The following is a 52,460-nucleotide window of genomic DNA, read 5'->3' as shown; positions in this document are numbered from 1 at the left end:
TCCTCGGCCGACAGCTCGGTCTCGCCCTTCGGCGTGACCTTGCCGACGAGGATGTCGCCGGGGCGCACCTCTGCGCCGATCCGGATGATGCCGCGCTCGTCGAGGTCGGCCAGGAGGTCCGGGCTGACGTTCGGGAGGTCGCGGGTGATCTCCTCCTTGCCGAGCTTGGTGTCGCGGGCGTCGACCTCGTACTCCTCGATGTGGATCGAGGAGAGGGTGTCGTCCTTCACCAGGTTCTGGCTGAGGATGATCGCGTCCTCGAAGTTGTGACCCTCCCACGGCATGAACGCGACGAGCAGGTTCTTGCCGAGCGCGAGCTCGCCGTTCTCGGTCGCGGGACCGTCGGCGACGACCTCGCCCTGCTCGATCCGGTCGCCCTCGTCCACGATCACGCGGTGGTTGTACGAGGTGCCCTGGTTCGAGCGGTCGAACTTGCGCAGGTAGTAGGTCTGGTACGTGCCGTCGTCCGCCTGGACCGTGACAGCGTCGGCCGAGACCTCGGTGACCACACCGGACTTGTCCGCGGTGATCACGTCACCGGCGTCGATTGCCGCGTAGCCCTCCATACCCGTTCCGACGACCGGGCTCTCCGAGCGGAGCAGCGGCACCGCCTGGCGCTGCATGTTCGCACCCATGAGGGCTCGGTTGGCGTCGTCGTGCTCGAGGAAGGGGATCAGCGACGTACCGACCGACACCATCTGGCGCGGGGAGACGTCCATGTAGCCGATCTCGTCGGCGGGGATCAGGTCGACCTCGCCGCCCTTCTGACGGGCGAGGACGCGCTCCTCGACGAAGTGACCACTGGTGTTCAGCGGTGCGTTCGCCTGCGCGATGACGAAGTCGTCCTCCTCGGAGGCCGTGAGGTAGTCGATCTGGTCGGTGACCCGGCCCTCGACGACCTTGCGGTACGGCGTCTCGATGAATCCGAACGAGTTGATCCGCGCGAACGACGCGAGCGAGCCGATCAGACCGATGTTCGGGCCTTCCGGCGTCTCGATCGGGCACATGCGGCCGTAGTGCGACGGGTGGACGTCACGGACCTCGACGCCGGCGCGCTCACGGCTCAGACCACCGGGGCCGAGCGCGGAGAGGCGGCGCTTGTGGGTCAGACCCGCGAGCGGGTTGTTCTGGTCCATGAACTGCGACAGCTGCGACGTGCCGAAGAACTCCTTGATCGCGGCGACGACCGGTCGCACGTTGATCAGGGTCTGCGGGGTGATCGCCTCGATGTCCTGCGTGGTCATGCGCTCGCGGACCACGCGCTCCATCCGGGACAGACCCGTGCGGACCTGGTTCTGGATGAGCTCGCCGACCGCGCGGATGCGGCGGTTGCCGAAGTGGTCGATGTCGTCCACGTCGAGACGGATGTCCGTCTGCTGGCCGTTCCGGATCCCCTTGATCGTGGTCTGGCCGTCGTGAAGGGCGACCAGGTACTTGATCGTGGCGATGATGTCCTGGACGGTCAGCACCGACTCGGACAGCGGGGCGTCGAGGCCGAGCTTCCGGTTGATCTTGTAGCGGCCGACCTTCGCGAGGTCGTAGCGCTTGGAGTTGAAGTAGAAGTTGTCGAGCAGCGCACGCGCGGCCTCGGCGGCGACCTGCTCGCCCGGACGGAGCTTGCGGTAGATGTCCTTGAGCGCCTCCTCCTTGGTGAGGATGGCGTCCTTCTCGAGGGTCAGCTCGATCGACTGGTAGCCGGCGAACTCGGAGAGGATCTCCTCGCTCGTGAGCCCGAGCGCCTTGAGGAACACGGTGACCGACTGCTTGCGCTTGCGGTCGATGCGGACACCGACCTGGTCGCGCTTGTCGATCTCGAACTCCAGCCAGGCACCACGGCTCGGGATGACACGGGCCGAGTAGATGTCCTTGTCGGAGGTCTTGTCGGCGGTGGCCTCGAAGTAGACGCCCGGCGAGCGGACGAGCTGCGACACGACGACACGCTCGGTGCCGTTGATGATGAAGGTGCCCTTCTCGGTCATGAGCGGGAAGTCGCCCATGAAGACCGTCTGGGTCTTGATCTCACCGGTGAGGTGATTCATGAACTCGGCCTCGACGTAGAGCGGGGCGGAGTAGGTCTTGCCCTTCTCCTTGCACTCGTCGATCGAGTACTTCTTCTCCTCGAGGAACGGGTTCGTGAACGAGAGCTGCATGGTCTCGCCGAGGTCCTCGATGGGAGAGATCTCCTCGAAGATCTCCTCGAGGCCCGTGTTGGCGGGCAGATCCTGGCGACCCTGGGCTTCGGCCTCGACGACGCGCGCCTTCCACGCGTCGTTTCCGACCAGCCAGTCGAAGCTCTCCGTCTGCAGTGCGAGCAGATCGGGAACAGTGAGGGTGTCCGTGATCTTGGCGAAGGAGAGTCGTGATGCGGCTCGTCCGTTCTTGGGTGTCTTGTCGGTGTTGGTTGCGTTGCGCGCAGCAGCCAAGGAAATAACCTCCGTGGGCCCCGTAGGCCGAGTTACTGACGGTCGTGTAATTGTCTGGACGAGAACTCCCAGCCGGGGCGCGCTGCCGTATCTGACCCGAAAGGACGGGTCCAGGCGCGCGCGATGACGTCAGGGCCGACCGCAATATGAAGGCAGAAGTTTGACTGGGAGCGCAAAGAACCACTATATGTCAAATAGACGCGCCATGTCCAGTCCTTTCTTGACCGGAGCGGCGTACTGGGTATAACGCCCCGTCGTTCCCAATATTCCTTCCGGTCAGCGGCGGCGCGGATGGTAGGTCGGGAGGGTGTCGACGGTGGCGAGGACGGCCTCCTCACGCGAACGCGGAGCCCAGCCGAGCACCGTCCTGGCCTTCTCGCCGGAGGCCCGGCGGACGGTACCGATGTCGGGAAGCGCGTCGCGGACGCGGCGGCTGAAGGGGGCCGCGGCCTTCAGCATCCATTCGGGCATGAGCTTCGTGCTGACACGCCGGCCGGCGCGCTCTCCCAGGTGCCCGCGGATGAGCAGGGCGATCTCCTGCGCGCTCATCACCTCGCCCGCGATGGCGAGGAACCGCTGCCCGGCCGCCTCCGGGCGGGTCATCGCAAGCAGGTGGAGAGCGGCGACGTCGCGCACGTCCACGACGCCGAAGTGGACGTCCGGGAGGCGCGGGAGGCGTCCCTCCTTCACCAGGCGGATGAGCTCCACGGAGGTCGAGATGTCGGGGCCGAGCACGGGCCCGAGGATGCCGACCGGATTCACCGTCGCGAGCTGGAGAGCTCCCGGCTCGGTGTCGACGAAGGCCCAGGCGGAGCGTTCGGCGATGGTCTTCGACCGCACGTACGCGCTGAGCGGGCGTCCGCTGTCGAGCTCCGTCCAGTCCTCTTCGGTGAAGGCCCGATCGGTCGGAGCGTGGCCGTAGCCGATGGCGGCGAACGAGGAGGTGAGCACCACGCGCTCGACACCGGCGGCACGCGCAGCCCGCAGCACGCGGAGGGCGCCGTCGCGGGCGGGCACGATCAGGTCGTCCGCGTTCTTCGGCTGCTGGGAGGGGAACGGCGACGCGACATGCAGAACGTAGCGGCATCCGGCGACGGCGTCGGCCCAGCCGTCGTCCGAGGTGAGGTCGGCGATGGCGAACTCCAGCCGGTCGCCCGGGTCCTCGACGCCTCCCGCCGCGAGCTGGGACCGGACATCGGCCGACCGCGCGGGCGAGCGGACGGTGGTCCGGACGCGGTATCCGGCGTCGAGCAGCGCGAGCACGCAGTGTGCGCCGAGGAAACCCGAGCCGCCGGTGACGAGGACCCGGTCGGCGGAGGGCGGGGCTGGGTCGCTCGGGTCGTTCGGGTCGCTCACAGCATCCATCCTTCCCCCGGAGCGCCGCGTGCGCTACCGGCGGACGAGGGCGATCGCCTGCGCGCGGTCGCGGACGGCGAGCTTGGCGAAGATGGCGTTGATGTGCGTCTTGACGGTCGCGACGCTGACGAAGAGGATGCGGGCGATCTCGCCGTTGCTGAGGCCGTCGCCGACGAGGGCGAGCACCTCGGCCTCTCGGCGGGTCAGGGCCGGGAAGCGGGTCGTCAGCGCGCCCGCTGCATCGGCCGGCGGAGGCGCTGCGGCGCTGAGGGAGCTGACGATGCGGGCTCCGACCTCGGGGGCGAACGTGGACTGGCCGCTCGCCACCGCGCGGACGGCGGCGGCCAGCTCGGCGCGTCCCGCATCCTTCGTCAGGTAGCCGCGGGCGCCGGCGCGCAGCGCGCCGAGGATCGACTCGTCGTCGGCGTAGGTCGTGAGCACGAGGACGGCGGTGGCGGGAGCCTCGGCCGTCACCCGCGCGGTCGCGGCGGCGCCGTCGAGGACCGGCATCCGCAGGTCCATCAGGAGCACGTCGGGATGCTCGGTCACGGCGAGCGCGACCGCCTGTTCGCCGTCCGCCGCCTCGCCGACGACCTCCATGTCCGGCAGGAGGCCGAGCACGGTGACGAGGCCGTCGCGGATGATCGCCTGGTCGTCCGCCACGGCGACCCGGATGCGGCGCTCGGCGGTCACGGGAGCATCGTCTCGGCGGTCACGGTGAAGCGGCCTTCGTCGCTCGCGGCGGTGGCGGCGCCGCCGAGCGGGAGGGCGGCGAAGCGCTCGCGCATCCCCTCGAGTCCGTGGCCGCCGCCGGAGCGGGCGAGGACGGGATGCACGGTGTGCCGGTCGGAGGCGCCGTGCCGGTCGGAGGCGCCGTGCCGGTCGGAGGCGCCCCGCGGGTCGGGAACGACGAGCGGGTTGGAGACGGTGAGGCGCACCCGGTCAGTCTGCCAGTCGAGCCGCGCCGCCACGGGTGCGCCCGGCGCATGCTTGCGGGCGTTGCTCAGCGCTTCCTGCAGGGCCCGCTGCACGGCGGCGGCCTGGTCCGCGGCGAGCTCCCGGCCCTCGCCGGACACAGCGAGGTCCGCGTCGCCGCCGAGGGAGCGGTGCGCCGCGACGAGATCGTGGAGGGACGCCTCGAGGTCGGGAGCGCTCCGCGCACCCTGCTCGCGGGAGGCCGGGTCACGCAGTGCGGCGACGGCACGCCGCGCCTCCGAGAGTCCCTCGGCGGCGAGGTCGCGCGCATCCACCACCCGTGCCCGGGCGGCGGACGCGTCGCCGGCCTCGAGGAGCGCGTCCACCGCATCCAGCTGGATGACGAGACCGCCGAGGCTGTGGGCGAGGACGTCGTGCAGGTCGCGGGCGATGGCGATCCGCGAGGCCTCCTCGCGCATGGTCAGGTCGCGCTCGCGCAGCTCGGCGGCCTGCGCCTCGGACAGCCGGAACTGGCGGCGGCTGAGACCCGCGAACACGGCCAGGAGGATGCCGCCCATCATGGCGAGCACCGGGATGACGCCGGTCCCGAACGGCAGGGCGCCGAGCGGGATGATGACCAGCACGGCCGCGGCGAGCGCGAGTCCCTGCCAGAGCGGGCGGAGCTCGTCGCTGACGAGCGACATGATGCCGGCGGCGGCCGGGACGATCATCAGGCTGTCCGTCGGAGCCGCCGTCACCGCGCCGGCCAGCGCCGCGAGGACGGCCAGCGCCAGCGCGAGTCGCTGCAGGCGGATCGCCGCGAACGCGGCCCGGCCCGCCCATGCTCCGACCGCCACGACGCCGACGACGGTCACCCACACCGGGCGCTGCCCGGAGTGGGTGACCGCGAGAGACCACGCGACGACGACCGCGCCGATCAGGTTCAGCGCGACGGCGAGCGGGCTCGGCGTACGGGAGAAGTTCACGGGACCATCATGCGCCGGTCGGCGTGGTCGTGGTGGCGGCGGCGTGCCGGTCGAGCCGAGCGGCGAACACCGCGGTGCGCGCAGCGCGGTTCGCGGCGAAGACGAGCAGGATGACACCGGTCGAGGTGACCAGGTGGGCGCCGGCCTGGGTGGCCACCACATCCACTCCGATCCGCACGGCGACGATGACCACCCAGAGCATCAGTCCCCAGACGCCGGTCTGCGACTCGTAGGTCGCGTACTCGCCGGGCCTCCGGCCGGCCGCGACCGGCTCGGGGAGGCGGCGGAAATGCGCGATCGCGCCCATCCACGCTCCCAGGGCCAGTGACAGCCCGACCTCGCCGGCCACGACAGCGAGGTCGAGCGGGGTGACCGCCACAGGCTTCGTCTGCTGGGCCAGGATCGCGACCCCGGCGATCGCAAGGATGATGGGGAGGCGCCACATCGCCGACACGACGACCGGCCGCCAGGTCAGCTGCCGGTAACCGACCCACCCGATCAGCAGGATGATCAGGACCACGTTGGCGATCGTCTGGATGCTCATCGCTCTCAACCTTTCCGGCCGGGTTCCCGGCCACGACATCCAGAGTCGCGGCTGCGCGGCGGCGAGGGCACCATCCACAGGTGGAGGCCGGGTGGAGATCGGGTGGAGCGCGCGCGGCTAGGCTGCCGATGTGCCCCAGAATCCGGCCCAGCAGAACCCGTCGGTCACTCTCGCCGAGAGCGGGTATCTGGCGACGGTGGAGCCGGACCGCTTCGTTCCCGGCGCCTATCAGCTGGTGGTGGATGGAACCCCGCAGTCCCACGTGAACCTGGACGACCCGTCCCAGCTGTTCTTCGAGTACGTCCAGCGCATGGGCAATGTGATCGACCTCATCGGCGAACCGGGCCAGCCGATCACCGCCGTGCACCTCGGTGCCGGCGCGCTGACCCTCCCCCGCTACATCGCGTACACCCGGCCGGGCTCGCGGCAGCAGGTGGTGGAGCTGGAGAGCCGGCTGGTGGATCTGGTGCGCGAGCAGCTGCCGCTCCCCCGCTACGCGCAGATCCGCATCCGCCACGGCGACGCCCGCGAGGTCGTCGGCAAGCTGCCCGCCGGGCTGCGGGGATCGGTCGACCTGCTCGTGGTGGACATCTTCAGCGGGTCGCGTACGCCGGCGCACGTGACGAGCATGGAGTTCTACCGGTCGGCCGTGTCGCTGCTGAAGCCGGACGGGATCGTCCTCGTCAACGTCGCGGACGGGCCGCCGCTCAGCTTCGCACGCAGCCAGGTCTCCACGCTCGGCGCGGTCGTCGGGCACGTCGCCGCGCTCGCCGAGACGCAGGTGCTGAAGGGCCGCCGGTTCGGGAATGTCGTGCTGGTCGGCTCGGACGCGCCGCTGCCGCTGGAGTGGCTGCCGCGCCTGCTGGCGAGCGGTCCGCATCCCGCGAAGGCCGTCGCCGGCGGGGAGTTGCGGACGTTCGCCGCCGGCGCGCCGATCGTGACCGACGCGACCAGCGTGCCGTCGCCGGCGCCCGCGCGCAGCATCTTCCAGACGGGCACGCGGCGGGAGTGAGGGGCCGCTCGGGCTAGGACTAGAACGCCCGGATACGGAACCGCTCGCACGCGCGCGCCAAGGACTCGTCCGAGACGAGAATCCGATCGGGTGAGAGAGCCGTGAGGTCAGCGCTCCAGCCGTCGCCCGGTCCGGGAAGCCAGACTGCGCGACACCACGCTCCGCCGTGCTTGCTGCGGAACTGCAGCCCGCGGGCCTGGGTTCCGTCGTCGAGTTCGACGCGGCGAAGCAGCTCCCCGACGGTGGTCGTTATCCGTCGGTTCTCGCCTTCGAGGACCGCCGTTGTAAGGGTGGTGACACCCTCCTCCACCAGGAGTGATTCCATCGCCACCTCCAGGCGGGAGATCGTGTCGGGGTGGTCGACGTCGATCCACCGGCCTCCAGGATCGGCGTGGATCACGCACATCCCTCGATCGTGTCGCCACGAAGCAGGCACTGCCCCAACACCCATGAAAGAACTCGCCGCCCATTCGTCTGCGATCACCTCGAGGAAGTCGTCGCGCGGCATCCCGATGGCTTTAGCGTCCGCTGCCAAAGGGTCGTCGGCGCCGAGCGGGCGCTTGAACGGGGACAGAACTTCGGCGTACGCGGTCTCCGGCGTCTGGGCTGCGTAGAGGGTGAGGCCCGGGGAGTCGAAGCGGCCCCACTGATGGCGGGGCGCTGTGCCCGTGCGCGCGGGAGCAGAGAGCGCGTTGTAGCGAGTGGGCGCGACGCGGAACATCCGGTCACCTTCCACGGGGAGGAGGCGCAGTCCGGTCTCCGCGCAGGTGCGAGCGCCAGCGTCGAGGATCACGCGTCCTGGGAGCCTGCGAGAAACGCCTCGACCGCCGCCATCACCTCGGCGCCCCGCCCCTCGCGGATCGCGGTGATCGGGGTGGCTTCCTGAAGGAGCGGGTTGCCCCCGATGAACCAGGACCGGGCCACGTGCGCATTCTCCGCCAGCACCAGGCTGGCCCACGCCCGGTGTCCGAGCTGAAGTCGGTTCAGGAACTCATTCCGCGGAGTGGGACCATCCGGCTTCGCCCACTTCGCTGGCAGCTTGCGGTCCTTGGATCCGGTCATCGCAGCGACCAGCGTCGGGCCGAGTCCGGCGACGAGGACCCGCGCGATGTCGTGCGAGTCCATCCGCGCCGTAGAAGCGTGCTGGGACGTTGTCGTAATGCTGGCCATGAAGCAATGGTACCGCGCTGTTACCCCAGGCAGGAACCACAAATTCCCCTCAAATTACCCTTCTCGGGCCCTCAGGCGTGACGGAACGTCACCGGCTGGCCGGGACGGAGCTGCGCGAAGAGGTCGAGGGTGGCGTCGGAGACGACGGCGATCACCGGGTAGCCGCCGGTGACGGGATGGTCGGCCAGCAGCACCGTGGGCCGGCCGTCCGGCGAGACCTGCACGGCGCCCGCCACCATGGGCTCGCTCGGCAGCTCCCGGTTCACGGCGCGCTCGATCAACGCTGACGCGACCGCGGGCGAGCGGACGGCGTGGGAAGCATGTGAGAGAGGCTGCGGGGGATCCAGCCGGATGCCGATGCGGTCGCTCTCCGCGCCGGCGCGCCACTCGTCGGTGAAGAACGCCTCCAGCGCCGCCTCGGTGAACCAATCCGCACGCGGGCCGCGGTGCGCGCGGACTTCCACCGCATCCATCGCCGGCTCGGCCACCGGAACGAAGTCGAGCAGCGGCAGATCGGTTCCTGGATGCTCGCCGAGCGGGATCAGGTCGCCCGCTCGCAGGGGCGCGGGGCCGAGGCCCGCGAGGGTGTCGCGCGAGCGGGAGCCGAGCACCGGCGCGACGGCGACGCCACCGCGAACGGTCAGGTACCAGCGCACCCCGGAGGTGGCCGACCCGATGCGGAGCACCTGACCGGCGCCGGCATGGACGGCGGTGTGCGCATCCATCGATCGGCCGTCGAGCAGCAGCCGGCCGGTCGCTCCGGTGACGGCGAACCAGGTGTCCTGTTCGAAGCGCGCCTTGAAGCCGCCCAGCAGCACCTCGATGCCGGCATCGCTCTCGGGGTTGCCGAGGAGGCGGTTGCCCAGCCGGAGAGCGCCGCGGTCGAGGGCGCCCGAGCGTCCGACACCCACGGCGGCGAAGCCCGGCCGGCCCAGGTCCTGCACCAGCGCCAGGGGGCCGGGACGGAGCACGCGGAGGCCGCTCACAGCGCCTCCCGGAAGCGGACGACGGTTCCCTGACGCAGCAGGGCGGGTGGATCCGCCGTCTCGTCCCAGAGCACCGCATCCGTCCGCCCGATCAGCTGCCAGCCGCCGGGGCTCGAGCGTGGATACACACCGCTGAAGGCGCCGGCCAGCCCGACCGAACCCGGAGGCACGGCGGTCCGCGGGGTGTCCCGGCGGGGGACGTCGAGGGGTCGGTCGGTCGCCAGGTAGGCGAATCCCGGCGAGAAGCCGCCGAAGGCGACGCGCCAGGTGGAACCGGTGTGGAAGGCGACCAGCTCGGCCGGGGTGCGGCCGGTGAGCCGCGCGGCCTCGGCCAGGTCCCCACCGTCGTACGCGACCTCGAGCTCGACCAGGTGCTCGTGCGTCGCATCCACGTCGAGCGGGACGGTGCGCTCGACCCAGGAGCGGGCGGAGCTGAGCGGGAGGATGCGCGGCTCCACGAGGACCGCGATCGTCCGGGCGGCGGGCACCAGGTCCACCACTCCCTCCGCCCGCGTGGCGTCGAGGCCGCGGAACAGGGCGAGCACGGCATCCAGGTCGTCCAGCTCCACGAGCAGCGCGTGGTCGCCGAGCGGCAGGATACGGCGCGTCATACGAACGGCTCCACGTGGATGGCGGCTGCGGCCAGCGCGCTGCGAACCGCGCGTGCCATCGCCACCGCTCCCGGGGTGTCGCCGTGGACGCACAGCGAGTCGACCTCGAGGCGGACGGCGGCGCCGTCGACGGCGTCGACGGTCCCTTCGGTCACCATGCGGACGGCACGCTCGGCGATCTCGGTCGCATCCGTGAGCAGGGCGGCGGCATCGGTGCGCGGGACGAGCGTCCCGTCGGCGCGATAGCCGCGGTCGACGAACGCTTCGCGGACGAAGCGCAGACCGGCATCGGCGGCGGCGCGCTCCACCGCGGACCCGGCCAGGCCGAGCAGCGGGAGCGCCGGGTCGAACGCGACCACCGCGTCCACCACCGCTCGCGCCTGCGCCGCGTCCCGCACGATGCGGTTGTACAGGGCGCCGTGCGGCTTGACGTAGCGGACGGCCGTTCCGGCGACGCGGGCAAGGCCCGACAGCGAGGCGAGCTGGTAGAGGACCTCGTCACGCAGCTCTCTGGCGGGCACATCCATGCTGCGGCGGCCGAAGCCCGGCAGGTCGCGGTACGAGACGTGGGCGCCGACGGTGACGCCGTTCGCCTCAGCCTCCCGGCAGGTGGCGAGCATGGTGGATGGATCCCCCGAGTGGAAGCCGCACGCCACGTTGGCGCTGGACACGATCCGCAGCAGGCCGGCGTCGTCGCCCATCGTCCAGGCGCCGAAGGACTCGCCCAGATCGCTGTTGAGGTCGACGGTACGCGGCATCCCTCTATTGTGGCGCGCTGCGGCGTGGTGCGGTGCGCGGGGTGCGTGCCGTGCGGGCCGTGCGGGCGTCAGTGCACGGCTCGGGCCGTCCGGGCCCGGTGGGCTCGCACCTTGGCGCGGTTGCCGCAGCGCTGCATCGAGCACCAGCGCCGCGTGCCGCCGCGTGAGGTGTCCAGGTACACCAGGCGGCAGTCGTCGGCGGAGCACTCCCGGATACGGCCGTCGACGTCCGGGCCGAAGGCGTGGACGGCGTCGCGGGCGATGGAGCCGAGCGCCTGGTGAGGACGCGCCTTCGTGCGTCCGGCCTGGCGGCCGCCGCCGGCGAGGACCGGAGGGATGTCGGGCGTCGCCGCGAACAGGTTCACCACATCCACATCGTCGGGCGACAGGAGCTCACCCTGGCTCGCCTGACGCGCCAGGCGGCCGAGCGCGGAGCGAAGGGCGCGGGCGTCGCGGAACTCGCGCTCGCCGGCGGTCGGTGCGACCTCGGGGAAGCGCTCGACCAGCCAGTCGTTGAGACCGGACGCGTCACGGACGGTCCGCCACTCGTCGAGCTCGTCGTCCAGCCCGCCCGTGTAGGCGAAGTCGAGGGCCAGTGAGCCCGAGTCGAACCACCAGCGCTGTCCGTCGTGGGGCTCCATCCATTGGCCGGTGCCTCGGGTGAGGATCGCTGAAGTCGCCATGTAACCCATAGTGGCAGTTGCACCGGAGGGGGATGGACGGGGTGGCCCTGGCATACTGAGCTGATGACTGCGTACCGCCCGGATCCGCGCGCCCAGTTGGAGAGCGCCACGGTGCGCCTACGGGCGCTGACCCTCGACGACCTTCCCGATCTGTTCGACGCGATCGGGCGCCCCGAGGTGTTCGCCGGTGGCTGGGGCGGCGGGCCGGCCGGGTTCCGCGACACGTACGAGGAGTGGCGGACGTTCGTCATCGGGTACCTCGACTGGGAGCGGAGCAACGTGACCGCGGTCGTGCTCCGTGACGGGGATCGCCTGGTCGGCACCACCACGCTCGGCGACTTCGACCTGGTGAACGAGTCGGCCCACATCGGGTGGACGGCCTACGCCCCCGAGGTGTGGGGCACCCGGGTGAATGCCGAGACCAAGCGGCTGCTGCTGGGCACGGCGTTCGACCACGGGTTCGAGCGGGTCAAGCTGCAGGCCGATGTACTGAACGACCGCTCCCGGGCCGCGATCCTCCGGATCGGCGCGAGCTTCGAAGGCATCCTCCGGCACACCCAGCGCCGCGCGGATGGCAGCTGGCGGGACACCGCCGTGTACTCGATCCTCCGTGAGGAATGGCCGGCGGTGCGGGATGGGCTCGACGCCCGGCTGAGCGTCGAGCACGCCTGAGAGGTCCTGCCCCGGCTACTCGTTCGCGGCAGCGGCGGCGACCCGGCGCTGCGCCGGCGAGACCTCGCGGTGCTGCCACGAGATCAGGTTCGCCGCGTCGAACCGGCGGCTGCACGCGCCGCACGCCAGCGCACGGGCGGGCTTGCGATAGCGGTAGTGCGTGTGGCCGTTCGGACAGGTGCCCACCCAGGGCGCCAGGTCGTCGGCGATCGCGCCGCCGTGCAGCCGCTTGCCCTCGTAGCCGAGGTCGAGGGCGATCGCCCGCCAGCGCGGACCGTGCCCGGCACGGGACCCGGCGAGCGCATGAGCGACCTCGTGCAGCAGGATCTGGTGGATCTCGTCGTCCTCGTAACGCCCGGCCAGATAGCGCGAGACGGTGATCCGCTTGGAGGTGTAGTTGCACAGGCCGGCACGCGTCTTGGCGTTGTCGAAGCCGAAGGTCCACACGGCCGGATCGAGATGGAGGGCGATGAGTGCCTCCGCCCATCGGCGCACGCGGTCCAGCTCGGCCATCAGCGGCGGATCCCTTCCGGGGTGCTCCGATCCTCCATGCCGTGCATCCTACGCGTGATCGCCGTCGCCCTCATCGTTCGGCTCGGAGCCGGATTCGGTGGCGGAGCCGGGGCCGGGGCCGGAGGCCGAGCCGCGCTGCGCCTCGAGCGCCGACTGCACCACGGCGACGGCCGTGAGGGCCGCCTGGATCTCGGCCGGCGACGCGCCCAGCTTTTCCCGCAGGAACACGGCCGCCGTCATGTCCGCGAGCGCGTTCTCGTAGTCGCCGACGTCGAAGTGCACCTTGCCGCGGTTCTGCACGGCGAACGCCTCCAGCGCGGTCCACTCGCGACCGCGCGCCTCATCCACGCAGCCTGTGAGCTCCACCACGGCCTCATCGGTCTTGCCCTGGTACTGCAGCACCTGCGCCCGGCGGATGCGCGCACCGAGCAGCTGCTCCCGGTCGCCCGTGAAGCGCGCCTGCCGGACGGCCTCGTTCGCGACCTCGTACGCCTCGTCCAGCCGGCCCAGCAGCCGCAGCAGCACGGCCTTCTCGTTGAGCGCGCTCAGGCTGCGCAGACTGCCCAGCTCCTCCAGACGCTCGCCGGCAGCGCGCAGATCGACGCGCTCGCGCAGGGTGGTCGGATCGTATCCGAGGATGATGCTCAGGGTTCTGCTCCCGATCGGTGGTTCCCGAACAGACTACCCGTAGCGGCGCGCCGATCCCGGTGGCTCACCCCGCACGTTTTCGTGGCGCGAGCAGGGCGGTCAGGTCGTCAGTCGACGACTTGGACGTCCTTCCAGAACGCCACGTAGTTGCTGTAGTCCTTGCCTACTCGGTCGAACGAGCTCGGGTACGGGGTCGGGTAGCTCCATGCGCGGTCCTGCAGCAGGGCGTCGCCAGACTTCACCGAGAAATATTGGCATTCGCCCTTCCACGGACACGTGTACGGCGTGTCGCTCTCGACGAGGTACTCGGACTTCACGCTCGCCGGCGGAAAGTACCAGTTGCCCTCGATGTGGATGAGGTCCTCCTGCGGGGCCTCGGCGATCACGGTGTCGTTCAGCACGGCTTTCATTTGATAAACCTCCTGTGCAGTCGAACCTACGTGAGCGCCCGATCATTCCGGTGCGGTCGGACCGTTCTGACGGGGAGCTCGGAGGACGGTCACAGTGTCGGAGGCACGGAGTCGTCCCGCAGCGGCGACGTCGGCCGACGCGGAAGGAACGGCACCGATCGGCTGGGTCACCGGGCCATCGTAATGCGGGCCTCTGCGCGGCCCTGCCGCGTTTCGCCGGGTGACGGCCGCATCTGCCGGCGGATCAACTCGAAGTCGTGGCGCGACAACTCGATGACCCCGCGGCGCAGCTGGTAGCCCCAGTCGGGCCGGTCACGGGTGAAGTCGAGCGAGCCCAACAGCGGACGGATCGGGATGGCCACCGCGTCGTGGTCCCACTCGATGCGGCGCCGCCACGGCTTGAAGTCGGACGCCGGGCCGCTCATCGACGGACCCTGCGTCACCTGGAACGCCTCGCCGTCCGCCACGCGCCCGACGGCGGTGAACTGCTTCAGCGGCTCGCCATCAGGGAACGAGTCCCGCGGCGAGTAGTACACGAAACCGTCGGCTGCGCCCATCCACTCCAGCGGACCGCGAGCGCCGTGGTTGACCTGGGCGAAGCCGCCTGCGACGCCGCGCAGCACGTGGTCGAGCTGCACCACGCCCATCCAATAGCGGATCGCCATGCTTCCGTTGTAGCGCACGCCGCCGACATCCACGTCGAAACGGCGTCCTCCTGATCGACGTGTCGGTGACGGAGTTCCGTTTCGAGGAGAGGATGGGACCATGCGTTACGTGCTGATGGCACTCGCCGAGGGCGGGGACGCCGCGCCGCTGTGCGACGATCCGGCGGCGCTCGAGCGCTACGAGCAGGAGCTCGTGCGCGCCGGCGTGCTGCTCGCCGCGGAGGCGCTGGAGCCCGCGGAGTCCGGCACGCGCATCCACTTCGACGGCGAGGAGCGCGTCCTGAGCCGCATCCCGCCGGCCCCGTCCGGAACCGGCGCGGCACGCGGCCGGGTCGAAGGGCTCTGGATGCTGCAGACGGCCGGCGAGGACGAGGCACTGGAGTGGGCGCGCCGCTTGCCGCTGACGCGGGGAACGGTCGATGTGCGCCGAGTCGCCGGCGACGGGCGCCGATGACGGACGGCGAGCGCACCCCGCTGGATGAGATCCGCCGCGCGATCGACTCCGTGTGGCGGATCGAGTCGGGGCGGCTGATCGCCGGGCTCGCCCGCACGACCGGCGATGTCGGCCTCGCCGAAGAGCTGGCCCAGGATGCGCTGGTCGCGGCGCTGGAGCAGTGGCCGGCCTCCGGCATCCCCCGCAATCCCGGAGCCTGGCTGACCACCGTCGCCAAGCGCCGAGCCGTCGACGGCTGGAGGCGGCGCGAACGACTCGACGACCGCTACGCCGCGATCGCCCACGACCTGGAGCAGGAGCTCGGCGACGACGATCCGGCCCGCGTCGCGCAGGAGCCGATCGGCGACGACCTGCTGCGGCTGGTGTTCGTCGCGTGCCACCCCGTGCTCCCGCAGGCATCGCGCGTCGCCCTGACGCTGAAGCTGCTCGGCGGCCTCACCACCGACGAGATCGCGCGGGCGTTCCTCGTGCCGCCCGCCACCATCGCGCAGCGCATCGTGCGCGCCAAGCGGACGCTGACCGCGGCCGGCGTGCCGTTCGAGGTCCCGGAGCGGGCCGAGTTCCCGGAACGCCTCGCCTCGGTGCTCGAGGTCGTCTACCTGATCTTCAACGAGGGCTACTCGGCGACGGCGGGCGACGATTGGATGCGGCCCGACCTGTGCCGCGAGGCGCTGCGGCTCGGCCGCGTGCTCGCCGAGCTCACTCCGCGCGAGCCGGAGGTGCACGGCCTGGTCGCGCTGATGGAGTTCCAGGCGTCGCGGCTCACCGCACGGACGGCGGCGGACGGATCGCCCATCCTGCTGCAGGACCAGGACCGGGCGCGCTGGGACCGCCTCCTGATCGGCCGGGGCGTCGCGGCGCTGGAGCGTTCCGACGCGCTCCGGCTGAGCCGTCGGCCGCCGGTGAGCCGTGGTCCGTACACGCTGCAGGCGGCGATCGCGGCCTGTCACGCGACCGCGCCCACGGCCGAAGCGACGGATTGGGAGGAGATCGTCGCTCTGTACGGCGCGCTCGCCGAACTGCGCCCCTCCGCGGTGGTGGAGTTGAACCGTGCGGTCGCGCTGTCGATGGCCTACGGCCCCTCGGCCGGCCTCGAGGTCGTCGACCGGCTCGCGATCGACGGTGCGCTCGCGTCGTACCACCTGCTCCCCTCGGTCCGCGCCGACCTGCTCCTCCGGCTGGGACGGCGGGAGGAGGCGCGCCAGGAGTTCCAGCGCGCTGCGGCGATGACCGGGAACGCACGGGAACGCGAGCTGCTGCTGGCGCGAGCCGAGGAATGTCTCTGAGTCGAGCATCCCGAGGCGCGTGACGGCCTGGAGGGGCGAGACTGGGAGCATGCGCGTGCTCCTCAAGCTGACGCTCGACTGCGACCCGGACGCGGCCTGGCGCGCGCTGCAGAGCCCTACGGCGTTCCGCGAGGTGGCGATGCCGTGGGTGGACTTCCGTTCGGACGAGCCCGCCGGCTTCCCGACGCGCTGGGGCGCGGAGCACCGGATGCGGGTGAAGGCGCTCGGCGCGTTCACCGTCGGGACGCAGGCGGTCCGCCTCGACACGCTGCGGTCGACCGATCCGCGCGAGCGCGCGACGCGCATCCTGCGCGACAGCGGTGGGGGGACCGGAGGGATGCTGTCGGCGATCCCCCGGCTGGACCACCGGATGGCGATCGCGCCCGACCCTGCCGGGCCGGACGAGAACGGGCGAGTGCGGACGCTGTACCGGGACCAGCTGATCGTGCGCGCCGGCGTGCTGACGCCACTCGCCTGGTCCGTGCTGTGGGCGTTCTGGCAGTGGCGCGGGGTGCGCCTGCGCCGGCTCGCGCCCACCTGGGCCTACGATCCGGAGACAGATCCGGAACGAGTGGATGCGGCAGAGCGCGCCGTGAACCCGGCGACGACGAAGGCGGAGGAGACATGACGGACGCGGAACAGGCGACCACCGAGACGGGCCGGCTTGCGGCGCGAGCCGTGACCGCCGTCCAGACGGCGGACTGGCGGCGACGTGTCTTCGCGCTGTACGCCTCCGTCCGGCGCATCGCCGCCCACGACCCGGCGGAGGCGCACGCCTACTGGGTCTCGGGCCGCAACGATCTCTTCTCGTCGCACCCCGCATCCCCTCTGCTCGACGCGGACCGCGGACGCTTCACCGGGCTGCCGGTCACTCCCTACGATCCCGAGTGGCGGTTCGAGCTGCCCGTGCGGCCGGCAACGGAGGCGGTGCGGATGGATGTGGACACCGGCACCGACGGCGTCGTGCCGTTCGAACTGCTCGGGACCGTGCGCATCCCATTCGCCGGCACGCTGGACGTGTGGCGGCTCGCTTCGTATGGCGGCGGACTGTTCGTGCCCGTGAAGGATGCGCTCGCCGGCCGGGCGGGCGGGACGTACGGCGGCGGACGCTACCTGCTCGACACGATCAAGGGCGCCGACCTCGGGCTGGATGCGGACGGCGACGAGGCCTCGCTGGTGCTCGACTTCAACTTCGCGTACAACCCGTCGTGCGCGTACGACCCGGCATGGGCGTGCCCGCTCGCGCAGGCCGGGAACACCTTGCCTGTCGAGATCCCCGTGGGCGAGCGCTACCCCGGCGCGTGAGCCGCGTTCTCCTCCTTTTTCCGCCGGTTTCGCCCGGCGCGTTGTCGCGCGCTCAGCGGGTGACGAGGGTGAGGCGCTGGGTGGGGCGGGTCATCGCGACGTAGAGGGACGCGGCCCCGCGCGGCGACTCGGCGGCGAGCGCATCCGGGTCGGCGAGGACGACGGCGTCGAACTCCAGGCCCTTGGCCTCGTATCCGGTGAGCACGGCGATCGGACGGGAGAGGCCGGCGGCGCCGCGGCCGGCGGCGTCCCCGAAGCGCCCGAGCACCGCCGCGGCGACCGCCGGAAGCTCGGCTCCGGCAGCGATGACGGCGAGGGTGCCTCCCGCATCGATGCCGCGGTCGTGAGCGACGGCGTCCGCGACCGCCGCGGCGAGCGTGCCCGCGTCCGCGGTTTCGTGCGCGGACGCGTCCACGGCCCGGACCCGGCGGATGGGCCACTCGCCCTCGCGCACCGCTCGCGTCGGCGTGATCGGCAGGCCGGCGGCCGTGGCGAGCCGCTCCGCCTCGCGCGTGATCTGCGCGGGAGTGCGGTAGTTGACCGTGAGCTCCTCCAGGCGCCACGCATCCTTGAACACCGGATTCAGCGCATCCGCCCAGCTCGTCGCCCCGGCAGCGGAGGCGACCTGGGCGATGTCGCCGACGATCGTGAACGACTTCATCGGGCAGCGGCGCACCAGCACCCTCCACTGCATGGGTGAGAGCTCCTGCGCCTCGTCCACGACGACATGGCCGTAGGTCCAGCTGCGGTCGGCGGCCGCCCGCTCGGCCGTGGTTCCGCGGTCCTCCTGCTCGGCGAACCCGTCGGCGAGCTGTTCGGCGCTCACCAGACCCTGCACGCCCATGTTGCGGATGGCGGCGCGTGCGTTCTCGAGGTCGCGCTTGCGCTGGCGGTCGCGCTCGCGGTCCGCGGGGTCGGGCCGGCCGGGGAAGTCGCCGAGGAGCTCGGCAGCCTCATCCAGCAGGGCCGCATCCGACACGGTGAACGGCTCGGTCCGCTCGCGGCGGAGCGCATCCCGCTCGTGCTGCGACCAGCGCGGGGCCAGCTCCGCCAGCCACGACGCCCGGGCGTAGAGGTCCTGCAGCAGCTTCTGGGGAGTGAGCGGGAGCCAGGCGGTGTTGAGCAGGACACGGACGTCGTAGGAGGTGCGGAGGTCCTCGCGAAGCACCTTCAGGTCCGCGTCGTCAATCGTGGATCCCGACGCCCGCAGCTGCGCCGCCAGTTGCTCTGTCAGCTCGGCGAGCGCGCTCTTCACGAACGTCACGCGGGCGACGTTGTGCGGCTTCCCGGTGCGCTGGGCCTTCGCGATGGCGCGATGGATGAGCTCGGGCGCGACGACGAGCCGCTCGTTGTCGACCACGATCGTCTGCGGCTCGGCCGGCGCCTTCTGCCGCGACTTCACCGCCCGTGAGAGCAGCCGCGCCATCTGCAGCGAGCCCTTCAGGAGGGCGGCCTCCGGTGCGTCGTCGGCCGTCGCCTCCACGCCCGGGAACAGCTCGCCCAGGGTGGACATGACCACTCCCGTCTCGCCGAGGGACGGGAGCACGGCCTCGATGTACCGCAGGAAGGCGGCGGAGGGGCCGACCACGAGCACGCCGGATGCGTTCAGCCGCTGGCGGTTCGCGTACAGCAGGTAGGCGGCGCGGTGCAGCGCCACAGCGGTCTTGCCGGTGCCCGGTCCCCCCTGCACGACCAGCGCGCCGCGCAGATCCGATCGGATGATGCGGTCCTGCTCAGCCTGGATGGTCGCGACGATGTCGTGCATCCGGCCGGTGCGCTGCGCGGTCAGCGCGGCGAGGAGGGCACCCTCCCCCTGAATCTGCTCGCCCGTCCGCCCGCCATCCAGCAGGGACTCGTCGAAGACCTCGTCATCGATCCGGGTCACCTGCCGGCCCGTCATGGTCAGGTGACGACGGGCGCGCACGCCCATCGGCTCGCTGGCCGTGGCCTGATAGAAGGCACCCGCCTGCTGCGCGCGCCAGTCGACCAGCAGGGAGCGCTGGTCGTCGTCGCGCAGACCCACCCGGCCGATGTACCGGTGGTCGGTGCCGTCGACGGGCTCGTCGAGCAGCAGCCGGCCGAACACGAGGCGGGCGTCGACGTCGCGCAGCTGCGTCAGCTGGTCCTCGTAGAGCCGGGCGAACGCATCCCGCTCGCTGCGTGCCTGATGGTTGCTGCCGACACTGTCGCGGCGCACCTGGGCGAGACGTTCCTCCGTCTCCGCACGCAGCTGATCGAGCCGCTGATACAGCTCAGCGACCACTGTGCGTTCACGTTCGAGCTCTGATTCCAGCACGCCCATGGCCACCTCTCGTTTCCGGGCCGACAGTCTACGACCTCCGGTTGTGCCTGCGCTCTCAGCACTCGCGCGGCGTTATGCCCTAGAGTGGATGCGCGGGCAACTCTGCCCGCGGCGTCGTAGAACGCTTCGCGTTGCGCCGGGCCATGCCCCGCACGCTTCTCTTCATACGGCGAACGATCGCTCCGCTCGGTGCGCTCGCCACCCACCCCGGTCCGCCCTGCCGACCGGGTCTCATGCCTGAAAGGCACCTCTGTGACTCTCTCCTTCGCCGAACTCGGCGTTCCCGCTCCGCTCGTCGCCGCCCTCGCGGCCGACGGCAAGACCACCCCGTTCCCCATCCAGGCCGACACGCTCCCCGACGCCCTCGCGGGCAAGGACGTGCTGGGCCGCGGCAAGACCGGCTCGGGCAAGACCATCGCCTTCGGCCTGCCGCTCGTCGCCCGCCTCGGCACCGTGCTCGCCGGCGGCCCACGCCGCGCAGGACGGCCGCTGGCCCTCGTGCTCGCGCCGACCCGTGAGCTGGCCACCCAGATCGCGACGGCCATCCGGCCGCTCGCCGACCGCTACGACCTGCGCGTGTCCACCGTCTTCGGCGGCGTCTCGCAGAACAAGCAGGTGTCCGAGCTCAAGGCCGGCGTCGACATCCTCGTCGCCTGCCCCGGCCGCCTCGAAGACCTCATGAAGCAGCGCTTCGTCTCGCTCGACGCGATCGAGATCACCGTGCTGGACGAGGCCGACCACATGGCCGACCTCGGCTTCCTGCCCGTCGTCACCCGCCTGCTGGCGGCCACGCCGGCCGACGGCCAGCGCCTGCTGTTCTCCGCAACGCTCGACAACGGCGTGGACAAGCTGGTGAAGCGCTTCCTGCACTCCCCTGTGCTGCACTCCGTCGACGACGAGAACAGCCCGGTCGAGGCGATGACCCACCACGTGCTCCAGGTGGACGGACCGGATGAGAAGAAGGCCCTCGTGGAGGCGCTCGCCTCCGGCACCGGCCGCCGCATCCTGTTCACCCGCACCAAGCACCAGGCGAAGAAGCTCGCCAAGCAGCTCACCGCCTCCGGCATCCCGTCCGTCGACCTGCACGGCAACCTCGCGCAGGGCGCCCGCGACCGCAACCTCGCCGCCTTCGGCGAGGGCAGCGTGAAGGTGCTCGTCGCGACGGACGTCGCCGCTCGTGGCGTCCACGTGGACAACGTCGAGCTCGTCGTTCACGTCGATCCCCCGGCCGAGCACAAGGCGTACCTGCACCGCTCCGGCCGCACCGCGCGTGCCGGCAGCGCCGGTGACGTCGTCACCGTCATGCTGTCCTCGCAGGCCGAGGACGTGCGGACCCTGCTGCGCAAGGCCGCGATCGCGGCGACGCCGCAGCGGGTCACCGCGACATCCCCGGCGGTCGTCTCGCTGGTCGGTCAGGTCGCGCCGCACGTCGCGCCGTCGCTGCAGGAGCAGCGGCCCGCAGGCGGCGGCGGTACGTCGCAGGGCGCGAACGCGCAGCGGAAGCGTGCGCGTCGCGGCGGCGGCGCCGGCGGCGCCGGTGGCGCCGGTGGCGGCCAGGGTGCCGGTTCGCGTGACGGCGGCGGCTCAGGCCGCGTCGGCGGGCGTGACGGCGGCGGCTCCGGCCGCGTCGGCGGGCGTGAGGGCGGGCGTGACGGCAGCGGCTCCGGCCGCGTCGGCGGCGCCGGCCGCGGTGCCGGCGTCTCCGAGACCGCCGGCGCAGGCGGCGGCTCGCGCCGTCGCGGAGGCCAGCGTGCCGCCGTCGCCCAGCAGGCAGCGCCCTCGCGCGCCGGTGCAGGCCAGCACCGCGGCGGACAGCCGTCGGCCGGCCAGCGCGACCACGGCGGCTCCCGCCCGGCCGCGTCGCGCTCCGACGCCTCCGTGCGCCGCGGCCAGGGCTCGCGCCGCGCGCAGGGCTGACCTCACACCCTCCACGATCCCCCGCCCGTCCGGCCTCCACCCCGGACAGGCGGGGGTTCGTCGTCTCTCCGGGCTGCTTCCACCCTCCCCGCCGGCGCCTCCCCCACCATCGAGTCCGCAGAGATTGCACAGTGGGAGCGCTCTCGCCGTCAAGTCTCTGCGGACTCGATGGCGGGACATGAGGCGCGGGAGAGCGGAAGGGGCAGGGGTGAGGGGGCGAGGTGGGTCAGGGCGCGAGGCGGGTGAGGGCGGCGATGGTTCCCTCGACGAGGACGTCGTAGCTGCGATCGAGGTCGTCCGGGAGGCCGAAGCCGCCGCCGAGCTCCAGGGTGACGAATCCGTGGATGGCGCTGCGCAGCATCCTGATCGCGTCGATGAGGGCGTCGTCGGGGAGGCCGAAGCCGCGCAGGACGCCCGCGAGCACCCCGACCGTCTCCTCCGCCCGGGCCACGAGCTCGGCGTTGGCCGGGTCCGACGGGTCCGACGCGACCTGCGCGGACGCATACCGCCCGGGATGCTGCCGGCCGAAGTCGCGGAGTGCCGCTGCCGCCGCGCGGACGGCGTCCGGGCCGGCACGTCCCACTGTCGCCCGGCTCAGCACCGCCGTCAGGTCGATGAGGGACTGCGTCGCCACGAGCCGCCGCAGGTCGTCGAGCGAGGCCACGTGCTTGTACAGGCTGGGGACCGCCACGCCGGCGCGGCTCGCGACGGCCGCGAGGGTCAGCCGGTCGAATCCCGCCGGACCGCCCTCGTCGACGACGTCGAGCGCGACCGCGGTTACCGCTGCCCGGGTGAGGCCGACCCTAGGCACGCGCAGCCCACGACGAGCCGTCCGTCGTCCGCCGCTCCGCGAGGAACGCGAGAGTTCCCGGCAGGGCGATGTCCGGCCGCTGCGACTGCGGGTAGTGCCCGGCCTCGGGCACCCGCACGACCTGCGCACCGATCGACTCCATCCACGCCCCCTCGGCCGCCGGGTCGCGGTAGTCCGGGTCCAGGTCGCCGACGTAGGCCAGCATGGGAGCCTGCACTTCGGGGAGCCGCGGCTCGACGACCGCGTGGTTCAGCTGCAGTGTCAGTCGGCGGAAGCTGCTCAGGCGGCCCGGCTCGGAGAGGGACGCGCGGATTGCCGCGACCTGCTCGTCGAGCCACGGCGCCTTCCGGCCCGGGTTGAGGTTCTTCCGGTAGTAGCCGGCCCAGACGCCGGCGCCCCACGGCGTGACGAAGAGGACGCGGTAGAGCACGTGCTGGAAGAAGGTGGCGGCGCGGCTCGCCGCCGGCTCCCGCAGCAGCGGGCCGTAGAAGACCAGGCCGCTGACCAGGTCCGGACGTTCCGCGGCCACCCAGGCGGCCGCGGCGGCGCCCATCGAGTTGCCGAGCACGACGGCGGGGCCCCGGAGCTCCTCGATCAGAGCGATCAGGTCGCGCGCGGTCGGGACGTCGCCGAACTCCCGGAACGTCGTGTCCGAGTCGCCTTGCGCACGGAGGTCGGTGACGGCGACCCGGTAGCCGGCGTCGACCAGCGGCTGGACGAGCTCCCGGAAGGTGGACCGCAGGTCGCCCATGCCGGGCACGGCGACGACGAGAGGGCCTTCGCCCTCGACGGTGTAGCTCACACGGCCCTCGGGACGCTGGAGGTACGAGACGCTGGATTCGACGGAAGTGTTCATAGCCGTAAAGCTAATACCATTAGCCGACTAGTGCAATGCCGATTTTTCGGCGGCCGCTTCGGTGCTCAGCTCATGCGCCCGAGGGACGCCATGGCGGCCTTGACGAGCGCACCGCGGCCGCCCTCCATCTCCTCCCCCACGGCGGCGGACGTGGCCTCGTCCGGCGTCATCCAGGTCAGCTCCAGCGCATCCTGTCGCGGCTCGCAGGTTCCGGTCACGGGAACCACGTAGGCGAGCGACACGGCGTGCTGGCGCTCGTCGGTGTACGGCGTGACGCCGGGCATCGGGAAGTACTCGGCCACCTGGAACGGGATCGGGCTCGCCGGCAACTGCGGGAAGGCCATCGGCCCCAGATCCTTCTCGAGATGACGGAAGAGCGCCTCGCGGAGGGTCTCGCCGTACATCACCCGGCCCGAGACGAGCGTCCGCGTCATCTGCCCGACCGCGTTCGCGCGCAGAAGGATGCCCACCTCGGTCACCTGGCCCAGCCCATCCACTCGGACGGGGACCGCCTCGACGTACAGCAGAGGAAGCCGACGGCGGATCTGCTCCAATTCGATGTCGGACAGCCAGGCCGGGCCTGCCTGGGGGCCGTCGCCGGGCAGCGGGTCGGGCGTGGGGTCCGGGTCCGGGGTGCGTACGCTCATGGATGAATCCTACGGACGCCTGCGGTCGCCGCCGACGAGGGCCAGGCGGATCTGTGGATGGGCGGCACTCCGACGGGGGCTGTGGACGGATCACGACCCCAGGACACAATGGAGGATGCCCTTCCCCGCTCCCGACCTGCGCATCGACCGCGACGCCGTGCTCTGGTCCGCCTCCGAGCAAGACCGGGCGGGCCGGCCGCTGCTGGTCCTGCTCCACGGCTACGCGTCCGACGAAGCCGACCTGTTCGGCATCGCTGCGTACCTGCCGTTGGAGCCGGTGATCGCCTCGCTGCGCGCGCCCATCCCTGAGGGAGCGGGCTTCGCGTGGTTCTCGCGCTTCACCAACGTTCCCGGCGATCCGCTCGCGGGCAACGCGGACGCCGCCGCCCGTGCCGTCCTGGAGTGGCTGGACGAGCAGCCCCGGACGCCGACCGGGCTGCTCGGCTTCTCACAAGGTGGCGCACTGACGCTCCAGCTCCTGCGTCTGGCACCCGAGCGCTTCGACTATGCGGTGCAGCTGTCGGGGTTCGTGGTGAAGGGTGCTCAGCCGCGGGATGCCGAACTCGCGGAGGCGCGCGTCCCGGTGTTCTGGGGGCGGGGCACGCTCGACGATGCCATCCCGGTCGCGTCGCTCGACCGGACCACGGAGTGGCTGCCGGAACACTCCTCCCTGGATGCACGCATCTACGAGGGGATGGGACACGCCATCTCGCCGCTGGAGCTCGGCGACATCTCCACATTCATCCGCGGGAATCTGCCCCGCTGAAGGTTATCCACAGGTACGTCCGAAGCCACCCCTCCTGTCGGTGGCCGGGTGCAGGATGGGGAGATGGCCGACGTTCTCGATCGTTTCTCCCCCGCGACCCGGGAGTGGTTCCGCGGGGCCTTCGCGGCGCCGACGGCCGCGCAGGTGGGCGCCTGGGAGGCGATCTCGCACGGAAAGCATGCGCTGGTCATCGCGCCGACGGGCTCGGGCAAGACCCTCGCATCCTTCCTCTGGGCGATCGACCGGCTGGCCAGTGAGCCGCGGCCGGCCGATGCCAAGCGGGGTACGCGCGTCCTCTACATCTCGCCGCTCAAGGCGCTCGGGGTCGACGTCGAGCGCAACCTGCGCGCTCCTCTGGTCGGCGTCACCCAGACGGCGAAGCGGCTGGGAGCCGAGCCGCCCCACGTGAGCGTCGGCGTCCGCTCGGGCGACACCCCCGCAGCAGATCGCCGGGCCTTGCTGACGTCACCGCCGGACATCCTCATCACCACCCCCGAGTCGTTGTTCCTGATGCTGACCTCGCAGGCGCGCGAGACGTTGACCTCGGTCGAGACGGTCATCGTCGATGAGGTGCACGCCGTCGCCTCGACCAAGCGGGGTGCCCACCTCGCGCTCTCGCTCGAGCGCCTCGACGAGCTGCTCGAACGTCCTGCGCAGCGGATCGGCCTGTCGGCGACCGTCCGCCCGCCGGAAGAAGTGGCCCGGTTCCTCGCCGGCCAGGCCATGGTGGAGGTGGTCGCGCCGCCAGCCGGCAAGCGCTTCGACCTGCGCGTCGTGGTGCCCGTCGAAGACATGAGCGAGCTCGGCACCTCGACGTTCGCGAGCGAGAACCCCGGCGACGGTTCACCGCCGCAGGCGGGATCGATCTGGCCGCACGTCGAGGAGGCGATCGTCGAGCGGGTTCTCGAGAACCGCTCGACCATCGTGTTCGCGAACTCGCGACGGCTGGCCGAGCGGCTGACGGCACGGCTCAACGAGATCTACGAGGAGCGCGTGCTGGGCGGCACGGTCGAGCCTGCCTCGCCGGCACGCGCCCCCGCGGAACTGATGGGAGGGTCGGGCCAGACGCGCGGGTCGCAGGCGGTCGCTGACGCGGAGACGCTGGTGCTCGCCAGAGCGCATCACGGCTCGGTGAGCAAGGAGCAACGGGCTCTCATCGAGGATGACCTCAAGTCCGGGAGGCTGCGGTGCGTGGTCGCGACCTCGAGCCTGGAGCTCGGCATCGATATGGGTGCGGTCGACCTCGTCATCCAGGTCGAGGCGCCACCCTCTGTGGCGAGCGGGTTGCAGCGCGTGGGCCGCGCGGGACACCAGGTGGGAGAGATCTCCCGGGGAGTGGTCTTTCCCAAGCACCGGGCCGATCTCATCCACTCAGCCGTGGCCACCGAGCGCATGACATCCGGACTGATCGAGTCGCTGAAGGTTCCTGCGAACCCGCTCGACATCCTCGCGCAGCAGACCGTCGCCGCGGCGGCACTCGAGCCGATCGATGCGGACCACTGGTTCGACACAGTCCGGCGGAGCGCACCCTTTTCGACCCTGCCGCGGAGCGCCTACGACGCGACCCTCGACCTCCTCGCCGGGCGATATCCCTCCGATGAGTTCGCCGAGTTGCGGCCGCGCATCGTCTGGGACCGCGACACCGGCGTGATCACCGGCCGCCCGGGAGCACAGCGCCTGGCCGTGACGAGCGGCGGCACCATCCCGGACCGCGGACTGTTCGGCGTCTACATGGTCGGCGAGAAGGCGAGCCGGGTGGGCGAGCTCGACGAGGAGATGGTCTACGAGTCGCGCGTCGGCGACGTCTTCGCGCTCGGCTCCACCAGCTGGCGCATCCAGGAGATCACCCACGACCGGGTCCTCGTGACGCCGGCATTCGGGGAGCCCGGGCGACTGCCGTTCTGGAAGGGGGACGGCATCGGCCGGCCGGCGGAGCTGGGACGCGCAGTGGGCGCGTTCGTGCGCGAACTCAGCAGCGCCTCCCCCGGGGATGCGGAACTGCGCTGCGTCGAGGCGGGCCTCGACGCGTGGGCGACGGCCAACCTCCTCGCCTTCCTCCGGGAACAGAAGGAGGCGACCGGCCACATCCCGACCGATCGCACCCTCGTCGTGGAGCGGTTCCGGGACGAGCTCGGGGACTGGCGCGTGGTGCTTCATTCCCCGTTCGGCATGCAAGTCCACTCGCCGTGGGCGCTCGCGGTTCAGGCGCGCGTCCGGGAGCGATACGGGATCGATGCGGGCGCCATGGCGGCCGACGATGGCATCGTGGTGCGCATCCCGGACACCGAGGCGCAGCCACCCGGCGGGGAGCTGTTCGTCTTCGAGCCGCAGGAGCTCGACGAACTGGTGACGGCAGAGGTGGGCGGCTCGGCGCTGTTCGCCTCGCGGTTCCGCGAGTCCGCGGCTCGTGCGCTGCTGCTTCCGAAGTACAACCCGGGTAAGCGGTCGCCACTCTGGCAGCAACGGCAGAAGGCGGCGCAGCTTCTGGATGTCGCACGCAAGTACCCGAGCTTCCCGATCATCCTCGAGACCATCCGCGAGGTGCTTCAGGACGTCTACGATCTCACCGCGTTGACGGACATCGCCACGCAGATCGAGCAGCGCACCATCCGTCTCGTGGAGGCGGCGACCGAGACGGCGTCGCCGTTCGCGAGGTCACTGCTGTTCGGATATGTCGCTGCGTTCATGTACGAGGGCGACAGCCCGCTGGCGGAGCGCCGCGCTGCAGCCCTCTCGCTCGACACCGGGCTGCTCGCCGAGCTGCTCGGGCGCGCGGAGCTCCGGGAGCTGCTCGATCCGTCGGTCATCGAGCGGGTCGAACTGCAGCTGCAGCGACTCGCGCCGGAGCGGCGCGTGCGGGGTGTGGAGGGCGTGGCGGATCTCCTCCGTCTGCTCGGCCCGCTGTCGGTGGACGAGGTCGCCGAGCGGCTGGAGGGCGTCGCCGAGCGACTCGAGGGCGTCGCGCCGCCTGCCGAGGGCGGTACGGCGGATTCGGAAGCCGAGGAAGTCGCTCCGCCGCACGCAGACCACGCGACCGCGGCCGCGCACCTCGCCACCCTCGTCGACACGCATCGCGCCCTGTCCGTGACGATCGGCGGCGCCGAGCGGTTCGCCGCGATCGAAGAGGCCAGCCGGCTCCGGGATGCGCTCGGGGTCCCGCTCCCCATCGGCGTTCCGGCGGCGTTCATCGAACCGGTCGAGGACCCGCTCGGCGACCTGGTCAGCCGGTACGCGCGAACGCACGGCCCGTTCGAGACCGCCGAGCTCGCTGCTCGCCTCGCACTCGGACCGGCGATCGTCCACGATGCCCTTCGTCGGCTGGCACGCGACGGACGGGTGGTCGAGGGCGAGTTCCGTCCGCATGCGCACGGCAGCGAGTGGAGCGACGCGGAGGTGCTGCGCCGGCTCCGCCGCATGTCGCTCGCCGCCCTGCGCCATGAGGTCGAGCCCGTCGACACGGCCACATTCGGCCGGTTCCTTCCGGAGTGGCAGCACATCGGCTCGACGCTACGCGGAGTGGATGCGGTGGCGTCCGTCATCGAGCAGCTGGCCGGCGCGCGCATCCCGGCGTCGGCGTGGGAGTCGCTCGTCCTCCCGAGCCGGGTCGGTGACTACAGTCCGGCCATGCTCGACGAGCTGACGGCGACCGGCGAGGTGATCTGGTCCGGGGACGGCAGCCTCCCCGGCGATGACGGTTGGATCAGCCTGCATCTGGCGGATTCCGCGCCGCTCACGCTCGCACCGCCGTCCGACCACGAGCCGGACGAGCTCCAGCGGGGCATCCTGGAAGCGCTGCGGAGGGGCGGAGGCTATTTCTTCCGCCAGCTGTCGGACGCCCTCGGCACCGAGCGCGGTGCGGCGATCGAGGACGCGGAACTCGTGACGGCCCTCTGGGATCTGGTGTGGGCCGGCCGCATCACGAACGACACCCTCGCACCGCTTCGCACCCTCACGGGAGGCGGTTCGGGCGCGCACAAGCGTCCGCGCCAGCCGACGCGCGCCCGGATGTACCGGGGCCGCGTCCCGACCCGGTCGGCCATGGTCACACGGATGGGACCACCGACGGCCGCTGGACGCTGGTCGCTGCTTCCGGAGCGAGACCTGGACTCGACCGTCCGGGCGCACGGTCAGGCCGAGACGCTGCTCGACCGGTACGGCGTCGTCACCCGGGGATCCGTGATGAACGAAGGCACGCCGGGCGGGTTCGCGCTGGCCTACAAGGTGCTCAGCGGTTTCGAGGAGACCGGGCGGGCACGCCGCGGGTACTTCGTCGAGACGCTCGGCGGAGCCCAGTTCGCCAGCGGGGCGACCGTCGACCGTCTGCGCTCGTACTCTCGCGACCACACCCAGCAGCGACCCTACGAGGCGATCGCTCTCGCGGCGACGGACCCGGCGAATCCCTACGGTGCCGCCCTCCCCTGGCCGGCCGTCCCCGCCGAAAGCGGTACGGGTCACCGGCCGGGCCGCAAGGCGGGCGCGCTGGTGGTTCTCGTGGATGGCGAGCTCACCCTCTATGTGGAGCGCGGCGGCAAGAGCCTCCTCTGCTTCGTGGATGCGGCCGAGCCTCCCGGACCGACGGAGGACACGACGCGGGCGCTGGCGGGGGCGGCTCGTGCGCTGGCGGGGCTGGTCACCTCGCGGCGCGTCGACAAGCTCGCCGTGGAGACGGTGAACGGCGCGTTCGTGCTCGGGTCCACGGTCGGTGAGGCGCTCTCCGAAGCCGGCTTCCTCGCCACCCCTCGCGGATTGCGCCTGCGCGGATGAAAGGGGCATGGGCCCGGAGAGTCGCGATCGGGCCGGCGAGCAGCCCGCCGGCCGGAGGTCGCCATGCCTGAGGGAGACACCGTCTATCAGACGGCGCGCCGTCTCGATCGCGCCCTCGGCGGCCGGGTCCTCACCGAGACCGACTTCCGGGTGCCCGCGTTCGCGACCGTCGACCTCTCCGGTCAACGGATGGAGGAGGTGGTGAGCCGCGGCAAGCACCTCCTGATGCACGTCGGCGACCACACCATCCACAGTCACCTCAAGATGGAGGGCTCGTGGGAGGTGTACCCGCCCGACGGGCGCTGGCGGCACCCCGCGTACCAGGCTCGTGCGGTGCTGAGGACGGACTACGTGCAGGCGGTCGGATTCCAGCTGGGGGTGCTCGAGGTCCTTCCGCGGGACCGGGAGGAGGACGCTGTCGGCCACCTCGGTCCCGACGTCCTCGGCCGGGACTGGGATGCCGCGGAGGCCGTGCGGCGGCTCGCCGAGCATCCAGAAGCACCGATGGCGGTCGCCCTGCTCGACCAGCGCAACCTGGCCGGCCTGGGGAACGTCTACGTGAACGAGGTGTGCTTCCTGCGCGGCATGCTGCCGACGCGTCCTGTGCACGATGCGGACCTCGCGGCGGCCGTCGACCTCGGCCACCGTCTCATCATGGCGAACCGCGACCGCGGGATCCGCGTGACGACCGGCGACACCCGCCGCGGCCGCAACACCTGGGTGTACGGCCGCGGTGGCCAGCCGTGCCGGCGCTGCGGGACGCTCATCCACTCCGCGAGCCTCGGCCGGACGGAGTCGGAAGAACGAGTCACCTACTTCTGTCCGGTCTGCCAGACGTGAGCGGCGAGGTCAGGCGGCGGCCTGGTCCTCGTCCTCCTCGGCGGCGGCCTCGCGCACGGTCTTGAGGGCGGCGGACCACGACTCCACCTGGTCGAACAGCGGCGTGAGCGCTGCGGTCTGCTGCTCGGTGGGCTTCAGCTGCCAGTTCGCGAAGTCATGCGCGAGACTCAAGCCCACGTGGGCGCTCACTGTGGCGACCTGCAGCTGCGACAGCACCAGACGCAGGTGCTCGACCGCGCGTGCACCGCCGAAGACGCCGTAGCTCACGAAACCGGCTGCTTTGTTGTACCACTCGGCGCCGACGTAATCGATCGCGTTCTTGAGTGCGCCCGAGGTGCTGTGGTTGTACTCCGGGGTGACGAAGATGAAGCCGTCGAACTGGGCGATCTTCGCCGCCCACGCCTTGGTGTGCTCGCCCGCGTACTGGCCGGCGGCCGCAGGCAGCGCCTCGTCGAGGTGCGGGAGGTCCCAATCCTTCAGGTCGACGAGCTCGTACTCGACGTCCGAGCGCTGGGACGCGTTCTCGTGGACCCAGCGGGCCACGGCTTCGCCGTTGCGGCCCGGGCGCGTGCTTCCGATGATGATCGCGATCTTGCTCATATCAGCCTTCCTCGTTCGATGACGTGTCTCGTTTGATGACGTGTCACCGTTCCGCAACGAGGTCACCGGACGGATCATTCCCGAGCATGCGGCGGGCCGCATCCACTCGGTCGGGCATCCTCGTGCGGCGCCCGGGCACGTGTCAGGATGTCGTATGGCCACCGCGCGCACCAGACCCGACCCGCGGAAGCTGACGGACGGCGAGCTGGAACTCTTCAGCGCCTTCCACCTCATGCGCCGCGGCTTCGACCGCACGCTCGATCTTCAGCTGCAGCGGGACGACGGCATCTCCATCTCCGAGCTGGAGGTGCTGATGGCGCTCGTGGGCTCGCCGGGCCGTCGGATGCGTGTGCGCGACCTGGTGGATCGGACGGGCTGGGAGAAGAGCCGCGTCTCGCACCAGGTCACCCGGATGGTCGCACGTGGCCTCGTCGAACGGCAGGAGTGCGCGGAAGACCGGCGTGCGATGTGGATCCACCTCACCGGCCACGGGCGCCGGGCGGTGGTGCGGGCGCTGCCGCGTCACACCGCCACGATCCGTCGCATCCTGTTCGACGCCCTGACGCCGGAACAGCAGGAGGAGTTGCTGGAGATCGCTCGCACGATGAACGCCGCGATCACCGACGAGGAATGCGCGACAGCCTATCCGGATGGAGACGGCGGCGCCGGCTCCAGCGGCGACGGCCCCAGCAGCGACGCCGACATCCGGGCGGACGACTGAGCGATCTCGCAGGCCGGTGACCGCCGCCTCCCCACGCCCCTGGGAGGTCGGCGCGGAAAAGCTGGCGATTCCTCGGGAAACACCTCACGAAGCAGCGGGTTCCAAGGTCGCGCCCTCTAACGTTTCCCTGTGCGACGCCCGAACTTTCCCTCCTCAGAGCCCGGCTCGGGCGGCAGCGATGAGCAGCTGCCCCCGACCGAGGTCTTCGGACGCGTGCCGCCGGTAGACCCTCGCCGCCCCGTTCGCGCGACGCGTCCGGCATCCGGAGTCCCCACAGGGGCCGGCGGCGGCGCGCCGTTCGACCCGTTCGGACTCGGCGGCGACGCGCCCGCCCGGGGAGGCGGCGGCGCTGGACGGTCCGGCGGTCCAGCCTCCGGCGGGCGGGGCGGATCGGGCTCCGGCGGATCGGGCTCCGGCGGATCCGGATCCGGGGGTTCCGGCCCCGGCAGCCGAGGCGGGAACGGCGACGGCCCCGGAGACGGCGGCTCGAACGGCGGTCCCACCGCGAACGGCCAGGGCAAGCCTCCCCGCAAACATCGCCGCGCCAAGCGCATCGTCGGCTGGACCGCCGCGGCCCTCGCGGTCCTCCTGGTGGTCCTCGGCGGGTACGCCGCCTACAGCTACTTCCGCTTCGTCGGCGGTGTGACGCACGTCGACGTGATCTCGAAGACCGGGAAGGACGTGGACGGCCAGGACCAGAACACCCTTCTGGTCGGCGACGACCACCGCCCCGACGGCGCCACGCAGGCCGAGCTCGACCAGCTGAGCACGACGGCGGACGGCGGCGGCACGAACACCGACACGATGATGGTCCTGCACATCCCGGCCAACGGGAAGTCGGCGACGCTCGTGTCGCTCCCCCGCGACTCCTGGGTGGATGTGCCCGGCCACGGCATGAACAAGCTGAATGCCGCGTTCTCGCTGGGCAACGGCGGGACGGACGCGGCGAGCGGAGCCAAGCTGCTCATCCAGACGGTGCAGAACCTCACCGGGCTGAGCATCGACCACTACGTGCGGGTGTCGCTGCTCGGGTTCTACACGATCGCCAAGGCGCTCGGGCCTATCCAGGTGTGCCTCAACAATGCGGTGGACGACCCGTTCTCGGGAGCGAACTTCCCGGCGGGCGTGTCGACGCTGGATGCCCAGCAGGCCCTGTCCTTCGTGCGCCAGCGCCACGGTCTGCCGCGCGGGGATCTGGATCGGGTGGTGCGGCAGCAGTACTTCCTGTCGGTGGAGGCGCACAAGTTCCTGTCCGCCGGAACCCTGCTGAACCCGGGAAAGCTGACGAGCGTCCTGGATGCGGTGAGCGGCTCCCTGGAGACAGATCCCGGGCTGAACTTCCTCCAGCTGGCGGCCCAGTTGCAGGGTCTGACGGGTGGGAAGGTGCAGTCGGCGACCATCCCGATCTCCGGCACGCCGACCATCACGGTCGACGGTTCGGACGTCTCGATCGTGCAGGTCGACACCGACGCCATGCCTGCGTTCATCCAGAGTCTGATCGGCACCCCGACCGCGTACGACAACGCCACGGCCGCGAAGCCGGCCGACACGACGGTCACCGTGCTGAACGGCGGCAGCGCGAACGGCGCCGCCACGACCGGGACGCAGACGCTCGCCGCCGCGGGCTTCAAAACCGGGACCCCAGGGGACTCGGACACGCGCTCGACGACGGTGATCCAGTACAAGGCGGGCCAGGAAGCGCAGGCGAAGGCGGTCGCCGCGTACCTGCCCGGCGCGGCCGTGCAGCAGACGGATGCCGTGAGCACGGTCACGGTGATCCTCGGCGAGGACGGCATCATGCCGACGGCGCCCGCGGCCGCCGGCTCGGGCAAGCCCGCGACCGGAAGCGCGCCGGCTCCCGCCCCGTCCGCAACCCCCACGGGCCCCGCGACGAACTACAGCGACAAGGTCTGCATCAACTAGCCACGCATCCCTCTCCGGATTCGTCACGAATGTGCACTCAGACACGCGCCAGGGCGACATTCGTCACGAATGTACACAAGGAGCCGCGGGGAGGGGACGAGACATTCGTCACGAATGTGCACTCAGACAGGCGTGAGGGCGACATTCGTCACGAATGTGCGCCAAGCACCACGCGGCGCAGGGGCGTCAGTCGAAGAGGCGGCGGAAGACGTTGGTGTCGGCGAGGTCGATGAGCTCGTCGCCGCGGCCGTTCATGATCGTGCGCAGCGCGTAGAGGGTGAAGCCGCCGACCTGCTTCGCGGTGATCGCGGGCGGGATGCTGAGCTCCTGCCGCGCGGTCACCACATCCACGAGGGCCGGTCCGTCGTGCGCGAAGGCGGTGCGCAGCGCGCTCTCCAGCTCGCCCGGCTGCTCCACGCGCTGAGCGTGGAGCCCGGCGGCCTGCGCGATCCGTGCGAAGTCCGGATTCTCGAGTCCGGTTCCGAAGGTGACGAAGCCGGCCGCCTTCATCTCCACCTCGACGAAGTTGAGGGACGAGTTGTTGAAGACGACGATCTTCACCGGCAGCTTGTTCTGGCGCAAAGTCAGGAGTTCGCCGAGGAGCATGGCGAGCCCTCCGTCTCCGGCGAGCGCGACGACCTGCCTGCCGGGGAACGCGGTCTGCGCGTCGATCGCCTGCGGCAGCGCGTTCGCCATACTGCCGTGCGTGAACGAGCCGATCAGCCGCCGCTTGCCGTTCATCCGCAGGTAGCGGGCGGCCCACACGACCGGCGAGCCGACGTCGGGCAGGAAGACCGCATCCTCGGAGGCGAGCTCGCTGATCAGCCGGGCGACGTATTGCGGATGGATGGGCGTGCGATTGCGGTCGTTCACAGCCAGGTCGTCGAGGCTCTTGCGGGCCTTGGCGTAGTGCGCCAGCGACGAGTCGAGGTGCTTGCGGTCCGTACGCCCGGCGAGGAGCGGGAGGAGCGCATCCACCGTGTCCCTGACGCTGCCGACGAGGCCGAGGTCCAGCGGTACTCGTCGCCCCAGGTTCTCGCCGCGGATATCGACCTGAACGATCTTCGCCTTCGAGGGGAAGAACTGCTGGTACGGGAAGTCGGTGCCGAGCATGAGCAGGGCGTCGCACGACTCCATCGCCCGGTAGCCCGAGGAGAAGCCCAGCAGTCCGGTCATGCCGACGTCGTAGGGGTTGTCGTACTCGATGAACTCCTTGCCGCGCATCGCGTGCACGATCGGCGCGTGGAGGGCTCCGGCGATGGCCACGAGCTGGTCGTGTGCGCCCTCCGCACCCGCACCGGCGAGGATCGTCACCCGCTTGGCGCCGTTCAGGATGTCGGCGGCCGCATGCAACTCGGGCTCGGTCGGCCGCGTCACCCGCGGAACGAACGCGATCGGCGCGGATTTGCGCCGGCCCGCGCTGTCGGCGAGGAAGATCTCGCCGGGAACCACGACGACGGCCACGCCGCGCCGTTCGACCGCGGTGCGCATGGCGATCTCGAGGATGCGCGGCATCTGATCCGCCTGGGTCACGAGCTCGGTGTAGACGCTCGCCTCGCGGAACAGCTCCTGCGGATGCGTCTCCTGGAAGTAGCCGCTTCCGATCTCGGCCCCCGGGATCTGGGCGGCGATGGCGAGCACGGGCACCCGGCTGCGGTTGGCGTCGTACAGGCCGTTGATGAGGTGCGTGTTGCCGGGGCCGCAGCTGCCGGCGCACACCGCGAGCTGTCCGGTCAGCGCGGCGTCCGCCGACGCGGCGAACGCCGCCGCCTCCTCGTGCCGCACGTGCTCCCAGCTCACCCCGTCGTTGCGGCGGATGGCGTCGGTGAAGCCGTTGAGCGAGTCGCCGGGGATGCCGTAGACACGGGTGACGCCCGCATCCCGCAGGATCTCGACGGTGGTGTCGGCGACGGTGGGCATAGCGGCCTCCCTGTGCTCTTCGGTGGTGGTGCGAGCAACGCTACGCCCGGCTCGGGAACTTCCTCATCCTGCTCGAAGGAATGGTGCGTTAACGTGAGCGCATCATGGTGAAGCAGGAACGGGCGCAGGTGACGCGCGAGGCGATCGTCGCCGGGGCGGCCGCCGTCTTCGGGCGTCGTGGATACGGCCTCGCGTCGATCTCGGACATCGCCGCGGAGGCGGGCGTCACGAAAGGTGCGCTCTACTTCCACTTCGCTTCGAAGGACGAGCTCGCGCGCGCCGTCATCGACGAACAGCACCGGCGGACGATGGAGGCCGCCGCCCAGGTGATCGAGGAGGGCCGCCCGGGTCTGGAGACCATGGTGGTGCTGAGTGTCATGCTCGGGAGGCAACTGTTCTCCGACCCGGTGGTGCAGGCCGGAATCCGGCTGAGCACGGATGTCTCCCTGTTCGATCCGCCGGTCGTCGAGCCCTATGAGGACTGGTTGCGGGCCGCCGAGGACCTGTTCCGCCGCGCGATCGAGGAGGGCGATCTCCGCCCCGAGCTCGACCCCGGGATGGTGGCCCGCGTCGTCGTGCCGGCCTACACGGGTGTGCAACTCGTGTCGGAACTGGTCAGCCACCGGTCGGACCTGATGGAGCGCATCCGCGATCTGTGGGTCGTGCTGCTGCCGGGAATCGTGCCGGACTCCGAGTGGGAGCGGCTGCGATCTCTGCCGGAGCTCATCCACTAGGCGGGGCCCGCCCTACCGGCCCGGCCGCAGCGCCCCCAATCCGCTACGGCCGTGCCAGGGTGTGCAGACGATTCTACCTCAGAACCGGACGCTCGGTATGGACTCTGCGAACGTCTCCTCCCGGCTCGCGGAAGGTCGTCCCGTAGACTTGCCCGACGGGGGATGCCGGAGACGGCGTCAGCAATCTGGGGAGGATGCAATGCCGTCGGGTCGTCTGCCGCGGGGCACGAAACAGAAGAAGCGCGCCACGATGCGGCTGGTCTACGTCGACTTCTGGTCGGCCCTGAAGATGTCGTTCCTGGTGAGCATCATCGTGGGCGGCATCACCGTGCTGCTCGGCCTGCTCCTCTGGGCGGCGCTCGACCGGTTCGGCGTGGTGGGCGCCGTGACCAGCTTCCTGGAGGACATCGCCGGTTCGCAGGGCGCCGCGCTCGTGGCCGGGCTCACCTTCCCGAACGTCATGACCTTCACGGTCGTGGTGGCGGTGCTCGAGATCATCGTGGTGTCCGCCCTCGGCGCGATCTCCGCGGCGCTGTTCAACCTGGCCGTCCACGTCGTGGGCGGGTGGAAGGTCACGTTCGGGAGCGACTGAGCTCCAGTCCGCCGACCAGCAGGTCGACGCCGAAGGCGAAGGCTGCGGCGGGGTCGTCCTCGTCGAACGGCGAGCGGTCGCCGTCGGCGAGCACGCCGAGCGAGTCGTACTGCAGGCGCTGCTGCTCGTGCGAGACGTGACCGAGAACGAAATGCAGGAGGGCCGTCGCCGCGCGGCGCGAGGTCTCCGGGTCGAAGCCGCCGCGGGCGACCGCGCGGGCCAGCCGGTCGACGGTCTCCGGCGAGCCGAGACCGAGGGCGAGCGTGCTCGAGACCACCTCGGCGCCGTCGCGGTAGGCGAGGAGCGCATCCCGGAGAGCGGCCGCCTCGCTGCGCACCGCATCCCGCCAGTCGGCTGCCGGATCGGTGGACGCCGGCACCCGGCGGGCTGCGACGATGCGGTCGGCCAGTTCCGCGAGCAAGGTCTGCTTGTTCGGGAAGTGCCAGTACAGCGCGCTCGGCTGGACGTCGAGCGCAGCGGCCAGCCGACGCATCGTGAGGTCGGGCAGGCCGAGATCGTCGAGGATGCGGAGTGCCGCCTCCACGACATCGTCGCGCGAGTGCCGCCGTCCGGTTTCGTTCCCTGCCATATCCTCACTATAGTGAACATCGTTCAGGTGAACAGTGTTCAGGTAAGGATCCCCGCAATGACCTCCACGACTCCCCCGCCCTCCGCTCGCCCGGCGCGCCGACGCCTCGACGCGACCGACCTCGCCCGCGTGGCCGTCTTCGCGGCCATCGTCGCCGTGCTCGGGCTGCCGGGCGGGATCAGCGCTTTCGGCTCCGTCCCGATCACCGCGCAGACCCTCGGTGTGATGCTCGCCGGCGCCATCCTCGGCCCCTGGCTCGGTGCGCTCTCGATGGCGACTCTGCTCGCCCTCGTCGCCCTCGGGCTCCCGCTTCTCTCCGGCGGCCGCGGCGGCATCGGCGCGTTCGTCGGCCCGTCGGCCGGCTACCTGATCGGCTGGATCGCCGGAGCGATCGTGATCGGCCTCATCGTCCACGCCGGCCGGCGCAAGCCGATGTGGTGGCGGACGGCGCTCGGGATGCTGGTGGGCGGCATCCTCGTCGTCTACGCTTTCGGCGTCCCGGTGCAGAGCCTCGTCACCCGCCTGCCGCTGGGCTCGACCGCCGCCCTGAGCCTGGTCTTCGTGCCGGGAGACGTGGTGAAGGCGGTCATCGCCACTGCCATCGTCATGACGCTGGTGCGGGCGTACCCGCGCGCCTTCCGGCGCAGCTGGGCGCTGCAGCCGTCTCCGAGTCCCGAACGCGACGTCGCTCCGGTCGCGTGATCGTCGTCCTGGACGCGGGGCGGCCCGGGCTCCTCGACGGCCTCCGCCGGGTGCGCGCCGACGGCGACGTGCCGTTGGTGGGCGACCCGCGGTGGCCGTCGGCGCAGTGGGCGACGGTCCGCGCGCTGGCCGCCACCGCTGCGGTGCCGGAGGAGGCGGCCTGGGCCACTCTCACGTCCGGGAGCAGCGGCGCGCCCCGGGTGGTGCTCCGCAGCGATGCGTCCTGGACTCGGTCCTTTGCTGCGGTCGCTTCCTTGCTGGACGCGGGGCCCGGGGACGTGGTCGCGCTTCCCGGACCAGCATCCTCCTCCCTCACGCTGTACTCGCTCGCCCAGGCTCTGGCCGGTGGACCGCGGATCGCCGTCGGCCCGGTCAGCGCGGACGCCACGCACCTGCACGGCACCCCGGAGGCGCTCCGCGCAGCTCTGGAGGCGCATCCCGCCTCTCGTCTTCGCGTCGCGCTGGTCGGCGGTTCCCACCTCGATCCGGCGCTCCGGGCGCGGGCGGAGGCGCGCGGCATCCGGGTGCATGCGTACTACGGTGCGGCCGAGCTGTCGTTCGTGGCGTTCGACGACGGGTCCGGGATGCGCGCCTTCCCGGGCGTGGAACTGAGCATCCGCGATGGTGCGCTCTGGGTGCGGTCCCCGTTCACCGCGCTCGGATACGCCGGGTCGTCCACCGGGTCCGCCGGGTCGTCCACCGGGTCCGCCGGGTCGTCCGCCGGTCCGCTGCGGTTCGACGGCGACTGGGCCACCGTGGGCGACCGGGCCGAGGTGGTCCAGGGCCGTCTGCGGCTGCTGGGCCGCGCGGACGACGCCGTCCTCAGCGCGTCCGCCACGATCGTGCCCGAGGAGGTGGAGGCGGTGCTGCGCTCGGTCCCGGGAGTGCGCGACGCCGTCGTGTTCGGGATGCCGCAGTCACGGGTGGGTGCGCTCGTGGCGGCGCTCGTCGAACGGCACCCGCCGGCGCCGTCGCTGACCGACCTCCGTCGCGCCGCATCCCGGGACCTGGCCCCGGCACACCGGCCGCGCCTGTGGTTCACGGGTGCGCTGCCGCGGACCGCCTCGGGCAAGCCCGCGCGCGCCGAGATCGCCCGACGGGCCCTGGCCGGAGAGTTGGAGCGCCTTGTCCACTGACCCTCGCCTCTCCCCCGTGATCGTGGCCGCACGCCGCACGCCGATCGGCACGCGCGGACGCGCCCTCGCGCGCATCCCGGTCGGCGAGCTCGCGGCGCATGCCATCCGCGCCGCCGTCTCGGACGCCGAGGAGGTCACCGGCGCGCCGCTGACGGTCGCGGACGTCCTGCTCGGCAACTGCATGGGCCCGGGCGGCAACCCGGCACGCATCGCGGCTCTGGCGGCCGGACTCAGCGTCGCGACGCCGGGCGGCACGGTCGACCGGCAGTGCGGCAGCGGACTGGCGGCGGTGATGGATGCGGCGGCCGCGATCCGCGCGGGAGACGAGCGCCCGCGGGTGGCCGGTGGAGTCGAGAGCCCGTCGACGGCTCCCGTCCGGTCCGACCACGGCGTGGCCTACGAGCGCGCGCCCTTCGCCCCCGCGGGGTTCCCGGACCCGGAGATGACGCGGGCCGCCGAGGATCTCGCGTCGGCGGACGGCATCCCCCGCGCCCGCCAGGACGCGCACGCCGCGCGCAGCCATGCACGAGCTGCCGCCGCGCTGGCCGACGGGCGGTTCGAGGACGAACTCGTACCCATCGGCGACGCGGCCGCGGACGACGCGATCGGAGGGGCTGCCGGCGTGCTCGACCGCCTCCCGGCGCTGTTCCCGGGCGGCACCCTGACCGCCGGGACCTCGACACGGATCGGGGACGGGGCGGCCGCGGTCGTCGTAATGCCGGCTCGCGGCATCCCCCGCATCCCCGGCCTCGCCGTCCGCTCCTGGGCCGTGGCCGGCTGCGACCCTGCGCTGCCGGGTCTGGGCGCCGCCCCGGCGGTGCGTGCGGCACTCGAGGATTCGGGCGCTGCCGTCTCGGCCGTCTCCGCGTTCGAGATCGTCGAGGCGTTCGCCTCCCAGAGCCTGGCCGTGCTCGACCGGCTCGGGATCGCCGACGACGACCCCCGCGTCTGTGCCGACGGCGGCGCGCTGGCGCTCGGGCATCCGTGGGGCGCGAGCGGAGCCGTGGCGGTCGTCCGGCTGTTCAGCCGCCTGGTGCGTGCGGGCGCTCCGGCCGGGACGCTCGGGGTGGCTGCAGCATCCATCGGCGGCGGGATGGGCGTCGCCGCAGTCTTCGAGGTGGTCCGGTGAACGCCGCGATCCGGCTGGAGGGGGTCGGCGTCCGGCTCGGGGACGTGGACGCGCTCCACGGCGTCGACCTGGCGCTCGACGCCCGGACCGTGGCCGTCATCGGCGAGAACGGATCGGGGAAGTCCACGTTCGCGCGCCTGCTGGCCGGGCTGGTGCAGCCGACCGCGGGCACGACGCAGGTCCTCGGGCTCGACCCGGTGCGGCAGGCGGGCGAACTGCGCCGCCGCGTCGCCGTGGTCTTCAGCAACCCCGATGCGCAGATCGTCATGCCGACCGTCGTGGAGGACGTCGCGTTCTCCCTGCGTCCCGACCGGCTCTCCCGCGACGAGAGCCGCCGCCGCGCCGACGAGGCGCTCGACCGCTTCGGGCTGAGCGCCCTGCGCGACCGGCCGTCGCACGACCTCTCCGGCGGACAGAAGCAGTTGCTGGCCCTTGCCGGCGCCTTCGTCCGCCGACCGGAGCTCGTGGTCGCCGACGAACCGACCACCTACCTCGACGCCCGCAACGCACGCCGGGTCTCGGAACACCTGCTGGCCGACACCGGCCACCGCCTCGTCGTCGTCACCCACGACCTCGCGCTCGCGGAGCGGTGCGAGACGGCGGTGCTGTTCGCCGGGGGCCGGGTGGAGGCGGTCGGGCATCCGGCCGACGTCATCGCCGAATACCAGGCGGCGCTCGCATGCTGAGCCTGTACCGCCCCGGCCACGGCATCCTGCACCGCATGGCTGCCGGACCGAAACTGCTCCTCCTCCTCGGAGCGGTGCTCGCGGTGTCGGTGCTGCCCTCGCAGTGGTGGGCAGCGGCGGTCGCAGGCGGGGTGGTCGTCGTCGGCTACGCGGTCGCCGGCTTCGGCGATGGGATGCTCGGGATGCGGGTCCTCGCGCAGCAGACCCTGATGCTGCGCTGGCTGCTTCTCGTGACCTTCCTGCCGCAGCTGATCTTCCTGGGGCCGGAGGCGGCGGTCTCCAACACCGCCCGGGTGACGGCCGCAGTGCTGCTCGCCGGCCTGCTGGTGCTCACCACGCGGGTGACGGACCTTCTGGATGCGGTGGAGCGGGGCCTCCGGCCGCTGAAGCGGTTCCGTTTCGACTCGGAGCGCGCGGCGGTGCTGCTGACCGTCACGCTCACCACAGTGCCGGTGCTCGCCCGCCTGGCTCAGGAGGTGCGGGATGCGCAACGCGCGCGCGGCGCACGGCCGGGACTGAGGCTGTTCGCCGTCCCCTTCCTCATCCTGTCGCTGAAGCACGCCGACCAGCTGGGCGAGGCACTCTCCGCGCGGGGTGTCCGATGACCGCGCGGCCAGCGGTGCTCGGGCCGGTGGTGGACGACGAGACCCGCTGCATCCACTACCGGACGCCGCTGGATGTGGTGGCGATCCGCTTCGCCTGCTGCGGCGCGTACTACCCGTGTCATCTGTGCCACGCCGAGACGGCCGATCACGCGGCGCAGCAGTGGCCGCTCGAGAGTCGCGGCGAGCGGGCCGTGCTGTGCGGAGTCTGCGATCACGAGCTGACCATCGCGGAATACCTCGTGGCCGACGCCTGCCCGCGCTGCGGGGCCGCCTTCAACCCGGGATGCCGGCTGCACACCCACCTCTACTTCGAGGTCTGACGCTTAGCGCCCATCAGTCCCAGGCGACATTCGTGACGAATGTGCGCTCCGGGGCGATCCAACGCGACATTCGTCGCGAATGTGCACTCCGACGCGATCCAACGAGACATTCGTCACGAATGTGCACTCCGGCGCGGTCCAGCGCGACATTCGTGACGAATGTGCGGCGACCGCTCATTCGAGCACCGCCCGGCGCCCGACCGCGATGCGCCATGATGAGAGGCATGCGGATCGACGAGATCGCCCACTTCCGGGCCCTGGCCGCGGAGGGGCATCCCGCCCTCGCGGCCGAGACCCTCGGGGTCTCGCAATCGACCCTGACGCGCTCCCTCGCCCGCCTGGAGCAGGAGATGGGCGTCGAGCTGTTCGATCGCCGACGCGGCCACCTCGAGCTCAACCAGTACGGCGAGATCCTGCTCGCCCACGCCACCCGGGCCGAGTCAGAGCTCGAGAACGCGCGCGCACGGATCGAAGCGCTGCGCGATCCCTCCGGAGGGACGGTCTCGGTCGCCTACGTCTCGTCGTTCGGCGGCTGGCTCATCCCGCGCGTGATCAGCGAGTACCGGGCGCTGTTCCCCGACATCCGCTTCGTGCTGCACGGCGGGACGGCGGACACCGTGCTGGATGCGCTCCGCGAGGGCGCCGCGGACCTCGCCTTCCTCAGTCCCGACCCCCGCGATCCGGAGATCGAGTGGAAGCCGCTCACCGCGGAGCAGCTCGTGCTCGGGGTGCCGGACGGGCATCCCCTCGCCGGCCGGGACGCGGTGAGCGTCGCCGACCTCGAGCCGTACGACCTGGTGTCGTTGCGCACCGGCTCGGGGCTGCGTCACATCGCGGACGCCTACTTCGCCGCCCACGGCGTGGTGATGGAACCGGTCATCGAGGTGACCGAGCTCTCGACGCTGAGGGGGCTGGTGCGCGACGGGGTCGGCGTCGCGCTGATCCCGGACCTGCCCGCGGAGCCGGGGATCGTCGCGGTCCGGCTGCGCGACGAGGCGACGCGCATCATCGGGCTGGCGCGCAATCGCTCCCGCTCGCAGTCCGCGGCCGCGGAGCAGTTCGCGCGCTTCGTGCACGAGGAGCTCGACTCGCTCGAGTGAGGGCCTCGCGCCGGCGCGACATTCGTCACGAATGTGCGGTTCCAGCGCGTAGGGCGACATTCGTGACGAATGTGCGGTTCCAGCGCGCGTAGGGCGACATTCGTCGCGAATGTGCTCAGGTGTCGGCCGCGTCCTCCGCCGCTTCCTCGGCCTGCTCGCCGTGCTGGACGATGTCGCCGCTCTGGAAGAGGATCCCCTGAGCGGTCTCCCGCCACTGGGGCTTCGCTCGGAGGAGGAACTCCAGCTCCATGCTGAAGTGCTTGTACTCCTCTCCGAGCGAGTCGCGCATGATGGCCTTCGCCACCTCGTCCTTCTCCACCGCGATGCGCTGCTCGTACCAGCCGATCGCCTCCGCCTCCTCGGCCAGGCTGGCGCACATCCGGGCGAACGTACGGGTCTCTTCGCTGAGCTCGCTCGGCGGCTCGTGGTACTGGTCGGTGGACACCGGATCTCCTCCCGTCCTCGATTCGTCGAGGCACCGCCCCATCAAAAGACCGTCCGGCCCGTTAAGCAACCGGCGGCCCGCAGGAAACCGGACAGACATGTGCGTGTCAGCCCGTGCCGAGAGGATGCGCTCCTATAGTCGGAGTGCTGGGGGATCGTCTGCCGGACGTCGAGTCGTGCGCGCAGGTCGGGGGTCGACACGTCCCTCCCCGTCGGAAAAGGGGGTAAAGGGGTGTTCGACGGCCTGCTCGGCATCGATGTCGTGGACGGACCGGCGCCCATCGTGGTCTTCGCCGCTGCCGCGCTGCTCTTCGTCGCGGTGCTGCTGCGCCGGCCGTCGCGCGGGTGGCTGGTGCGGCTGGCTATCGCCGTGCCGGCCGGGCTGCTCGCCGCGGTCGTCACCTGGCTGGTCTGCATCCGGTGGCTCAACCTGTTCGGGGAGTCCCTCGGCTACGGCAACTACGCCTGGCTCGGCGCCGCCTTCGTCGCGGTGGCCATCGCGGTGGCGAGCATCCGCCGGCGGCCGCGCTGGCGCATCCCTGTCGCGCTCGGCGCCATCCCCGTGTTCCTCCTCGCAGCGGCGGTCGGGATCAACGCCAACTACGGCCTGGACCGCACGGTCGCGAGCGTCCTGGCCATCGCTGTGCCCCGGCCGCTGAAGCTCGCCCCTCCCGCGAACGCGTCGTCGCCCGAGTACGACTCGACGCTCTGGAAGCACTGGAAGCCGCCGGCGGACATGCCCGCGCACGGCACGCTCGGCACCGCGTCCATCCCCGGGACCGTCAGCGGCTTCCATGCCCGCGACGCCGGCCTGTACCTTCCCCCGGCGGCGCTCGTCGCGCATCCACCCGCGCTGCCACTGATCGTGATGATGATGGGACAGCCGGGCAACCCGGACCCAGAACCCATCGCCGAGGTGCTGGACGCATACGCGGCGACTCACCGCGGCCTCGCGCCCGTGGTGGTCGTGGCGGACCAGCTGGGCAGCCCGTACGACGACACGCTCTGCCTCGACACCGCGCGCTTCGGCAACGCGGAGACGTACATCACGAAGGATGTCACCGCTTGGGCGGAGAGGAAGCTGCCCATCACCCACGACCACCGGTTCTGGACCGCGGCCGGCTACTCCAACGGCGGGCTGTGCGCGCTGTCGTTCGCCATCGACCACCCGGAGCTGTTCAACAGCATCCTGGACATCTCCGGCGAGGAGTTCCCGGGCGCCGAACATCCCGACCGCACGCTGAAGGAGGAGTTCGGCGGGAACCAGCAGGCCTACGATGCTGCGAAACCATTCATCAAACTCCGCCACTTCACCCACGCCGGGATGACCGCGATCTTCACGGCGTGCCGCGACGACCCGGTGTTCCACCACGTCGCGATCCAGGCGCTGGCCGCGTCGCGCGGCGCGGGAATCGACAGCGCCTTCGTCGACGTCGCCGTCGGAGGCCACGGGCGGGGCGCCTTGATGGGCGGTCTGACCGGCGGGGTCAAGCTGCTGTACCCGCTGCTCGGCCTCGAACAACCGGGCTGATCCTGTGCGCCGGTGTCGGTGCCGGGGATGAGAATGGATGCGTCCCCCTCTGACCGGAGCCGATCACGCCACCCCTCATCGTCTTCCTCACGACCTGGTCGTTCGACCCGGCGGCCGCTGTTGTGCTCGTGGTGGCGGCCGTCCTCTACCTGGCCGGCGTCGCCCGCCTCCATCGGAGGGGCCACCACTGGCCGGCGCGTCTGACGGCGGCGTACCTCCTACTCGGGCTCGGCTCCTACGCGGTCGTGTCGTTCGGCTTCCTCGGAGCGGAGAGCGTGAATCTGCGGTGGGCCTTCACCACGCGGATCGCGCTCCTGCTCTTCGTCGTCCCCGGCCTGATCAGCATCGGCCGCCCGGTCGCGCTGGCGCGCGTCGCGCTCAGCGGCGACGGGCGTCAGCGGACGGACCGCTTCATGCGGTCCTGGCCGGTGCGCCTGTTCGGCAACGCCATCTTCGCGCCGGTCTTCGCGTGCGTCGTATTCCTCGTGTTCCTCACGCCGGTCGCCGCGATCCTGCGCGACTCGACCTGGTCGCAGTGGAGCATCTCCATCCTGACACCTCTCTGCGGCCTGCTCCTGGTGCTCCCGATCGCGGCGCACTCGGTGTTCCGGACCGGCTTCTTCGTGACGGTCGAATTCCTCCTGGCTTTCGTCGCGCTCATCCTGGATGCGATCCCCGGCCTGCTGCTGCGCCTGAACGACGCGGTCCTGGATCACGCGCCCGCGATCGCCGGACAGCTTCCGGCCTGGTTCCCGAACCCGTTGCACGACCAGCACCTCTCGGGCGACTTCCTGTGGTTCATCGCGGAGGTCGCCGACGTGCCGGTCCTCGTCATTCTGTTCATCCGGTGGATGCGGCTGGACCGGCACGAGGGCAAGCGGATGGACGACCTGACCGACGAGCAGATGGAGGAGCTGACCCGGCAGCACCTGCAGCAGCGGCCGTGACGGGGATGCCGGTGCGGTGATCGCTGCGGCTTCACGCGGCGCCGCAGCGCCAGCAGGCGCCCGGACCCTCGCGCAGCGCTCCGCACTCGACGCAGACCCGCGCGAGCCAGCACGCCGCGTCGCCGCCCTCCTCCGGCTCGTCCTCCGGGTCAGTCCCGGCCATCAGGCACCCCGGCGGCGAGCTCGGCGAAGACGTCCGCCGCGTCCTCGAACCGTGACAGACCGGCGCTCTGCCCCATCCACAGGGAGAGCAGTTCGGCGTCGCCGTTCTCTGCGGCGCGGCGGCGGAAGGTTCCGCTGAGGATGTTCTGCAGCGGGAACGAAGCGATCGCGCCGTTCTGCTCGATCGTCCGAACAGCGCGGTTCGGGCGCCCGCGCGCGGGACGCCCACTCATAGCTCGGGTGAGCACGGTGTCGTGGGCGGCAGCGGTCCGGATGCGCTCGCGGTGCGCTTCCCGCGCTGCGGACTGCCGCGTGGCGAGGAACGCCGATCCGACCTGGACGCCGTCCGCTCCGAGCGCGAAGGCCGCCGCGACGCCGCGACGATCCGCGATCCCGCCGGCCGCGATCACCGGAACGCCGACCGCATCCACGACCTGCGGGATGAGCGACAGGCCACCGACGAGACTCGCCTCAGGCGCATCCAGGAATGACGGCCGATGCCCCGCCGCTTCGAGACCGGAGGCGACGATCGCATCCACGCCGCCGGCTTCGAGCGCCTGCGCCTCGGGGACGGTGGTCGCCGCACCGAAGACGCGGATGCCGCGGCGGTGGGCCTCTTCGACGACCTCCGCGGACGGCACGCCGAAGACGAAGCTCAGGACCGCCGGCCGCGCCTCGAGAGCCGCCTCGAGCTGGGCGGAGAAGTCGGGCAGCGGAGCGACCGGCCAGGCCGGGGGCTCGATCCCTGCCGCCTCGAAGAGGTCCGCGAGACCGGCCACCGCAGCGTCGAACTCGGCGCGGTCGAAGGGCGCGCCCGGCGGCTGCTCCCCCGGGCCCTGAAAGGGCAGCCAGAGATTGAACGCGAACGGCCGGGACGTCTGCTCCCGCAGCTCCCGTCCCACGCCGGCGATGCGCTCGGGATTCAGGCCGTACAGGCCGAATGAGCCGAGCCCGCCCGCTTCGCTGACCGCGGCCGTCAGTGCGACGGACGACATCCCTCCGAAGGGACCGAGCACGATCGGCGTCTCGATCCCCACCTGGCGGCTCAATTCCATCCCGGACCTCCTCGATCGGCGGTCCCGGGCCGGCCGGCACGGGCCGCGCGTCGATCATACCCGCGGCCCGGTGCGCCGATCCGCGAGTTCACCCTCCCCGGGTGTCCATCATCAGCGCCGAGAGGCTCTGACGCGCGAACGCAGGATTCACCGGCCGGGCGACGACCGACAGAACCCGCAGCGCCGCACGCGGCACATGGCGCGGCGACCCGGTCCATCCCCGCTCGGCTTTGAGCCCCCGCGCGAGCTCCTTCATCGTCATCGGCTCCCCGGGAACCTCGATCAGCCGGCCGCGCTGGTCCGGATCGAGGGCCGCGCGGCTCACCACGGAAGCCACGTCCACGACCGAGGCGAACGGGATGGGCTGCTCGCCCCGGCCGAAGATCAGCGGCCGGCCCGAGTCCCCTGCCGTCTCGGAGAGGAGGCGGAGCCACAACTCCCGGTAGGCCGGCGCACGCACGATCGTCCACGGGACTCCGCTCGCGCGGAGGTACTGCTCGGCGGCATACTTCGCGCGGAACAGATCCACGGGATGATCGGGGGACGCGCCCGCTATGGACATCAGGACCATGCTCGCCGAAGCCGCCGCGGCAGCATCCACGAGGTTGGCGTTTCCGCGCTCATCCACCTCGGACGGTCCGGCGCCGCGACCTCCGAGGAAGCCGTGCATCGTGGAGACGACGACGTCCGCCCCCGCGACGACGGCACGCATGCGGTCACGGTCCCGCACATCCCCGTGCACCACCTCGACCGCGTCGTCGAACAGGGACCGTGCCCTATCGGTGTCCCGCGCGACCACGCGGACCTTCTCGCCGGCGGCGAGGAGGTCCTCCACCAGTGGCTTTCCCAGCATCCCGCTCCCCCCGACGACGACGATCATTGCGGGCCGTCCGCATGGAGCTCGGCGCGGACCGCGTCATCCACGGTGGCGTCGGCCTGATCCACCGGCTCGAGGTAGAAGCGGGCCGTGATCGCGCGGTCGTCCTTCAGGCCGAAGATGACCACCCCGCGCATCAGGTGCGCCGTGCCGTCGAGGCGGGTGCCGCTCATCTCCCACTCCGACCACACCTCGGACCCGTCGACGGCCTCACGCACGATGCGCGATCGAATGTCAGGGACGAAGGCGAAGATCTGCGACCAGTTCGCGCGGACCTGCTCGACGCCTTCGAAGGACCGCCCGGGATGGGCGGGAGTCTCGTTGCGATATCCCGGATCGAAGCAGTCCACGAGTGCGTCGAGGTCGTGGCTTTCGGTCGCCTGCTGGAGTCGGACGAGAAACGGATGTGCTGCAGTGGACATGTGTTCCTCTATTTCGTTACAGTAGTCTGTATCTATTCGTCGAGTATGGAGCGTGCCGGTGCGGGGAGTCAAGAGAAAATACGACGGATCGGGCCGCCGGGCGCAGGCCGCGAAGGTCCGGGAGTCGCTCCTCCAGGCCGCTCGCGACATCCTCCTGACCGACGGCTACGCCGCCCTCACCATCCCGAAGGTCGCAGATGCCTGCGGCGTATCGGTCGAGACGGTCTACAAGCGGTTCGCCGGCAAGGCGGCCCTGGTCCGCGCCGTCGTGCAGCACGGGCTCGAGGGCGCCGGCCCGGTCGCAGCGGAAGACCGCTCCGACGCCCTCAGCGCGGACGACCTCTCCGCCCTCCTCGAGGGATGGGGCCGCCTCAGCGCCGAGGTCGCGCCGCGCGTCGCGCCCATCCTGCTCCTCCTGGAGGCCGCGGCCCACCACGACCCCGAGCTGACCGCCCTCGCCCGGGACATCGACGAGGACCGGCGGACGCGGATGGCCGGGAACGCCACGCGACTTGCTGCGGCCGGCCACCTCCCGCCGACGGTGGATGTGGAGACCGCGACCGACATCCTGCTCACGTACAGCTCGGCCCAGCTCTACGACCTGCTCGTCCTCCGCAGCCAGTGGGACCTCGATCGCTACGCCGAGTTCGTCACCGTCGGAATCGCCGCCCACCTGAGTCCGTCACCGGTCGTCTGAGCGCGCCGGCACAACATTCGTCACGAATGTCGCGGGGCCGGGGCGCGCCGCACCTTGACGGCCAGGGCAGGCAGCGTACGTTCCGCACCATGGTGGGTCGACGACGGAGCCCCGAGGTGCCTCGGTGAGCACCATCACGTCGGGAGGCGTCGATCTCCACGCCCTCGCCGACGCCCTCACCTCCCGCGTCGACGGTGAGGTGCGCTTCGACAGCGGCACGCTCGGCGCGTACTCGACCGATGCCTCCAACTATCGTCAGGTGCCGATCGGCGTCGTCGTGCCGCACACGATCGACGCCGGAGTCGAGACCGTCTCGATCTGCCACGACCTGGGGGTGCCGCTGCTCAGCCGCGGCGGCGGCACCAGCCTCGCCGGCGAGTGCACCAACAACGCCGTCGTCATCGACTGGAGCAAGTACTGCGACCACCTGGTCTCGCTCGACCCGCAGGCCCGCCGGGCCGTGGTGGAGTGCGGCATCGTCCTCGACGACCTGAACGCCCTGCTCGCCCCGCACGGGCTCATGGTCGGCCCCAAGCCCGCGACCCACTCGCATTGCACGATCGGCGGGATGATCGGCAACAACTCGTGCGGATCCACCGCCCAGGCGTACGGGAAGATGGCCGACAGCGTTCGCCGGCTGGAGGTGCTCACCTACGACGGCGAGCGCCTGTGGGTGGGGCCGACGAGCGACGAGGAGTTCGCCCGCGTGACCGCCGAGGGCGGCCGTCGCGCCGAGCTCTATGCGGGCTTGCGTGCGATCGCCGACGAGTTCGGGGACGACATCCGGGCACGCTTCCCCGACATCCCGCGCCGCGTCTCGGGATACGGCCTGGATTCCCTCCTTCCCGAGCACGGGTTCGATGTCGGCAAGGCGCTCGTCGGGTCCGAGTCGACCCTCGTGACCGTCCTGCACGCCGAGATCGACCTCGTCCCGGTGCCGGCGGCGAAGACCCTGCTCGTGCTCGGGTTCCCCTCGATCACGGACGCCGCCGACGCCGCCCCCAGCATCGCCCCTTTCGACCCGACGATGATCGAGGGGATGGACGACCACCTCGTCGGCAACGAGAAGCGGAGGGGCAAGAATCCCGAGGCGCTGAAGCTGCTGCCGGAGGGTCGCGGGTGGCTGACCGTGGAACTTCCCGGCGCGAACGCCGACGAGGTCGAAGAGAAGGCGCGGCGGCTGCGGGCCACGCTCGCCGGACTCGACCCCGCGCCCCAGATCGCGCAGTTCGACGACGCGTCGCTGCAGCGGAAGATCGTCGAGATCCGCGAGGCGGGACTCGGAGCAACGGCCCGCGCTCCGGACGGCCAGGATCACTGGCCTGGCTGGGAGGACGCCGCCGTTCCGCCGGAACGGCTCGGGGACTACCTGCGCGACTTCGGCGACCTGCTGAGCGAGTTCGGCTACGACCGTGTCTCCCTCTACGGGCACTTCGGGCACGGCTGCGTGCACTGCCGCATCCCCTTCGAGCTGACCACCGAGCACGGCATCTCGGCGTACCGCGCCTTCATCGAGCGGGCAGCGAGGCTCGTGACCGATTACGGTGGTTCGCTCTCGGGAGAGCACGGGGACGGCCAGGCGCGCGGCGCCCTGCTGCCCATCATGTTCGGCGACCGGGTGATGGAGGCGTTCCAGCGGACGAAGGCGCTGTTCGACCCCGGCAACCACCTCAATCCCGGCAAAGTCGTACATCCCCTCCCGCCGACCGAGGACCTGCGCCTCGGCCCGACCTACCGGCCGAAGGTGGATGTGGCCCTCCACTTCTCGTATCCCGACGACGGCGGCCGGTTCGACAAAGCCGTGCTCCGCTGCGTCGGCGTCGGCAATTGCCGCAGCCACTCCGGGGACGTCATGTGCCCGTCGTTCCGCGCCACCGGCGAAGAGGAGCATTCCACGCGCGGACGCTCGCGGCTCCTGTTCGAGATGCTCAGCGGTCAGTTCCGTCCGGGGCCCATCGAGGACGGGTGGCGTTCGCCCGAGGTCCTCGACGCCCTCGACCTGTGCCTGGCGTGCAAGGGATGCCGCTCCGACTGCCCGGTCGACGTCGACATGGCCACGTACAAGGCCGAGTTCCTCTCCCACCACTACGAAGGACGCCTGCGGCCGGCCGCCCACTACACGATGGGATGGCTCCCGCTTCTCGCCCGAGCCGCCCGGGTGGCGCCCGCCCTCGTCAATCGGCTCGCCCGCCTCCCCGGTGTCTCCCGGTTGGGCAAGCGGCTCGGCGGTGTCGAGCCGGACCGGCCGGTGCCGCGCTTCGCGCCCGAGAGGTTCACCGACTGGTTCGCGGCGCGCCCGGCCGCGCCTGCCGCACCCCTCGGAGACGTGATGATCTGGCCCGACACGTTCACCGACAACTTCCATCCCTCGATCGGCCGGGCCGCCGTCGCCGTGCTCGAGGACGCCGGGTACCGGGTCGTGCTGCCGCCCGGCCACCTCTGCTGCGGGTTGACCTGGATCTCGACCGGGCAGCTGGGGGTCGCCGAGCGGATGCTCCGGCGCACCTCCTCGATTCTGGCCGAGGTCCTGGGCGACGACACGCCTCTCGTCGGACTGGAGCCGAGCTGCCTCGCCGTGTTCCGCTCGGACGCTCCGGAGCTCGTCCCCGACGACCCGGCCGTCGCCCTCGTCGCCGAGCGCGCGACCTCTTTCGCCGAGCTGCTCGAACGCACGCCGGACTGGTCACCGCCGCACATCGGCGGCTCCGCCGTGGTGCAGCCGCACTGCCATCAGCACGCGATCGGCGGCTTTGCGGCCGACCAGCGCATCCTGGACGACGCCGGCATCCACACCACGACCGTGGAGGGATGCTGCGGGCTCGCCGGCAACTTCGGTTTCGAGGCCGGCCACCTCGACGTCTCGATCGCGGCCGCGGAGCACGACCTCCTCCCTGCGATCCGGGAGGCCGGGCCCGGCGCCCGCGTCGTCGCGGACGGTTTCAGCTGCCGCACCCAGGTGGAGCAGCTCTCCGACGCCGCCCGGCCGCTGCACCTGGCCGAGGTCCTCGCCATCGCGCTGCAGGCGCGACGAGGACGACCGAGCGGTGTCGACCGGCCGGGCCGGACCGCTGAGCGCATCCCGGCGGCCGTCGTCGAGCGGGCGCTCGCATCGGAGCGGGTGCGACAGCGCTCCTGAGGTGTAGACGCACCGACGCTAGCGGAGGAGATCGGGTGCCGGATCTCCCTCGAATGGCGGTAATGGAGGAGATTCGAACGGGATCCGTTCGAATCCTGTCTCTTATACACATCTGACGCTGCCGACGACGGA

The 52,460-nt window shown here is 71.5% G+C and carries 52 protein-coding genes; 25 read left to right on the top strand and 27 right to left on the bottom strand.

The genetic code is table 11. From position 1 onward, the window contains the following. The 5 genes from rpoB to ACPYOG_RS05200 form a co-directional block, all read right to left on the bottom strand. Nucleotides 1–2,423 (bottom strand): DNA-directed RNA polymerase subunit beta (rpoB, locus tag ACPYOG_RS05220; RefSeq protein WP_481293192.1); only part of this gene is annotated, 2,423 nt, incomplete at its 3' end. Between the two features lie 276 nt (nt 2,424–2,699). Next, nucleotides 2,700–3,788, bottom strand: coding sequence for an SDR family oxidoreductase (locus tag ACPYOG_RS05215; RefSeq protein WP_481293191.1), 1,089 nt, complete (start codon nt 3,786–3,788; stop codon nt 2,700–2,702). A gap of 24 nt (nt 3,789–3,812) precedes the next feature. After that, nucleotides 3,813–4,472 (bottom strand): response regulator transcription factor, encoded by a 660-nt coding sequence (locus ACPYOG_RS05210; protein WP_481293190.1) that lies wholly within the window; start codon nt 4,470–4,472, stop codon nt 3,813–3,815. Beyond that, entirely contained in the window at nt 4,469–5,680 is a 1,212-nt protein-coding gene (locus ACPYOG_RS05205; RefSeq protein WP_481293189.1) for a sensor histidine kinase, read from the bottom strand. The genes ACPYOG_RS05210 and ACPYOG_RS05205 overlap by 4 nt, the downstream gene beginning before the upstream one ends. Before the next feature lie 7 nt (nt 5,681–5,687). Then, complete coding sequence (locus ACPYOG_RS05200; protein WP_481293188.1) at nt 5,688–6,224, bottom strand: hypothetical protein; 537 nt, start codon at nt 6,222–6,224, stop codon at nt 5,688–5,690. 130 nt (nt 6,225–6,354) lie between these two features. On the opposite strand from ACPYOG_RS05200, the gene ACPYOG_RS05195 reads away from it, so the two are divergent. Continuing rightward, nucleotides 6,355–7,236, top strand: coding sequence for a spermidine synthase (locus tag ACPYOG_RS05195; protein WP_481293187.1), 882 nt, complete (start codon nt 6,355–6,357; stop codon nt 7,234–7,236). A gap of 19 nt (nt 7,237–7,255) precedes the next feature. Here the strand turns inward: ACPYOG_RS05195 and ACPYOG_RS05190 are convergent, their stop codons facing one another. The 6 genes from ACPYOG_RS05190 to ACPYOG_RS05165 all read right to left on the bottom strand — a co-directional run bounded on the left by ACPYOG_RS05190 (nt 7,256) and on the right by ACPYOG_RS05165 (nt 11,444). Continuing rightward, on the bottom strand, nt 7,256–8,029 hold the full coding sequence (locus tag ACPYOG_RS05190) for an RES domain-containing protein (RefSeq protein WP_481293186.1): 774 nt from the start codon (nt 8,027–8,029) through the stop codon (nt 7,256–7,258). After that, entirely contained in the window at nt 8,026–8,406 is a 381-nt protein-coding gene (locus ACPYOG_RS05185) for a hypothetical protein (protein ID WP_090035868.1), read from the bottom strand. Before ACPYOG_RS05185 ends, ACPYOG_RS05190 begins: the two co-directional genes overlap by 4 nt. Before the next feature lie 71 nt (nt 8,407–8,477). Further along, nucleotides 8,478–9,392, bottom strand: a complete 915-nt coding sequence (locus tag ACPYOG_RS05180) for a 5-oxoprolinase subunit C family protein (protein ID WP_481293185.1) — start codon at nt 9,390–9,392, stop codon at nt 8,478–8,480. Then, on the bottom strand, nt 9,389–10,003 hold the full coding sequence (locus ACPYOG_RS05175) for a 5-oxoprolinase subunit B family protein (protein WP_481293184.1): 615 nt from the start codon (nt 10,001–10,003) through the stop codon (nt 9,389–9,391). Before ACPYOG_RS05175 ends, ACPYOG_RS05180 begins: the two co-directional genes overlap by 4 nt. Next, nucleotides 10,000–10,761 carry a LamB/YcsF family protein gene (locus ACPYOG_RS05170; RefSeq protein WP_481293183.1) on the bottom strand — a complete coding sequence of 254 codons (762 nt, stop codon included), beginning with the start codon at nt 10,759–10,761 and terminating at the stop codon, nt 10,000–10,002. Before ACPYOG_RS05170 ends, ACPYOG_RS05175 begins: the two co-directional genes overlap by 4 nt. A gap of 68 nt (nt 10,762–10,829) precedes the next feature. Continuing rightward, nucleotides 10,830–11,444 carry a CGNR zinc finger domain-containing protein gene (locus tag ACPYOG_RS05165; protein WP_481293182.1) on the bottom strand — a complete coding sequence of 205 codons (615 nt, stop codon included), beginning with the start codon at nt 11,442–11,444 and terminating at the stop codon, nt 10,830–10,832. A 63-nt stretch (nt 11,445–11,507) separates the two neighbouring features. On the opposite strand from ACPYOG_RS05165, the gene ACPYOG_RS05160 reads away from it, so the two are divergent. Then, nucleotides 11,508–12,116 (top strand): GNAT family N-acetyltransferase, encoded by a 609-nt coding sequence (locus ACPYOG_RS05160; protein WP_481293181.1) that lies wholly within the window; start codon nt 11,508–11,510, stop codon nt 12,114–12,116. A 15-nt stretch (nt 12,117–12,131) separates the two neighbouring features. Here ACPYOG_RS05160 and ACPYOG_RS05155 read toward each other — a convergent pair whose 3' ends face one another. The 4 genes from ACPYOG_RS05155 to ACPYOG_RS05140 form a co-directional block, all read right to left on the bottom strand. Then, complete coding sequence (locus tag ACPYOG_RS05155; RefSeq protein ID WP_481293180.1) at nt 12,132–12,629, bottom strand: SprT-like domain-containing protein; 498 nt, start codon at nt 12,627–12,629, stop codon at nt 12,132–12,134. 48 nt (nt 12,630–12,677) lie between these two features. Further along, entirely contained in the window at nt 12,678–13,154 is a 477-nt protein-coding gene (locus ACPYOG_RS05150) for a hypothetical protein (protein ID WP_481293179.1), read from the bottom strand. Between the two features lie 230 nt (nt 13,155–13,384). Continuing rightward, nucleotides 13,385–13,687: a DUF427 domain-containing protein gene (locus ACPYOG_RS05145; RefSeq protein WP_481293178.1), complete on the bottom strand. Its 303-nt coding sequence runs from the start codon at nt 13,685–13,687 to the stop codon at nt 13,385–13,387. A gap of 167 nt (nt 13,688–13,854) precedes the next feature. Continuing rightward, entirely contained in the window at nt 13,855–14,352 is a 498-nt protein-coding gene (locus ACPYOG_RS05140; protein ID WP_481293177.1) for an EVE domain-containing protein, read from the bottom strand. Between the two features lie 100 nt (nt 14,353–14,452). Here ACPYOG_RS05140 and ACPYOG_RS05135 point away from each other — a divergent pair, with 100 nt between their 5' ends. From ACPYOG_RS05135 to ACPYOG_RS05120, 4 genes are read left to right on the top strand one after another with little or no spacing between them, the layout of a single operon-like run. After that, nucleotides 14,453–14,806 (top strand): YciI family protein, encoded by a 354-nt coding sequence (locus ACPYOG_RS05135; protein ID WP_481293176.1) that lies wholly within the window; start codon nt 14,453–14,455, stop codon nt 14,804–14,806. After that, a complete protein-coding gene (locus tag ACPYOG_RS05130; RefSeq protein WP_481293175.1) occupies nt 14,803–16,092 on the top strand; it encodes an RNA polymerase sigma factor in 1,290 nt (429 codons plus the stop codon). The genes ACPYOG_RS05135 and ACPYOG_RS05130 overlap by 4 nt, the downstream gene beginning before the upstream one ends. A gap of 49 nt (nt 16,093–16,141) precedes the next feature. Beyond that, nucleotides 16,142–16,720 carry a hypothetical protein gene (locus ACPYOG_RS05125; RefSeq protein WP_481293174.1) on the top strand — a complete coding sequence of 193 codons (579 nt, stop codon included), beginning with the start codon at nt 16,142–16,144 and terminating at the stop codon, nt 16,718–16,720. Continuing rightward, nucleotides 16,717–17,397 (top strand): DUF1684 domain-containing protein, encoded by a 681-nt coding sequence (locus ACPYOG_RS05120; RefSeq protein WP_481293173.1) that lies wholly within the window; start codon nt 16,717–16,719, stop codon nt 17,395–17,397. The genes ACPYOG_RS05125 and ACPYOG_RS05120 overlap by 4 nt, the downstream gene beginning before the upstream one ends. A 52-nt stretch (nt 17,398–17,449) precedes the next feature. On the opposite strand, the gene ACPYOG_RS05115 is transcribed toward ACPYOG_RS05120, so the two are convergent. Continuing rightward, entirely contained in the window at nt 17,450–19,699 is a 2,250-nt protein-coding gene (locus tag ACPYOG_RS05115) for a HelD family protein (RefSeq protein WP_481293172.1), read from the bottom strand. A gap of 252 nt (nt 19,700–19,951) precedes the next feature. Between ACPYOG_RS05115 and ACPYOG_RS05110 the strand changes: the two genes are divergently transcribed. After that, nucleotides 19,952–21,616: a DEAD/DEAH box helicase gene (locus ACPYOG_RS05110; RefSeq protein ID WP_481293171.1), complete on the top strand. Its 1,665-nt coding sequence runs from the start codon at nt 19,952–19,954 to the stop codon at nt 21,614–21,616. Between the two features lie 226 nt (nt 21,617–21,842). Here ACPYOG_RS05110 and ACPYOG_RS05105 read toward each other — a convergent pair whose 3' ends face one another. The 3 genes from ACPYOG_RS05105 to ACPYOG_RS05095 form a co-directional block, all read right to left on the bottom strand. Further along, nucleotides 21,843–22,427 (bottom strand): TetR/AcrR family transcriptional regulator, encoded by a 585-nt coding sequence (locus ACPYOG_RS05105; protein WP_481293170.1) that lies wholly within the window; start codon nt 22,425–22,427, stop codon nt 21,843–21,845. After that, on the bottom strand, nt 22,420–23,283 hold the full coding sequence (locus tag ACPYOG_RS05100) for an alpha/beta fold hydrolase (protein WP_481293169.1): 864 nt from the start codon (nt 23,281–23,283) through the stop codon (nt 22,420–22,422). The genes ACPYOG_RS05105 and ACPYOG_RS05100 overlap by 8 nt, the downstream gene beginning before the upstream one ends. Before the next feature lie 65 nt (nt 23,284–23,348). Beyond that, nucleotides 23,349–23,930 (bottom strand): NUDIX hydrolase family protein, encoded by a 582-nt coding sequence (locus ACPYOG_RS05095; protein ID WP_090035827.1) that lies wholly within the window; start codon nt 23,928–23,930, stop codon nt 23,349–23,351. Between the two features lie 115 nt (nt 23,931–24,045). Here ACPYOG_RS05095 and ACPYOG_RS05090 point away from each other — a divergent pair, with 115 nt between their 5' ends. The 3 genes from ACPYOG_RS05090 (at nt 24,046) to ACPYOG_RS05080 (ending at nt 30,300) form a co-directional block, all read left to right on the top strand. Further along, nucleotides 24,046–24,696: an alpha/beta hydrolase gene (locus tag ACPYOG_RS05090; protein ID WP_481293168.1), complete on the top strand. Its 651-nt coding sequence runs from the start codon at nt 24,046–24,048 to the stop codon at nt 24,694–24,696. A gap of 63 nt (nt 24,697–24,759) precedes the next feature. Continuing rightward, nucleotides 24,760–29,460, top strand: a complete 4,701-nt coding sequence (locus ACPYOG_RS05085) for an Lhr family ATP-dependent helicase (RefSeq protein ID WP_481293167.1) — start codon at nt 24,760–24,762, stop codon at nt 29,458–29,460. A 63-nt stretch (nt 29,461–29,523) separates the two neighbouring features. Further along, on the top strand, nt 29,524–30,300 hold the full coding sequence (locus tag ACPYOG_RS05080) for a DNA-formamidopyrimidine glycosylase family protein (RefSeq protein ID WP_481293166.1): 777 nt from the start codon (nt 29,524–29,526) through the stop codon (nt 30,298–30,300). A gap of 9 nt (nt 30,301–30,309) precedes the next feature. Here the strand turns inward: ACPYOG_RS05080 and ACPYOG_RS05075 are convergent, their stop codons facing one another. Next, nucleotides 30,310–30,900 (bottom strand): NADPH-dependent FMN reductase, encoded by a 591-nt coding sequence (locus ACPYOG_RS05075; RefSeq protein WP_481293165.1) that lies wholly within the window; start codon nt 30,898–30,900, stop codon nt 30,310–30,312. Nucleotides 30,901–31,054: 154 nt separating this feature from the next. Here ACPYOG_RS05075 and ACPYOG_RS05070 point away from each other — a divergent pair, with 154 nt between their 5' ends. Next, entirely contained in the window at nt 31,055–31,621 is a 567-nt protein-coding gene (locus tag ACPYOG_RS05070) for a MarR family winged helix-turn-helix transcriptional regulator (protein WP_481293164.1), read from the top strand. A gap of 129 nt (nt 31,622–31,750) precedes the next feature. Beyond that, nucleotides 31,751–33,544: an LCP family protein gene (locus tag ACPYOG_RS05065; RefSeq protein WP_481293163.1), complete on the top strand. Its 1,794-nt coding sequence runs from the start codon at nt 31,751–31,753 to the stop codon at nt 33,542–33,544. A gap of 186 nt (nt 33,545–33,730) precedes the next feature. Here ACPYOG_RS05065 and poxB read toward each other — a convergent pair whose 3' ends face one another. After that, complete coding sequence (gene poxB, locus ACPYOG_RS05060) at nt 33,731–35,464, bottom strand: ubiquinone-dependent pyruvate dehydrogenase (protein ID WP_481293162.1); 1,734 nt, start codon at nt 35,462–35,464, stop codon at nt 33,731–33,733. Nucleotides 35,465–35,568: 104 nt separating this feature from the next. Between poxB and ACPYOG_RS05055 the strand changes: the two genes are divergently transcribed. Together ACPYOG_RS05055 and ACPYOG_RS05050 are read left to right on the top strand one after the other, a co-directional pair. Continuing rightward, nucleotides 35,569–36,198, top strand: a complete 630-nt coding sequence (locus tag ACPYOG_RS05055; protein ID WP_481293161.1) for a ScbR family autoregulator-binding transcription factor — start codon at nt 35,569–35,571, stop codon at nt 36,196–36,198. Between the two features lie 199 nt (nt 36,199–36,397). Continuing rightward, nucleotides 36,398–36,790, top strand: coding sequence for a DUF3566 domain-containing protein (locus tag ACPYOG_RS05050; RefSeq protein WP_481293160.1), 393 nt, complete (start codon nt 36,398–36,400; stop codon nt 36,788–36,790). Here ACPYOG_RS05050 and ACPYOG_RS05045 read toward each other — a convergent pair. Next, entirely contained in the window at nt 36,771–37,379 is a 609-nt protein-coding gene (locus tag ACPYOG_RS05045; protein ID WP_481293159.1) for a TetR/AcrR family transcriptional regulator C-terminal domain-containing protein, read from the bottom strand. The two genes, ACPYOG_RS05050 and ACPYOG_RS05045, sit on opposite strands and share 20 nt — an antisense overlap. Nucleotides 37,380–37,436: 57 nt before the next feature. Between ACPYOG_RS05045 and ACPYOG_RS05040 the strand changes: the two genes are divergently transcribed. From ACPYOG_RS05040 to ACPYOG_RS05010, 7 genes are all read left to right on the top strand, one after another. After that, nucleotides 37,437–38,081: a biotin transporter BioY gene (locus tag ACPYOG_RS05040; protein ID WP_481293158.1), complete on the top strand. Its 645-nt coding sequence runs from the start codon at nt 37,437–37,439 to the stop codon at nt 38,079–38,081. Beyond that, the gene (locus tag ACPYOG_RS05035; protein WP_481293157.1) at nt 38,078–39,217 is read left to right on the top strand and encodes a class I adenylate-forming enzyme family protein; all 1,140 of its coding nucleotides are present in this window, start codon (nt 38,078–38,080) and stop codon (nt 39,215–39,217) included. Before ACPYOG_RS05040 ends, ACPYOG_RS05035 begins: the two co-directional genes overlap by 4 nt. After that, the gene (locus ACPYOG_RS05030) at nt 39,207–40,346 is read left to right on the top strand and encodes a thiolase family protein (protein ID WP_481293156.1); all 1,140 of its coding nucleotides are present in this window, start codon (nt 39,207–39,209) and stop codon (nt 40,344–40,346) included. Before ACPYOG_RS05035 ends, ACPYOG_RS05030 begins: the two co-directional genes overlap by 11 nt. Next, nucleotides 40,343–41,032, top strand: coding sequence for an energy-coupling factor ABC transporter ATP-binding protein (locus ACPYOG_RS05025; RefSeq protein WP_481293155.1), 690 nt, complete (start codon nt 40,343–40,345; stop codon nt 41,030–41,032). The genes ACPYOG_RS05030 and ACPYOG_RS05025 overlap by 4 nt, the downstream gene beginning before the upstream one ends. Beyond that, the gene (locus ACPYOG_RS05020; RefSeq protein ID WP_481293154.1) at nt 41,026–41,637 is read left to right on the top strand and encodes a CbiQ family ECF transporter T component; all 612 of its coding nucleotides are present in this window, start codon (nt 41,026–41,028) and stop codon (nt 41,635–41,637) included. Before ACPYOG_RS05025 ends, ACPYOG_RS05020 begins: the two co-directional genes overlap by 7 nt. After that, nucleotides 41,634–41,957, top strand: a complete 324-nt coding sequence (locus tag ACPYOG_RS05015; RefSeq protein WP_481293153.1) for a CHY zinc finger protein — start codon at nt 41,634–41,636, stop codon at nt 41,955–41,957. The genes ACPYOG_RS05020 and ACPYOG_RS05015 overlap by 4 nt, the downstream gene beginning before the upstream one ends. Before the next feature lie 224 nt (nt 41,958–42,181). Beyond that, entirely contained in the window at nt 42,182–43,057 is an 876-nt protein-coding gene (locus ACPYOG_RS05010) for a LysR family transcriptional regulator (RefSeq protein ID WP_481293152.1), read from the top strand. Nucleotides 43,058–43,172: 115 nt separating this feature from the next. Here the strand turns inward: ACPYOG_RS05010 and ACPYOG_RS05005 are convergent, their stop codons facing one another. Then, complete coding sequence (locus ACPYOG_RS05005) at nt 43,173–43,502, bottom strand: ferritin family protein (protein ID WP_481293151.1); 330 nt, start codon at nt 43,500–43,502, stop codon at nt 43,173–43,175. A 231-nt stretch (nt 43,503–43,733) separates the two neighbouring features. Here ACPYOG_RS05005 and ACPYOG_RS05000 point away from each other — a divergent pair, with 231 nt between their 5' ends. Both ACPYOG_RS05000 and ACPYOG_RS04995 read left to right on the top strand, forming a co-directional pair. Further along, nucleotides 43,734–45,032: an alpha/beta hydrolase gene (locus ACPYOG_RS05000; RefSeq protein ID WP_481293150.1), complete on the top strand. Its 1,299-nt coding sequence runs from the start codon at nt 43,734–43,736 to the stop codon at nt 45,030–45,032. Nucleotides 45,033–45,163: 131 nt separating this feature from the next. Continuing rightward, nucleotides 45,164–45,979: a cytochrome c oxidase assembly protein gene (locus ACPYOG_RS04995; RefSeq protein WP_481293149.1), complete on the top strand. Its 816-nt coding sequence runs from the start codon at nt 45,164–45,166 to the stop codon at nt 45,977–45,979. A gap of 31 nt (nt 45,980–46,010) precedes the next feature. On the opposite strand, the gene ACPYOG_RS04990 is transcribed toward ACPYOG_RS04995, so the two are convergent. The 4 genes from ACPYOG_RS04990 to ACPYOG_RS04975 all read right to left on the bottom strand — a co-directional run bounded on the left by ACPYOG_RS04990 (nt 46,011) and on the right by ACPYOG_RS04975 (nt 48,495). Continuing rightward, entirely contained in the window at nt 46,011–46,142 is a 132-nt protein-coding gene (locus ACPYOG_RS04990) for a hypothetical protein (RefSeq protein ID WP_481293148.1), read from the bottom strand. Then, complete coding sequence (locus ACPYOG_RS04985) at nt 46,129–47,196, bottom strand: NAD(P)H-dependent flavin oxidoreductase (RefSeq protein ID WP_481293147.1); 1,068 nt, start codon at nt 47,194–47,196, stop codon at nt 46,129–46,131. Before ACPYOG_RS04985 ends, ACPYOG_RS04990 begins: the two co-directional genes overlap by 14 nt. Before the next feature lie 88 nt (nt 47,197–47,284). Continuing rightward, nucleotides 47,285–48,076, bottom strand: coding sequence for an SDR family oxidoreductase (locus tag ACPYOG_RS04980; RefSeq protein WP_481293146.1), 792 nt, complete (start codon nt 48,074–48,076; stop codon nt 47,285–47,287). Beyond that, nucleotides 48,073–48,495, bottom strand: a complete 423-nt coding sequence (locus ACPYOG_RS04975) for a nuclear transport factor 2 family protein (RefSeq protein ID WP_481293145.1) — start codon at nt 48,493–48,495, stop codon at nt 48,073–48,075. Before ACPYOG_RS04975 ends, ACPYOG_RS04980 begins: the two co-directional genes overlap by 4 nt. Before the next feature lie 58 nt (nt 48,496–48,553). Between ACPYOG_RS04975 and ACPYOG_RS04970 the strand changes: the two genes are divergently transcribed. Together ACPYOG_RS04970 and ACPYOG_RS04965 are read left to right on the top strand one after the other, a co-directional pair. Further along, nucleotides 48,554–49,192 carry a TetR/AcrR family transcriptional regulator gene (locus tag ACPYOG_RS04970; protein ID WP_481293144.1) on the top strand — a complete coding sequence of 213 codons (639 nt, stop codon included), beginning with the start codon at nt 48,554–48,556 and terminating at the stop codon, nt 49,190–49,192. A 124-nt stretch (nt 49,193–49,316) separates the two neighbouring features. Next, nucleotides 49,317–52,328 (top strand): FAD-binding and (Fe-S)-binding domain-containing protein, encoded by a 3,012-nt coding sequence (locus ACPYOG_RS04965; protein WP_481293143.1) that lies wholly within the window; start codon nt 49,317–49,319, stop codon nt 52,326–52,328. Nucleotides 52,329–52,460: the final 132 nt, after the last annotated feature.

Source organism: Leifsonia sp. HAY1-4F (assembly GCF_056755275.1).
The sequence above is the reverse complement of the archived record's forward strand: the minus strand, read 5'-3'. Positions and strand labels throughout refer to the sequence as shown.

Bases quoted from the DNA above. Each gene is read 5' to 3' on its own strand.
- ACPYOG_RS05215 (WP_481293191.1), bottom strand. From the start codon at position 3,788: ATGGATGCTGTGAGCGACCCGAACGACCCGAGCGACCCAGCCCCGCCC.
- ACPYOG_RS05200 (WP_481293188.1), bottom strand. From the start codon at position 6,224: ATGAGCATCCAGACGATCGCCAACGTGGTCCTGATCATCCTGCTGATC.
- ACPYOG_RS05185 (WP_090035868.1), bottom strand. From the start codon at position 8,406: ATGGCCAGCATTACGACAACGTCCCAGCACGCTTCTACGGCGCGGATG.
- ACPYOG_RS05175 (WP_481293184.1), bottom strand. From the start codon at position 10,003: ATGACGCGCCGTATCCTGCCGCTCGGCGACCACGCGCTGCTCGTGGAG.
- ACPYOG_RS05170 (WP_481293183.1), bottom strand. From the start codon at position 10,761: ATGCCGCGTACCGTCGACCTCAACAGCGATCTGGGCGAGTCCTTCGGC.
- ACPYOG_RS05165 (WP_481293182.1), bottom strand. From the start codon at position 11,444: ATGGCGACTTCAGCGATCCTCACCCGAGGCACCGGCCAATGGATGGAG.
- ACPYOG_RS05160 (WP_481293181.1), top strand. From the start codon at position 11,508: ATGACTGCGTACCGCCCGGATCCGCGCGCCCAGTTGGAGAGCGCCACG.
- ACPYOG_RS05155 (WP_481293180.1), bottom strand. From the start codon at position 12,629: ATGGCCGAGCTGGACCGCGTGCGCCGATGGGCGGAGGCACTCATCGCC.
- ACPYOG_RS05145 (WP_481293178.1), bottom strand. From the start codon at position 13,687: ATGAAAGCCGTGCTGAACGACACCGTGATCGCCGAGGCCCCGCAGGAG.
- ACPYOG_RS05140 (WP_481293177.1), bottom strand. From the start codon at position 14,352: ATGGCGATCCGCTATTGGATGGGCGTGGTGCAGCTCGACCACGTGCTG.
- ACPYOG_RS05135 (WP_481293176.1), top strand. From the start codon at position 14,453: ATGCGTTACGTGCTGATGGCACTCGCCGAGGGCGGGGACGCCGCGCCG.
- ACPYOG_RS05130 (WP_481293175.1), top strand. From the start codon at position 14,803: ATGACGGACGGCGAGCGCACCCCGCTGGATGAGATCCGCCGCGCGATC.
- ACPYOG_RS05125 (WP_481293174.1), top strand. From the start codon at position 16,142: ATGCGCGTGCTCCTCAAGCTGACGCTCGACTGCGACCCGGACGCGGCC.
- ACPYOG_RS05120 (WP_481293173.1), top strand. From the start codon at position 16,717: ATGACGGACGCGGAACAGGCGACCACCGAGACGGGCCGGCTTGCGGCG.
- ACPYOG_RS05115 (WP_481293172.1), bottom strand. From the start codon at position 19,699: ATGGGCGTGCTGGAATCAGAGCTCGAACGTGAACGCACAGTGGTCGCT.
- ACPYOG_RS05100 (WP_481293169.1), bottom strand. From the start codon at position 23,283: ATGAACACTTCCGTCGAATCCAGCGTCTCGTACCTCCAGCGTCCCGAG.
- ACPYOG_RS05095 (WP_090035827.1), bottom strand. From the start codon at position 23,930: ATGAGCGTACGCACCCCGGACCCGGACCCCACGCCCGACCCGCTGCCC.
- ACPYOG_RS05090 (WP_481293168.1), top strand. From the start codon at position 24,046: ATGCCCTTCCCCGCTCCCGACCTGCGCATCGACCGCGACGCCGTGCTC.
- ACPYOG_RS05085 (WP_481293167.1), top strand. From the start codon at position 24,760: ATGGCCGACGTTCTCGATCGTTTCTCCCCCGCGACCCGGGAGTGGTTC.
- ACPYOG_RS05080 (WP_481293166.1), top strand. From the start codon at position 29,524: ATGCCTGAGGGAGACACCGTCTATCAGACGGCGCGCCGTCTCGATCGC.
- ACPYOG_RS05075 (WP_481293165.1), bottom strand. From the start codon at position 30,900: ATGAGCAAGATCGCGATCATCATCGGAAGCACGCGCCCGGGCCGCAAC.
- ACPYOG_RS05070 (WP_481293164.1), top strand. From the start codon at position 31,055: ATGGCCACCGCGCGCACCAGACCCGACCCGCGGAAGCTGACGGACGGC.
- poxB (WP_481293162.1), bottom strand. From the start codon at position 35,464: ATGCCCACCGTCGCCGACACCACCGTCGAGATCCTGCGGGATGCGGGC.
- ACPYOG_RS05055 (WP_481293161.1), top strand. From the start codon at position 35,569: ATGGTGAAGCAGGAACGGGCGCAGGTGACGCGCGAGGCGATCGTCGCC.
- ACPYOG_RS05050 (WP_481293160.1), top strand. From the start codon at position 36,398: ATGCCGTCGGGTCGTCTGCCGCGGGGCACGAAACAGAAGAAGCGCGCC.
- ACPYOG_RS05045 (WP_481293159.1), bottom strand. From the start codon at position 37,379: ATGGCAGGGAACGAAACCGGACGGCGGCACTCGCGCGACGATGTCGTG.
- ACPYOG_RS05040 (WP_481293158.1), top strand. From the start codon at position 37,437: ATGACCTCCACGACTCCCCCGCCCTCCGCTCGCCCGGCGCGCCGACGC.
- ACPYOG_RS05020 (WP_481293154.1), top strand. From the start codon at position 41,026: ATGCTGAGCCTGTACCGCCCCGGCCACGGCATCCTGCACCGCATGGCT.
- ACPYOG_RS05015 (WP_481293153.1), top strand. From the start codon at position 41,634: ATGACCGCGCGGCCAGCGGTGCTCGGGCCGGTGGTGGACGACGAGACC.
- ACPYOG_RS05010 (WP_481293152.1), top strand. From the start codon at position 42,182: ATGCGGATCGACGAGATCGCCCACTTCCGGGCCCTGGCCGCGGAGGGG.
- ACPYOG_RS04990 (WP_481293148.1), bottom strand. From the start codon at position 46,142: ATGGCCGGGACTGACCCGGAGGACGAGCCGGAGGAGGGCGGCGACGCG.
- ACPYOG_RS04985 (WP_481293147.1), bottom strand. From the start codon at position 47,196: ATGGAATTGAGCCGCCAGGTGGGGATCGAGACGCCGATCGTGCTCGGT.
- ACPYOG_RS04980 (WP_481293146.1), bottom strand. From the start codon at position 48,076: ATGATCGTCGTCGTCGGGGGGAGCGGGATGCTGGGAAAGCCACTGGTG.
- ACPYOG_RS04975 (WP_481293145.1), bottom strand. From the start codon at position 48,495: ATGTCCACTGCAGCACATCCGTTTCTCGTCCGACTCCAGCAGGCGACC.